Source organism: Sphingomonas sp. GW821-FHT04B01 (assembly GCF_059420425.1).
In genome coordinates this window covers 56,487-111,450 of sequence record NZ_JBWKTR010000006.1, presented here as the reverse complement: position 1 = coordinate 111,450, position 54,964 = coordinate 56,487, and the positions used below count along the sequence as shown (strand labels likewise).

At 68.8% G+C, this 54,964-nt stretch carries 54 protein-coding genes and 1 tRNA gene (2 of these 55 only partly in view); 33 read left to right on the top strand and 22 right to left on the bottom strand.

Annotated elements, in window-relative coordinates; genetic code table 11:
- From AC07UH_RS14810 to AC07UH_RS14800, 3 genes are all read left to right on the top strand, one after another.
- Positions 1–1,739, top strand: partial view of a tetratricopeptide repeat protein gene (locus tag AC07UH_RS14810; protein ID WP_495180856.1) — the 3' portion only. The gene continues 259 nt to the left of window position 1, outside the view; the window shows 1,739 of its 1,998 coding nt (coding positions 260–1,998); its start codon lies beyond the left edge, outside the window; it ends in the stop codon at positions 1,737–1,739.
- A 51-nt stretch (positions 1,740–1,790) separates the two neighbouring features.
- On the top strand, positions 1,791–2,606 hold the full coding sequence (locus AC07UH_RS14805) for a DUF815 domain-containing protein (protein ID WP_495180855.1): 816 nt from the start codon (positions 1,791–1,793) through the stop codon (positions 2,604–2,606).
- A gap of 63 nt (positions 2,607–2,669) precedes the next feature.
- Positions 2,670–3,683, top strand: a complete 1,014-nt coding sequence (locus AC07UH_RS14800) for a sensor histidine kinase (RefSeq protein WP_495180854.1) — start codon at positions 2,670–2,672, stop codon at positions 3,681–3,683.
- On the opposite strand, the gene AC07UH_RS14795 is transcribed toward AC07UH_RS14800, so the two are convergent.
- On the bottom strand, positions 3,680–5,458 hold the full coding sequence (locus tag AC07UH_RS14795; protein WP_495180853.1) for an ABC-F family ATP-binding cassette domain-containing protein: 1,779 nt from the start codon (positions 5,456–5,458) through the stop codon (positions 3,680–3,682). The two genes, AC07UH_RS14800 and AC07UH_RS14795, sit on opposite strands and share 4 nt — an antisense overlap.
- Before the next feature lie 142 nt (positions 5,459–5,600).
- On the opposite strand from AC07UH_RS14795, the gene AC07UH_RS14790 reads away from it, so the two are divergent.
- The 4 genes from AC07UH_RS14790 to AC07UH_RS14775 all read left to right on the top strand — a co-directional run bounded on the left by AC07UH_RS14790 (position 5,601) and on the right by AC07UH_RS14775 (position 8,964).
- On the top strand, positions 5,601–5,903 hold the full coding sequence (locus tag AC07UH_RS14790; RefSeq protein ID WP_495189881.1) for a hypothetical protein: 303 nt from the start codon (positions 5,601–5,603) through the stop codon (positions 5,901–5,903).
- Between the two features lie 10 nt (positions 5,904–5,913).
- Positions 5,914–6,579: a response regulator transcription factor gene (locus AC07UH_RS14785; RefSeq protein WP_037533025.1), complete on the top strand. Its 666-nt coding sequence runs from the start codon at positions 5,914–5,916 to the stop codon at positions 6,577–6,579.
- Between the two features lie 28 nt (positions 6,580–6,607).
- A complete protein-coding gene (locus AC07UH_RS14780) occupies positions 6,608–7,999 on the top strand; it encodes a sensor histidine kinase (RefSeq protein ID WP_495180852.1) in 1,392 nt (463 codons plus the stop codon).
- Positions 8,000–8,286: 287 nt separating this feature from the next.
- Entirely contained in the window at positions 8,287–8,964 is a 678-nt protein-coding gene (locus AC07UH_RS14775) for an HPP family protein (protein WP_495180851.1), read from the top strand.
- Here AC07UH_RS14775 and AC07UH_RS14770 read toward each other — a convergent pair.
- On the bottom strand, positions 8,924–9,922 hold the full coding sequence (locus AC07UH_RS14770; protein ID WP_137897680.1) for an LLM class flavin-dependent oxidoreductase: 999 nt from the start codon (positions 9,920–9,922) through the stop codon (positions 8,924–8,926). The genes AC07UH_RS14775 and AC07UH_RS14770 overlap by 41 nt on opposite strands.
- 36 nt (positions 9,923–9,958) lie before the next feature.
- Positions 9,959–12,325, bottom strand: a complete 2,367-nt coding sequence (locus AC07UH_RS14765; RefSeq protein ID WP_495189878.1) for a S8 family peptidase — start codon at positions 12,323–12,325, stop codon at positions 9,959–9,961.
- A 113-nt stretch (positions 12,326–12,438) separates the two neighbouring features.
- Between AC07UH_RS14765 and AC07UH_RS14760 the strand changes: the two genes are divergently transcribed.
- The 10 genes from AC07UH_RS14760 to uxuA all read left to right on the top strand — a co-directional run bounded on the left by AC07UH_RS14760 (position 12,439) and on the right by uxuA (position 28,738).
- Positions 12,439–13,104, top strand: coding sequence for a pyrimidine 5'-nucleotidase (locus AC07UH_RS14760; RefSeq protein WP_495180848.1), 666 nt, complete (start codon positions 12,439–12,441; stop codon positions 13,102–13,104).
- Positions 13,101–13,928, top strand: coding sequence for a 2,3,4,5-tetrahydropyridine-2,6-dicarboxylate N-succinyltransferase (gene dapD, locus AC07UH_RS14755; RefSeq protein WP_495180847.1), 828 nt, complete (start codon positions 13,101–13,103; stop codon positions 13,926–13,928). Before AC07UH_RS14760 ends, dapD begins: the two co-directional genes overlap by 4 nt.
- Before the next feature lie 231 nt (positions 13,929–14,159).
- Entirely contained in the window at positions 14,160–16,361 is a 2,202-nt protein-coding gene (locus tag AC07UH_RS14750) for an autotransporter assembly complex protein TamA (protein ID WP_495180936.1), read from the top strand.
- Positions 16,361–20,596 (top strand): translocation/assembly module TamB domain-containing protein, encoded by a 4,236-nt coding sequence (locus AC07UH_RS14745; protein WP_495180846.1) that lies wholly within the window; start codon positions 16,361–16,363, stop codon positions 20,594–20,596. The genes AC07UH_RS14750 and AC07UH_RS14745 overlap by 1 nt, the downstream gene beginning before the upstream one ends.
- A gap of 7 nt (positions 20,597–20,603) precedes the next feature.
- On the top strand, positions 20,604–22,076 hold the full coding sequence (locus tag AC07UH_RS14740) for a flavin-containing monooxygenase (protein ID WP_495180845.1): 1,473 nt from the start codon (positions 20,604–20,606) through the stop codon (positions 22,074–22,076).
- A 353-nt stretch (positions 22,077–22,429) separates the two neighbouring features.
- Positions 22,430–23,710: an EAL domain-containing protein gene (locus AC07UH_RS14735; RefSeq protein WP_495189879.1), complete on the top strand. Its 1,281-nt coding sequence runs from the start codon at positions 22,430–22,432 to the stop codon at positions 23,708–23,710.
- A gap of 2 nt (positions 23,711–23,712) precedes the next feature.
- Positions 23,713–26,133: an ATP-binding protein gene (locus tag AC07UH_RS14730; protein ID WP_495180843.1), complete on the top strand. Its 2,421-nt coding sequence runs from the start codon at positions 23,713–23,715 to the stop codon at positions 26,131–26,133.
- Between the two features lie 55 nt (positions 26,134–26,188).
- Positions 26,189–26,578 carry a response regulator gene (locus tag AC07UH_RS14725; RefSeq protein WP_495180842.1) on the top strand — a complete coding sequence of 130 codons (390 nt, stop codon included), beginning with the start codon at positions 26,189–26,191 and terminating at the stop codon, positions 26,576–26,578.
- A 95-nt stretch (positions 26,579–26,673) separates the two neighbouring features.
- The gene (locus AC07UH_RS14720) at positions 26,674–27,471 is read left to right on the top strand and encodes a FadR/GntR family transcriptional regulator (RefSeq protein ID WP_495180841.1); all 798 of its coding nucleotides are present in this window, start codon (positions 26,674–26,676) and stop codon (positions 27,469–27,471) included.
- A gap of 106 nt (positions 27,472–27,577) precedes the next feature.
- Positions 27,578–28,738, top strand: coding sequence for a mannonate dehydratase (gene uxuA, locus AC07UH_RS14715; RefSeq protein ID WP_495180840.1), 1,161 nt, complete (start codon positions 27,578–27,580; stop codon positions 28,736–28,738).
- 396 nt (positions 28,739–29,134) lie between these two features.
- On the opposite strand, the gene AC07UH_RS14710 is transcribed toward uxuA, so the two are convergent.
- Positions 29,135–29,989 carry a class I SAM-dependent methyltransferase gene (locus AC07UH_RS14710; RefSeq protein WP_495180839.1) on the bottom strand — a complete coding sequence of 285 codons (855 nt, stop codon included), beginning with the start codon at positions 29,987–29,989 and terminating at the stop codon, positions 29,135–29,137.
- A 42-nt stretch (positions 29,990–30,031) separates the two neighbouring features.
- Here AC07UH_RS14710 and AC07UH_RS14705 point away from each other — a divergent pair, with 42 nt between their 5' ends.
- The 6 genes from AC07UH_RS14705 to AC07UH_RS14680 all read left to right on the top strand — a co-directional run bounded on the left by AC07UH_RS14705 (position 30,032) and on the right by AC07UH_RS14680 (position 32,814).
- Positions 30,032–30,811, top strand: a complete 780-nt coding sequence (locus tag AC07UH_RS14705) for a ComF family protein (RefSeq protein WP_495180838.1) — start codon at positions 30,032–30,034, stop codon at positions 30,809–30,811.
- 31 nt (positions 30,812–30,842) lie between these two features.
- Entirely contained in the window at positions 30,843–31,100 is a 258-nt protein-coding gene (gene grxC, locus AC07UH_RS14700) for a glutaredoxin 3 (RefSeq protein WP_038661930.1), read from the top strand.
- Complete coding sequence (locus AC07UH_RS14695) at positions 31,097–31,918, top strand: carbon-nitrogen hydrolase family protein (protein WP_038661927.1); 822 nt, start codon at positions 31,097–31,099, stop codon at positions 31,916–31,918. The genes grxC and AC07UH_RS14695 overlap by 4 nt, the downstream gene beginning before the upstream one ends.
- Complete coding sequence (locus tag AC07UH_RS14690) at positions 31,915–32,346, top strand: DUF1178 family protein (RefSeq protein ID WP_038661924.1); 432 nt, start codon at positions 31,915–31,917, stop codon at positions 32,344–32,346. The genes AC07UH_RS14695 and AC07UH_RS14690 overlap by 4 nt, the downstream gene beginning before the upstream one ends.
- Before the next feature lie 43 nt (positions 32,347–32,389).
- Positions 32,390–32,466, top strand: a tRNA-Arg gene (locus AC07UH_RS14685).
- A gap of 186 nt (positions 32,467–32,652) precedes the next feature.
- Positions 32,653–32,814: a hypothetical protein gene (locus AC07UH_RS14680; protein ID WP_495180837.1), complete on the top strand. Its 162-nt coding sequence runs from the start codon at positions 32,653–32,655 to the stop codon at positions 32,812–32,814.
- Positions 32,815–32,924: 110 nt separating this feature from the next.
- Here AC07UH_RS14680 and AC07UH_RS14675 read toward each other — a convergent pair whose 3' ends face one another.
- Together AC07UH_RS14675 and AC07UH_RS14670 are read right to left on the bottom strand one after the other, a co-directional pair.
- Complete coding sequence (locus AC07UH_RS14675; RefSeq protein WP_038661921.1) at positions 32,925–33,185, bottom strand: SWIB/MDM2 domain-containing protein; 261 nt, start codon at positions 33,183–33,185, stop codon at positions 32,925–32,927.
- Positions 33,186–33,232: 47 nt separating this feature from the next.
- Positions 33,233–33,436 (bottom strand): hypervirulence associated TUDOR domain-containing protein, encoded by a 204-nt coding sequence (locus tag AC07UH_RS14670; protein ID WP_038661918.1) that lies wholly within the window; start codon positions 33,434–33,436, stop codon positions 33,233–33,235.
- A gap of 145 nt (positions 33,437–33,581) precedes the next feature.
- Between AC07UH_RS14670 and folE the strand changes: the two genes are divergently transcribed.
- From folE to AC07UH_RS14655, 3 genes are read left to right on the top strand one after another with little or no spacing between them, the layout of a single operon-like run.
- A complete protein-coding gene (folE, locus tag AC07UH_RS14665; protein ID WP_038661917.1) occupies positions 33,582–34,202 on the top strand; it encodes a GTP cyclohydrolase I FolE in 621 nt (206 codons plus the stop codon).
- Positions 34,196–34,945 carry an SDR family oxidoreductase gene (locus AC07UH_RS14660; RefSeq protein ID WP_495180836.1) on the top strand — a complete coding sequence of 250 codons (750 nt, stop codon included), beginning with the start codon at positions 34,196–34,198 and terminating at the stop codon, positions 34,943–34,945. The genes folE and AC07UH_RS14660 overlap by 7 nt, the downstream gene beginning before the upstream one ends.
- Entirely contained in the window at positions 34,938–35,288 is a 351-nt protein-coding gene (locus AC07UH_RS14655; protein ID WP_495180835.1) for a dihydroneopterin aldolase, read from the top strand. The genes AC07UH_RS14660 and AC07UH_RS14655 overlap by 8 nt, the downstream gene beginning before the upstream one ends.
- 95 nt (positions 35,289–35,383) lie before the next feature.
- Here the strand turns inward: AC07UH_RS14655 and AC07UH_RS14650 are convergent, their stop codons facing one another.
- From AC07UH_RS14650 to leuA, 5 genes are all read right to left on the bottom strand, one after another.
- Positions 35,384–35,887 carry a cysteine hydrolase family protein gene (locus AC07UH_RS14650; protein WP_495180834.1) on the bottom strand — a complete coding sequence of 168 codons (504 nt, stop codon included), beginning with the start codon at positions 35,885–35,887 and terminating at the stop codon, positions 35,384–35,386.
- Positions 35,888–36,158: 271 nt separating this feature from the next.
- The gene (locus tag AC07UH_RS14645) at positions 36,159–37,103 is read right to left on the bottom strand and encodes a hypothetical protein (protein ID WP_495180833.1); all 945 of its coding nucleotides are present in this window, start codon (positions 37,101–37,103) and stop codon (positions 36,159–36,161) included.
- A 12-nt stretch (positions 37,104–37,115) separates the two neighbouring features.
- Positions 37,116–37,310, bottom strand: coding sequence for a hypothetical protein (locus AC07UH_RS14640; protein ID WP_495180832.1), 195 nt, complete (start codon positions 37,308–37,310; stop codon positions 37,116–37,118).
- A 106-nt stretch (positions 37,311–37,416) separates the two neighbouring features.
- A complete protein-coding gene (locus AC07UH_RS14635; RefSeq protein WP_495180831.1) occupies positions 37,417–37,572 on the bottom strand; it encodes a hypothetical protein in 156 nt (51 codons plus the stop codon).
- Positions 37,573–37,618: 46 nt separating this feature from the next.
- A complete protein-coding gene (gene leuA / locus AC07UH_RS14630) occupies positions 37,619–39,274 on the bottom strand; it encodes a 2-isopropylmalate synthase (protein WP_495180830.1) in 1,656 nt (551 codons plus the stop codon).
- A 294-nt stretch (positions 39,275–39,568) separates the two neighbouring features.
- Here leuA and AC07UH_RS14625 point away from each other — a divergent pair, with 294 nt between their 5' ends.
- On the top strand, positions 39,569–39,964 hold the full coding sequence (locus tag AC07UH_RS14625; protein ID WP_038661894.1) for a BLUF domain-containing protein: 396 nt from the start codon (positions 39,569–39,571) through the stop codon (positions 39,962–39,964).
- Between the two features lie 4 nt (positions 39,965–39,968).
- Here AC07UH_RS14625 and AC07UH_RS14620 read toward each other — a convergent pair whose 3' ends face one another.
- The 5 genes from AC07UH_RS14620 to miaA all read right to left on the bottom strand — a co-directional run bounded on the left by AC07UH_RS14620 (position 39,969) and on the right by miaA (position 45,243).
- Positions 39,969–40,586: a YceI family protein gene (locus AC07UH_RS14620; RefSeq protein WP_137897662.1), complete on the bottom strand. Its 618-nt coding sequence runs from the start codon at positions 40,584–40,586 to the stop codon at positions 39,969–39,971.
- A gap of 217 nt (positions 40,587–40,803) precedes the next feature.
- Positions 40,804–41,823: a ketol-acid reductoisomerase gene (gene ilvC, locus AC07UH_RS14615; protein WP_137897661.1), complete on the bottom strand. Its 1,020-nt coding sequence runs from the start codon at positions 41,821–41,823 to the stop codon at positions 40,804–40,806.
- A gap of 44 nt (positions 41,824–41,867) precedes the next feature.
- Positions 41,868–42,383: an acetolactate synthase small subunit gene (ilvN, locus tag AC07UH_RS14610; protein WP_038666951.1), complete on the bottom strand. Its 516-nt coding sequence runs from the start codon at positions 42,381–42,383 to the stop codon at positions 41,868–41,870.
- Positions 42,384–42,483: 100 nt separating this feature from the next.
- A complete protein-coding gene (gene ilvB, locus AC07UH_RS14605; RefSeq protein ID WP_038661884.1) occupies positions 42,484–44,241 on the bottom strand; it encodes a biosynthetic-type acetolactate synthase large subunit in 1,758 nt (585 codons plus the stop codon).
- A 66-nt stretch (positions 44,242–44,307) separates the two neighbouring features.
- The gene (gene miaA, locus AC07UH_RS14600) at positions 44,308–45,243 is read right to left on the bottom strand and encodes a tRNA (adenosine(37)-N6)-dimethylallyltransferase MiaA (RefSeq protein WP_495189882.1); all 936 of its coding nucleotides are present in this window, start codon (positions 45,241–45,243) and stop codon (positions 44,308–44,310) included.
- Here miaA and serB point away from each other — a divergent pair.
- On the top strand, positions 45,242–46,120 hold the full coding sequence (gene serB, locus AC07UH_RS14595) for a phosphoserine phosphatase SerB (protein ID WP_495180828.1): 879 nt from the start codon (positions 45,242–45,244) through the stop codon (positions 46,118–46,120). The genes miaA and serB overlap by 2 nt on opposite strands.
- A gap of 16 nt (positions 46,121–46,136) precedes the next feature.
- Here the strand turns inward: serB and AC07UH_RS14590 are convergent, their stop codons facing one another.
- The gene (locus tag AC07UH_RS14590) at positions 46,137–47,135 is read right to left on the bottom strand and encodes an SPOR domain-containing protein (protein WP_495180827.1); all 999 of its coding nucleotides are present in this window, start codon (positions 47,133–47,135) and stop codon (positions 46,137–46,139) included.
- A 150-nt stretch (positions 47,136–47,285) separates the two neighbouring features.
- Here AC07UH_RS14590 and AC07UH_RS14585 point away from each other — a divergent pair, with 150 nt between their 5' ends.
- Together AC07UH_RS14585 and AC07UH_RS14580 are read left to right on the top strand one after the other, a co-directional pair.
- Entirely contained in the window at positions 47,286–48,005 is a 720-nt protein-coding gene (locus AC07UH_RS14585; protein WP_495180826.1) for an AAA family ATPase, read from the top strand.
- A complete protein-coding gene (locus AC07UH_RS14580; RefSeq protein ID WP_495180825.1) occupies positions 48,002–49,258 on the top strand; it encodes an SPOR domain-containing protein in 1,257 nt (418 codons plus the stop codon). The genes AC07UH_RS14585 and AC07UH_RS14580 overlap by 4 nt, the downstream gene beginning before the upstream one ends.
- Here the strand turns inward: AC07UH_RS14580 and AC07UH_RS14575 are convergent, their stop codons facing one another.
- The 3 genes from AC07UH_RS14575 to AC07UH_RS14565 all read right to left on the bottom strand — a co-directional run bounded on the left by AC07UH_RS14575 (position 49,259) and on the right by AC07UH_RS14565 (position 51,989).
- Positions 49,259–50,476 (bottom strand): dihydroorotase, encoded by a 1,218-nt coding sequence (locus AC07UH_RS14575; protein ID WP_495180824.1) that lies wholly within the window; start codon positions 50,474–50,476, stop codon positions 49,259–49,261.
- A complete protein-coding gene (locus tag AC07UH_RS14570) occupies positions 50,473–51,456 on the bottom strand; it encodes an aspartate carbamoyltransferase catalytic subunit (protein ID WP_038661866.1) in 984 nt (327 codons plus the stop codon). Before AC07UH_RS14570 ends, AC07UH_RS14575 begins: the two co-directional genes overlap by 4 nt.
- A 230-nt stretch (positions 51,457–51,686) precedes the next feature.
- Complete coding sequence (locus AC07UH_RS14565; protein WP_495180823.1) at positions 51,687–51,989, bottom strand: HigA family addiction module antitoxin; 303 nt, start codon at positions 51,987–51,989, stop codon at positions 51,687–51,689.
- Positions 51,990–52,106: 117 nt separating this feature from the next.
- Here AC07UH_RS14565 and AC07UH_RS14560 point away from each other — a divergent pair, with 117 nt between their 5' ends.
- From AC07UH_RS14560 to AC07UH_RS14550, 3 genes are all read left to right on the top strand, one after another.
- Positions 52,107–52,478 carry a hypothetical protein gene (locus AC07UH_RS14560; protein ID WP_495180822.1) on the top strand — a complete coding sequence of 124 codons (372 nt, stop codon included), beginning with the start codon at positions 52,107–52,109 and terminating at the stop codon, positions 52,476–52,478.
- Positions 52,479–52,695: 217 nt separating this feature from the next.
- On the top strand, positions 52,696–52,962 hold the full coding sequence (locus tag AC07UH_RS14555) for an antitoxin (protein ID WP_495180821.1): 267 nt from the start codon (positions 52,696–52,698) through the stop codon (positions 52,960–52,962).
- Positions 52,963–52,976: 14 nt separating this feature from the next.
- On the top strand, positions 52,977–53,366 hold the full coding sequence (locus AC07UH_RS14550; protein WP_495180820.1) for a type II toxin-antitoxin system VapC family toxin: 390 nt from the start codon (positions 52,977–52,979) through the stop codon (positions 53,364–53,366).
- A 115-nt stretch (positions 53,367–53,481) separates the two neighbouring features.
- Here the strand turns inward: AC07UH_RS14550 and ruvX are convergent, their stop codons facing one another.
- On the bottom strand, positions 53,482–53,943 hold the full coding sequence (ruvX, locus tag AC07UH_RS14545) for a Holliday junction resolvase RuvX (protein ID WP_495180819.1): 462 nt from the start codon (positions 53,941–53,943) through the stop codon (positions 53,482–53,484).
- Positions 53,940–54,964 carry the 3' portion of a DUF3089 domain-containing protein gene (locus tag AC07UH_RS14540; RefSeq protein WP_495180818.1) on the bottom strand. The gene runs 85 nt beyond the window's last position, so the window shows 1,025 of its 1,110 coding nt (coding positions 86–1,110); its start codon lies off the right edge, out of view; its stop codon occupies positions 53,940–53,942. The genes ruvX and AC07UH_RS14540 overlap by 4 nt, the downstream gene beginning before the upstream one ends.

Sequence of the window (54,964 nt, the reverse complement as noted above, 5' to 3'; positions counted from 1 at the left end):
GACCGGCGATGCTGCTGCTCGCCCGCGCCTATCTACGGCTCGGCGACGGCGTCGCGGCGGAGGGGGCGTTGAGCCGTGCCCGCGCGCTGCGCATCGCGCCCGCCGACATCGCCGGCCTGCGCGCGCAGGCCCGCTTCCTCCAGTCCGACTGGCAAGGGGCGATCGACACCGCCGCGCGCGCGCCGGCCGGCGACGGCGAGGCGATCCGCGCCCGCGCCCGCGCGCTGGCGATGCAGGGCGACAGCGGCACCGCCGCACAGGCGCTCGCCGGTCTGCTCCAACGTACGCCGCGCGACGCCGCCGCCTGGACCGATCTCGGTCGCATCCGCCTCGACGCCGGCGAGATCGTCGCGGCCGCCGATGCCGCGACGCGGGCGCAGCGGCTCGCGCCGGGCGATCCGGTCGCGCTCGCCTTGCAGGCCGAGATCGTCCGCACCCGCTATGGCCCGGTCGCCGCGCTGCCCTGGTTCGAGGCCGCGCTGGAGCGCGACGCTTATTATCACCCGGCGCTGATCGAATATGCCGCGACGCTCGGCGAGGTCGGGCGCAACGCCGATATGCTCGATGCCACCCGCCGCGCGCTCGCCGCGCGGCCGGGCAGTCCGCAGGCCTTCTACCTTCAGGCGGTGATTGCCGCGCGTGCCGGGCGCGGCGAGCTGGCGCGCGATCTGCTCCAGCGCGCCGGCGACGGCATCGGCGCTTTGCCCGGTGCGGCACTGCTCGGTGGCGGTCTCGATTTCGCGCGCGGCCAGACCGAACGCGCGATCGGGACTTGGCGGCAGCTCGCGGCGGATCAGCCGATGAACGTCGCAGTCCGCCGGTTGCTCGGCGCGGCGCTGCTACGGTCGGGCGATGCGCAGGGTGCCCTCGACCAGTTGCAGCCGATCGCGCTGCGTGACGATGCCGACGGCTATACGCTGACCCTCGTCGCCCGCGCCTTCGAGGCGACCGGGGACCGCGTCGCCGCGGCGCGTTATCTCGATCGTGCCGCGGCCGGTGCGCATGGCGGCCCCGCCGCCTTCGCCAGCGACGACGATCCCGCCGCGCTGCTCGCCGATGCGCGCGAGGACCCGACCGATCCCAATTACCTGCTCGGCGTCATCCGCGCTCAGCTCGGTCGCGGCGATACCGCCGGTGCGATCGCGCGCGCGCGCGGCCTCGCCGCCGCCAGCCCGGGCGCGCCCGCCGCGCAGACCGTCCTGGGCGACGCGCTCGCGATCGGCGGCCGCTTCGCCGAGGCGGCGCAGGTCTATGCGCGCGCCGCCAGCCTCGCCTTCGACGAACCGACGATGCTGCGGCTGGTCGATGCCTGGGGCCGGGCGGGTCGCCCGCGCGAGGCGGCGGCGGCGCTGTCGCTCTACCTCGGCCAGAACCCGCAAAGCCTGTCCGGCCGCCGCATCCTCGGCCATTGGCAGGTCCGCAACGGCGAGACGGACGCGGCGATCGAGACGCTGGAGAGCGTCCGCCGCATGGGCGGCAATCGCGACGCCGCGCTGCTCGCCGATCTCGCTTTGGCCTATGCCGGCGGCGGCGCGGATGCGGACGCGGCGGTGGCGCGCAGCTACGGCCGTGCCGCCTATCGGCTCGCGCCGATGAACGCCGGCGTATGCGACGCTTATGCGGTGGCGCTCGCCGAGGCGGGCGATCTGGCGGGGGCACGGCAGCTCGCCGCCAAGGCAGTCGTGCTCGCCCCCGGCGACCCGGTAATCGCCACGCATGCCCGCCGGATCGCCGCCTGATCGCCCCCTTGATCGCTTGCGCCGACGGAGTGGCGCGGTCATCACCGCGGCATGACCGATCCCCTGGACCGTATCGCCGCGGCGCTCGACCGCCTCGTTCCGCCGCCGCCCGCCAGCGACGATCCGCAGGCGCACCCCGCTTATGTCTGGCGCGATGGCGCGCTGGTCGCCGCGCGTGCCTTCACGCCGCTGCCGCTCGACCTGCTGATCCGCGTCGACCGCCAGCGCGACGCCTTGGTCGAGAATCTGCGCCGCCTCGCCGCCGGTGCCGCGGCGCAGGACGTGCTGCTGTGGGGCGCGCGCGGCACCGGCAAGTCGGCGCTGGTCAAGGCCGCGATCGGCGCGGTGCAGGGCGAGGGCGGCGGGATCGCGCTGGTCGAGGTCGCCGCGCTCGACACGCTGCCGCAGCTGTTCACGCTGCTCGCGCCGATCCCGCGTGCGTTCGCCTTGTTCCTCGACGACCTCGGCATCGACTTGCCCGCCGAGGCGCGCATGCTGCGCTCCCTGCTGGAAGGCGGTGCGGAGGCGCGTCCGGACAACGTGCGGCTGCTGGTCACCGCCAACCGTCGCCATCTCGTGGTGCGTGACATCGCCGAGCAGGATGGCGCGATCAACCCGCGCGACAGTATCGACGACCAGCTCGCGCTCGCCGACCGGTTCGGCCTCAGCCTCGGCTTCCACGCACTCGATCAGGACGATTATTGCGCGATCGTCGCGGCTTATGCGGCGCGATACGAATTGCCTTTCGACGCGGCGGAAGCGATCAACTGGGCGACGCGCCGCGGCAGCCGGTCGGGCCGGGTCGCCTGGCAATATGTTACCGAGCTTGCAGGCCGGGCAGGGCGAAGCTTGCGCGAGATCAGGTAAAAGCTTTGTCAATCATGTGGCAAAGTGCTTGACAGCATAGAGCCGTAACGGCTCAGTCCGCGCGTGTCGCGGCTGAGTGAACTCGATCTGACTATACGCCTCGCGCCTGCGGTGCCGCGGGCCGTGACGCAGGTGTCGGTCGGGCTGTTCACCGCGGCGACCGCGATCTTGTTCTACACTGCGCTCGATCGACTGACCGTCGGGGATGGCGCGCCTTTCGCCTTGTGCTTCCCGGCGATGATGCTCGCGACCTTGTTCGCGCGCTGGCCGGCCGGCGCGCTCTCCGGATTGGTCGGCATCGTCTACGCTTGGGCCTATGCCTTTCCCGCCACCGCGGGTTTCCGCATCCCAGATCGCAACGCCGCGGTGACGCTCGGCTTCATCGTCGTCGCGGCGGTGATCACGGTCGCTACCGCCGAACTGTTCCGCCGTGCGGTTCGGCGCGCGACGATGGAGCGGGATCAGGAGATCGCCGATCGCGACCTGCTGCTGCAGGAGATCGACCATCGCATGAAGAACAATTTCGCGATCGTCACGTCGATCCTCGACATCCAGCGCCGCCGGGCCGACGGCGATGCGGCGGAGGCGCTCGGCGCCGCGCTCAACCGCGTCGAGAGCATCGCGCGGGCCCACCGCCACCTGTATCGCGGCGCCGGGCAGGGCGATGCGGTGCAGATGCGCGGTTATCTCGGCGATCTTTGCTCGGCGCTGTCGGACGCGCTTTTGCTGCGCGGCGGCATCTCGCTGGTCTGTTCGAGCGACGAGGTCGAAGTGCCGCGCGACCGCGCGGTGTCGATCGGCCTCGTCGTCAACGAGCTGGTCACCAACGCCGCCAAACACGCCTTCGGCGGTCGGGCCGGCGGCACGATCACCGTCGGCTTCCGGCAGCGGCCCGGCGGCTGCACGCTGATCGTCAGCGACGACGGCGTCGGCATGCCCGCCGCCGCCGCGCCGACCGGCATCGACCACGGCCTGGGCTCGCGCCTCATCCCGGCGTTCGCACGGCAGGCGGGCGGCACGCTCGCCACCGAAAGCGGCCCGGACGGCACCACGGTGACGATGGACCTGCCGGCCTAGCCGAGCCCCTCGACCTGTTCGGCGAGTTCCAGCCAGCGCATCTCGGCAGCGTCCTTCTCCTCCCGCGCCGCATCGATCGCCGCGGTCAGCGCGGCGAAGCGCTTGGGATCGCGCACGTATAGCGCGGGATCGGCGAGCAGCGCCTCGTCGCGCGCGATCGCCGCGTCGATCGCCTCGATCCGCGCCGGCAACTGGTCGTAGTCGCGCTGGTCCTTGTAGGTCAGCTTGGTCTTCGCCTGCGCCGGGGGAGGGGGCGCGGCCTTGGACGCCGATGCCTTCTTCGTCTCGGCCGGTTTCTTGCGCTGCCGCTCCCAATCCTCATAGCCGCCGGCGACGACATCGACCGTCCCGGAACCGTCGAGCCCCAGCGTCACCGTCACCGTCCGGTCGAGGAAGTCGCGATCGTGGCTGACGATCAGCACCGTGCCGCCGTAATCGGCGATCACCTCCTGCAACAGGTCGAGCGTCTCGAGATCAAGGTCGTTGGTCGGCTCGTCGAGCACCAGCAGGTTCGATTCGCGTGCGAACTCGCGCGCCAGCAGCAGCCGCGAGCGCTCGCCGCCCGACAGCGTGCCAACCTTCGCCTCCGCAAGGCTGGGATCGAACAGGAACTCCTTGAGATAGCCGTGGATATGCTTGCGCACGCCCAGCACGTCGATCCAGTCGCCGCCGTCCGCCAGCACCTCGCGCACCGTCTTGGTCGGCGCCATCAGGCTGCGCTGCTGGTCGATGATCACGCCGTCCAGCGTCTTGGCGAGCTTCACCTCGCCCTGGTCGGGCTGCAACTCGCCGGTCAGCAGCTTGAGCAGCGTCGTCTTGCCCGCGCCGTTGCGCCCGACGATGCCGATCCGGTCGCCGCGCGTCACGCGCAGGTTGAGGTCGCGGATGATGGTGCGGTCACCATAGCTCTTGGTGGCGTGCTTGACGTCGATGACCACCTTGGTCTTGCTGTCGTCGGACGCCGTGACGAGGTTCGCCGAGCCCTGCGGCCCCATCATCGCGGCGCGCTCGGCGCGCATGTCCTTGAGCTTGGCGAGCCGCCCCTGATTGCGCCGCCGCCGGCCGGTGACGCCGCGCTGCAACCAATGCTCCTCGATCTTGAGCTTGGCGTCGAGCCGCTGCGCGTTGCGCTCCTCCTCAGCATAGACCTGTTCGGTCCACGCCTCGAACCCGCCGAAGCCGATCTCGGCGCGGCGGATCGAGCCGCGGTCCATCCACAAGGTCTGCTTGGTCAGCCGGGTGAGGAAAGTCCGATCGTGGCTGATGACGACGAACGCGCCGCGGAACCGTCCCAGCCAGTCCTCCAGCCAGTCGATCGCGGCGATGTCGAGATGGTTGGTCGGCTCGTCGAGCAGCAGCACGTCGGGGTCCTGCGCCAGCGCGCGGACGATCGCCGCGCGCCGCCGCTCGCCACCCGAAGCCGACGCGGATGCGCGCGACAGGTCGATGCCGAGCTGGTCGGCGATCGCATCGGCCTCGTGCCGCTCGGGCGCATCCGTGCCGCCGAGCACGTAATCGGCGAGCGTCGCGCAGCCGGCGAGGCTCGGCTCCTGTTCGAGCAGCACGACGCGGGTGCCGGGCACGATGACGCGCCGGCCTTCGTCGCTGTCGATCAGCCCGCCGATCAGTTTGAGCAAGGTCGTCTTGCCCGCGCCGTTGCGCCCGATCAGCGCCAGCCGGTCGCGCGCGCCGATGTGGATGTCGAGGTGGCGGAACAGCCAGCCGTGGCCCTGGATCACGCCAAGGTCTTCGTACGCAAGGATTGGGGCAGCCATGGCCGGCGCAGGTAGGGGGCCGGAGCGCCCGCGGCAAGCGCGCCCGCGCCCGCCACCGGGAACCAGCATCGCTCCCAATGCTTTGCGACTGCTCCATTCACAGGCTGTTCAATGCCTTCCGCCTATGCCAGTCCTCATGAAGATGGTCGTGCCCCTCATGTTATTCGCGATGGTCGCCGCAATGTCTCCCGCCGTCGCGCAGGCACCGGACCAGCGTCGCAGCGATCAGGCGCGCGCCTATGACGCCCGCCGCAAGGGCGAGGTGCTCTCGCCGCGCGCGATCGAGGCCCGCGTCATCCCGACGATGAAAGGCTATGAATATCTCGGCTTCGACCTCGATTTCAGCACCGCGGTTTACACGCTGAAATTCATGCGCGATGGCGTCGTCGTCTGGGTCGATGTCGATGGCCGCTCGGGCCAGATCATCGGCCGCACCGGAAATTAAGGGGGATCACATGCGCGTTCTGATCGTCGAGGACGAGCCGAATCTCGGCCAGCAGCTCAAGAACACCCTCGAAGGCGCGGGCTATGCCATCGATCTCGCCACCGACGGCGAGGAAGGGCATTTCCTCGGCTCGACCGAGAATTACGATGCGATCGTGCTCGACCTCGGCCTGCCGGAGATCGACGGGCTGACCGTGCTCGACCGCTGGCGCAAGGAGGGCAAGACGATGCCCGTCCTCGTCCTCACCGCGCGCGACAGCTGGTCGGACAAGGTGGCAGGGCTTGATGCCGGCGCCGACGATTACGTCGCCAAGCCGTTCCAGACCGAGGAACTGATCGCCCGTCTGCGCGCGCTTATCCGCCGCGCCTCGGGCAATGCCTCGTCGGAGCTGACCGCGGGCGACGTCCGCCTCGACACCCGCTCGGGCAAGGTCACCAAGGCCGGCGAGCCGGTCAAGCTCACCGCGCAGGAATACAAGCTGCTCAGCTACCTGCTCCACCACAAGGGCAAGGTGGTCAGCCGCACCGAGCTAATCGAACATATCTACGATCAGGATTTCGATCGCGATTCGAACACGATCGAGGTGTTCGTCACGCGCATCCGCAAGAAGCTGGGACAGGACGTGATCACCACGATCCGCGGCCTCGGCTACAGCCTCGAAGATCCCGACGCCTGATCCGTCGATCGGATCGGGTCTTACCGTCATGGACGCGCCACCGCTCGCCGAAGCCCCGCCGCGCCAACGTGCGGCGACGACGGGATCGCTGTCGCGGCGGATGATCCTGATTGCCGCGGCGTGGATCGGGCTGCTGTTGTTCGGAGGGGGCTTCGCGCTCGACCGCGTGCTCAGCAACGCGGTGACGAACAACTTCGATACGCAGATGCAGTACGTGCTGCGCTCGTTGCTGGCCTCTGCGATGATCGACCCGGAAGGCGACGTCTATTTCAGCCGTCAGGCTGCCGCTGATCAACGCTTCATCGAACCCAATTCCGGCCTTTACTGGCAGGTTTCGGCGCCGGGGGTATCGGTCCAGAACGCCTTTACCTCGCGATCTCTCTGGGACCGCCGACTGGGGTTCGGTGGCAGTCACGATGACCGCAACGTCCACATTTACGACAGCAAGCAATTCCCCGACGAGACTTTGCGGATCGTCGAGCGGGACGCACAGATTCCCGGATCTAAGGTCCATTGGCGGTTTCAGGTCGCGCAGAGCCGCGGTGAACTCGACGCCCAGATCGCCGTTCTCCGCCGCACGCTGATCCGCAGCTTCGCGCTGCTCGGGCTCGGGCTGATCGTGCTCGTCTGGTTGCAGACCTTCTACGGTCTCTGGCCGCTGCGCCGGGTGCGCGACGAGATCGCGCGGATGCGCGCCGGCCAGTCGAACCGCATCTCCACCGCGATGCCCGACGAGGTCGCGCCGATGGTGGAGGAATTGAATGCGCTGATCGAGCATAACGAACGCCAGGCGGAGGAGGCGCGGCGCCACGCCGGCAACCTCGCCCATGCGCTCAAGACGCCGCTCACCGTCATCATGAACGCCGCCACCGCGCAATCGGACGATCTCGCCGATACGGTGATCCGCGAGGCGCGGACGATGCGACGGCAGGTCGACCATCACCTCGCCCGCGCCCGCGCCGTCGGTCGCCGCGGCTCGGCGCACAGCCGTGCCGAGGTGTGGCCGAGCCTCGAATCGGTCGAGCGCGCGGTCGGCCGGCTCTATCGGCACGTCCGCATCGACGTCACCGGTCCCCGCGACCTGCAGGTCCATGTCGAGCGCCAGGACCTCGACGAGATGCTCGGCAATCTGATCGAGAATGCCGCAAAATACGGCGGCGGCAGCGTCTTCGTTACCGTCGGCGCCGAAGCCGGCTTCGTCGAGCTGCTGATCGAGGACGACGGGCTTGGCATCCCCGAGGAAGATCGGGTGCGCATCTTCGACCGCGGCGTGCGGCTGGACACCGGCAAGCCGGGGACCGGGCTCGGCCTCGCGATCGTCCGCGACGTCGCGGAGATCTACGGCGGCACGGTCAGTCTCGAGGAGAGCGAGGATCTCGGCGGCCTGATGGTCCGGCTGCGCCTGCCCGCGGCGGGGTGAGTGGATGCGGTTGGTTCGGCTCCCCGGACTGGTTCGCAATCGCTTAAAAACTCACCCGTGCTCCTGCGAACGCAGGAGCCTAGGGTTCCGAACACCGTAAGACGTTGGTTTGCTTGATCCTGGGCTCCTGCTTTCGCAGGAGCACTGCGCTGATTTCCCGACAATGGGGGGCTTTCATACAGGCCCAGACGAGCAGGAGCCCGTCCGTGCTCATCCGGGTTCGTTCTTCCTCAACGGGATAAAGCGTCGGTCTTGCCACGATCGCCGCAGCCGCTACCGCGCGGCGCATGATCTTCCGTCCGATCCTCGCCGGCGCGGTGCTGCGCGACCGGCTGCTCGCCGGCGTCGGGGCGACGTTCGGCATCGCGCTGACCGGCGTCCTTGCCGCCGTCCTCGCGGGAGAGGGGCCGTTGCCGCTGCTGGTGGCGCCGATCGGGGCGAGTGCCGTGCTCGTCTTCACCGTACCTGCAAGCCCGCTCGCGCAGCCCTGGCCGGTGATCGGCGGCAATCTGCTGTCGGCGCTATGGGGCCTGCTGGTCGCGCAATGCGTGGCCACGCCCGTCGCCGCGGCGGCCCTCGCGGTCGGCGGCGCGATCGTGGTGATGTCGCTGCTGCGCTGCCTGCATCCGCCGGGCGGGGCGGTCGCGCTCGGTGTCGTGCTCGCCGCCGGCCGTCTGCCCGACGGCTGGCTGTACCCCTGGCTGCCGGTCGGGCTGGATTCGGCGCTGCTCGTGCTCGCCGGCATGCTCTTTCATCGCCTGTCGCGTCATGCCTATCCGCATCGGCCCGCCGCGCCGGTGCCGACACCCTCGCCGTTCGCGGCGGCGGACATCGACGCCGCGCTCGCCGGGATGCACGAGAGCTTCGACATCGCGCGCGAAGACCTCGACGCGCTGCTCGACGCGGCGGCGCGCCACGCCGCGCTCAGGCGGGAACGGTCAGCCCGCTCATCACCTCGGCGGTGATCGCCAGACTGCGCTTGCGCGCGTCGTGATCGTAGATTGCGCTGGCAACCATCACCTCGTCCACCCCGGTCCGCTCGATGAACGCCGCGGTCTGCCGTGCCACCGTCGCGGGCGAGCCCACCGCGGAACATTGCAGCACATGGTCGAGGATCGACGCTCCCTGCGCGCCGAGCCCGGCACGATAGCCGGCGACCGGCGGCGGCAGCTGGCGCGGGTTGCCGGTGCGCAGCGCGACGAACGACTGCTGCTGCGAACTCGCGAGCAATTCGGCCTCCTCGTCGGTCTCGGCGGCGAAGACGTTGAAGCCCGCCATCGCATGCGGCTTGGCGAGCTGCGCCGAGGGGCGGAAGTCGCGGCGGTAGATCGCCAGCGCCGCATCGAGCGCATCCGGCGCGAAATGCGACGCGAAGGCATAGGGCAGGCCCAGCGCCGCGGCGAGCTGCGCGCCGAAGGTGCTCGATCCCAGGATCCACAGCGGCACGTTCGCGCCCGCGCCCGGCGTCGCGGCGATGCCGGTCCGGCCGTCGTCGGCGAAATAGCTCTGCAGCTCCATCACGTCCTGCGGGAAGGCGTTGGGATCGGTCTCCAGCGTCCGCCGCATCGCCCGCGCGACGCGCTGGTCCGATCCCGGCGCCCGGCCGAGCCCGAGGTCGATCCGGCCGGGGAACAGCGCGTCGAGCGTGCCGAACTGCTCGGCGATCACCAGCGGGGCGTGGTTGGGCAGCATGATGCCGCCGGCACCGACGCGGATGCGGCTGGTCGCGGCGGCGATATGGCCGATCACCACCGCGGTGGCGGCGCTGGCGATGCCGCGCATGCCGTGATGCTCGGCCACCCAATAGCGCTGGTAGCCCAGCGTCTCGGCGTGCCGCGCGAGGTCGGCGGCATTGGCCAGCGATTGCGCCACGGTGCCGCCTTCGACGACGGGCACCAGATCGAGCAGGGAGAAGCGTGTCATGCCGCAGCAGATGGGGACGCGCCCCCGTTGCTGCAATCAGAAGCCGATCGTGTAGCGCAGCGCTCCGCCGACGTCCGCGGGCAGGACGGCGTAATTGCCCGGGTCGCGCCGCCAGAACAGGTTGGTCTGAAGATCGCCACGGCCGAGCAGCACACGATAGCGCGCCTCGACGTCGATCTCGCGGCCCTGCGGTGCTAGGTTGAGCCGCTGCATCGTCCAGTCGGTGACGGTCAGCGTCGCATAATCGTAATTGGTCGGCAGGCGATAATCGATGCCGCCGCGCGCGACGCGCAGCGGCTGCGCGATCCGCAGGCCGAAGCTGTCGCGGCCGAACACGCCGTCCTTGCCGACATCCGCGGCGAAGGCGGCGGTGGTCAGCCGTCCGCTGCCGGCCATGCCGCCGCGCAGCGCCGCATCGGTCCAGCCGTGCCGCCACGATCCGCCCAGCGTCCAGCCCGCACCCATCGTCCAGCGGGCATCCATATCGACGAACCAGCTCCGTGCCCGCGCCGCGCCGAGCCCGCCGTCGAACCGGGCGCCGAGCAACGTGTCCGCCTCGCGCAGGTTGCTCAGCGACAGCGTCGTCGCCAGCCCGCCCCAGCGTTTGTCCGCCATCACCGTCACCCGGTCGTAGCCGGAGCGGCGATACGGGCTCAGCCCGGCGAGCAGCGCGTCGCGTCGCGCGGTGACGTCGCCGGTCTCGATCGTGGCGGTCAGGCCGACGCCGCCCACCTCCTGGCGCAGCGCGCCGGCGGAGCGGGCGATGCCGTCGAAGCCGAGGCCGGTCTGTCCCGCGACGAGGAAGACGGGCTGCGTCTGCCCGGCGATCTGCGCGCCGATCATGCCGCTGGCCTGTGAGAAGGCGAAGCCGAAGCGCGTCTTCTCGCCGAGCCGCTGCGTCACCGCGCCGGCGATCGCGCGCGCCGTCGTCGCCTGCGTGTCGGTCATCATGCTGCGCTGGAGCGCGATATCGCCGTTCGCCCGCGGCGCCAGCGTCAGCGAGACGGTCATATCGCCGGTCGCCATCGCGAGGTTGCGCTGGCGGTTCTGCAATACGCCGGCAAGCACCGGCTGCGGCCCGGCGCGGTCGATCGTACCGGCGAGATCGATCGCGAAGGCGCGGTTGTAGCTGTCGAGGATGACGGCGCCGAGCGATCCGACGGTCGCATCGCCCATCGGCGCCGACAGCGTCGCGTTGCTGGCGAGCGATACGCCGATGTGCGAACCGGCGACGCTGGTTGTGCCGACCGGCTGGAACGCCTTGGTCAGGTCGAGCACGCCATTGCCGTAGACGCTGTCGACGCCCGCCGCGCCGACGTCGCGCGCGGTGCGGAACAGCAGGTCGACGATCTGCGCGCCGCTGAGGTTCGGAAACGCCTGCGCGAGCAGCGCGATCGCGCCGGAGATCTGCGGCGCGGCGAAGGAGGTGCCCGACCAGAGATAGGCCGCGCCGCTCTGGTTGGGCGCGCGGACCTTCTCGCCGACGGCGGTCAGATAATGCGCAGCGCCCGTCCCGGCCTTGTCGCTGAACGAGGAGATGACGTCGTTGGTGCCGACCGAGCCGGCGACGATCACCAGATTGCGTGCCGCGGCACTGCTGGCGACCGAGGTGAAGGCGTCGGGATTGTCGCTGCCGTCGTTGCCCGCGGCGATGACGACGATGATGCCGCGTGCGGTGGCGCGGCCGATCGCGTCGATCAGCGATTGCGGCATCGTCGTGCCGCCGAGTGACAAATTGATGACGCGCGCGCCGGCGGCTCGTGCCGCGTCGACGCCCTTGGTGATCGCATCGGTGCCGAACTTGCAGCCGGTATCGCCCCCGGCGTCGCCGCTCGACGCGCAGGAGCCCGGACGGTCGGCGCGTAGCACGGTGAGCGTCGCATCGAAGGCGACGCCCTGCGATCCCGTGCCGTTGCGCCGGCCCGCCGCGGCGAAGGCGACCGCGGTCCCATGGCCGCCTTCGTCGGCGATCGACGCATTGCCGGCGACATCCTGCGATGCGCTCGACAGTCGTCCGCTGAATTCCTGGCTTTGCAGGTCGATGCCGCTGTCGATCACCGCAAGGTTGATGCCGGCCCCGGTCGCGCCCTTGTTGTAGGCGGCCAGCGCGTTCATCGACACCGCGCCGACCGCGGCACGATATTCGGGCGTGTCGTTGCTGGTCATCGCGGAGGCGGACGGCGGGGACGACGTGGGCGCCGGAGTCGGTGTTGGGGTCGGCGACGGCGTCGGGGCGGGCGCGGGAGTCGGCGTCGCGATCGGCGTCGGTGTCGGCGCCGGCGTCTGCGCGGTCGGCGGTGCCGGAACGCTGTTCACCCCGCCGCCACCGCCGCCACCGCAGGCAGCGAGAAACAGCGGCGCCGCCAGGGCGGCGCCGCCCGTCAACCAAGTCTTTGTCGTCATTACCTGCCCGCCCTGATTCGCTTTGTGTCTATAACGGACATAAGCGGCGAAAGTTAAACGAAAATGTTTGGCTTGCTTGTACCCGTTGCCGCCGCCGCCTAGACGCCGCGGCCATGCACCCCCGGCTCGCCCCGATCGACACGTGGATCTTCGATCTCGACAACACGCTGTATCCGGCGCGCGCCAACCTGTTCGCGCGGATAGATCACCGCATGACCGACTATGTCGCGCGGCTGCTCGATCTGCCGTGGGATGCGGCGCGGGTGGTGCAGAAGGACTATTTCCATCGCCACGGCACGACGCTGACCGGGCTGATGGCGGATCACGACGTCGATCCGCACGACTTCCTCGCCGAGGTCCACGATATCGAGATGGACGTGCTCGAACGGGATGCGCCGCTCGCCGCGGCGATCGCCAGCCTGCCGGGGCGCAAGCTCGTCTTCACCAACGGCGACAAACCCTATGCGCTGAAAGTGCTTGACCGGCTCGGCCTCGGCGAGGCGTTCGAGGCGATCCACGACATCCACGCGATGGACCTCGTCCCCAAGCCGCATCCCTCGGCCTATGCGAACCTGTGCGCGCGACTGGCGATCGAGCCGACCCGCGCGGTGTTCTTCGAGGACATGGCGCGCAACCTCGCGCCGGCCAAGGCGATCGGCATGACCACCGTCTGGATCGACAACGGCTCCGAACAGGGACCCGAGCAGGACCGCGATTTCATCGACTTCACCGTCCACGATCTCGCGTCGTGGCTGCAGCATATCATGGAGGCATCATGAGCCAGGACCTGTCCACCGTCATTGATTCCGCGTGGGAGGATCGCGCGTCGCTCGGCTTCGCCACCACCGGCGAGGTCCGGCTTGCGGTCGATCGCGCGCTGGCGCTGCTCGATGCGGGTGAGGCGCGCGTCGCCGAGCCCGACGGTGCCGGTGGCTGGCGCGTCAATCAGTGGCTCAAGAAGGCGGTACTGCTCAGCTTCCGCCTCAACGACAACACGCTGATCGACAACGGTCCGGGCGCCGGTCATTGGTTCGACAAGGTGCCGTCCAAGTTCAGCGGCTGGAGCGAGGCCGAATTCCGTGCCGCCGGCTTCCGCGCGGTGCCGGGCAGCGTCGTGCGCCGCGGCGCCTATGTCGCCCCCGGCGCGATCCTGATGCCGAGCTTCGTCAACATCGGCGCGCATGTCGGCGAGGGGACGATGGTCGACACCTGGGCGACCGTCGGCAGCTGCGCGCAGATCGGCAGGAACGTCCACCTCTCGGGCGGCGCCGGCATCGGCGGCGTGCTCGAGCCGTTGCAGGCCGACCCCGTCATCATCGGCGACGGCGCGTTCATCGGCGCCCGCTCCGAAGTGGCGGAAGGGGTCCGCGTCGGCGAGGGCGCGGTCCTGTCGATGGGCGTCTATCTCGGCGCCTCGACCAAGATCATCGACCGCGCCACCGGCGAAATCTTCAAAGGCGAAGTGCCGCCTTATGCGGTCGTCGTCCCCGGTACGATCGGCGGCAGCGACGGCAAGCCCGGCCTGTATTGCGCGGTGATCGTCAAGCGCGTCGACGCGCAGACCCGCAGCAAGACCAGCATCAACGACCTGCTGCGCGACTGAGGCGGAGCGATCGCCTCCATCCCCGGTCACCCCGGCACAAGGCCGGGGCGACTGAGCGGGGGGCACGCATCGGACGCCAACCCCTTGGAACGGAAGTCGAAGCCCGATCCATCGGCACCTATTTTCCTGTTGCGGTGCAACCGACGCGGCTACGGAACGTTATCGGTAGGCTTGGGGGTGGATTCGAACGCGAACGCTCTCGCAAAGGGGAACGGGAAACGCGTGCGAGTTCTGACCGGACGACAGTATTGGCTGGCCATCGCCTTGGTCGCTGCGGCGCCGACGGCGGCGCAATTCAACCAGCAGCAAGGCACCGCTCCTGAGCGCGGTCCCGATGCCCCGAAGACCGATCCGCAGACCGTCGGTTCCCCGACCGCCACGCCCGACGCCAATGCGCCGATCGTCCCCGACAGCGAATTCAACGCCAGCCTGCCGCCCCTGACCGGCGACATCAACGCCCCGCTCGAACCGATGCCCTCGCAGCAGGCCGGTACGCCGCCCGCGACCACGCCGCCCGCGAGCACGCCGGCGGTCTCCGCGACGACGCAACCGCTCGTCGCGGCAGACGGCACGTTGCCCCCCGCCGCCGCCGAGAACCCCGAACTCGCGCAGCCGCTCCAGCCGCTCAACACCTTCGATACCGCGCCGTTGCAGACCGCCGCCGACATCAAGGACAAGGACGCGCCCGAGATCCGGTACGATACGGAACTCAAGGGGCTCGAAAAGCTCGATCTCGCCGGTCAGTTCAACAGCCTGTCCGCCCTCAAAGAAGGCAAGGGCAAGGCCGCCAACGCGACGCAGGTCGCCGCCCGCGCCCGCGAGGACGAGGCGCTCGCGGTGCGGCTGATGAAGTCGCTCGGCTATTATGACGCGACCGCGATCTCGCTGATCGAGACGCCGGTCAGCACCGACCCGAACAAGCCCGGCCGTCTGAAGGCGACGGTCACCGGCACGCCCGGTCGCCTCTATCGCCTGTCGTCGGTCAAGGTCGACACGCAGCCGGTCGTCCCGGCGGACCTCGTCACCCGCAACCTGCCGTTGCGCGTCGGCGATCCGATCGAGGCGGCGCGCATCCAGGGCGCCGAGGCGAACGTCAGTCTCGTCCTGCCGCAACAGGGCTATCCCTTCGTCAAGGTCGGCGAGCGCGACATCCTGCTCGACGATCAGGCCGAACAGGCGACCGGTGCCTATACGCTGCCGGTCGATACCGGTCCGCGATCCAGTTTCGGCCAGCTCGTCACCACCGGCGATCCGGTGTTCGGCGTCGATCATCTCAACGTCTTTCCGCGCTTCAAGAGCGGCGACCTCTACGACAGCCGCAAGACCGACGATCTGCGCGACGCGCTGGTCGCCACCGGCCTGTTCCGCAGCGTAGCGGTCGAGCCGCAGCGCACTGGCCGCACCAATGCCGACGGCACCGAGGCGATCGACCTGCTCGTTCGCCAGACCGAAGGGCCGCCGCGCAGCCTTGCCGGCAGCGCCGGGTATTCGACCGGGCAGGGCTTCAAGGCAGAGGGCAGCTGGACGCACCGCAACCTGTTCCCGCCGGAGGGCGCGCTGATTGGCACTGTCGTCGCCGGTACGCAGGAACAGGGCCTGTCGGGCACCTTCCGCCGCTCCAACGCGGGCCAGCGCGACAAGACCTTCACCGCGATCGCCAGTGCGGTCCACCAGAGCTACGACGCATTCGATGCCTTCACCGGCACGCTGTCGGCGCGCTGGAGCCGCGTCTCGACGCCGATCTGGCAGAAGCGCTTCACTTATTATTACGGCGGCGAGCTCGTCGGCACGAACGAGAGCGTCTACGACTTCGCACGCGGCGACACCGTCCGCCGGACCTACGGCATCGTCGCTCTGCCCGGCCAGGTCGAATGGGACACGTCGGACAGCCTGCTCAACCCGACGCGCGGCTATCGCCTGCGCCTCAACCTCAGCCCGGAAGGGTCGGTCAACGGCGGGGTGCGGCCGTACGTGCGCACGATGATCGAAGGCACGGTCTATTATCCGATCTCGTCCAGCCTCGTGATCGCCGGCCGCGCCAAGGCCGGCTCGATCCAGGGTATCGATCGCGACGATCTGGCGCCGTCGCGCCGCTATTATGGCGGCGGCGGCGGTTCGGTGCGCGGTTACGGCTATCAGCGGCTCGGGCCGCTCGATCCGCAGGGCAATCCGGTCGGCGGACGCAGCCTCAACGAATTCGCACTGGAAGCGCGCTATCGCTTCGGCAATTTCGGCATCGTGCCGTTCCTCGATGCCGGCAACAGCTATGAATCGAGCCTGCCCAAAGGCTCGGATCTGAAGTTCGGCGCCGGTATCGGCGGCCGCTTCTACACCAATTTCGGACCGATGCGGATCGACGTGGCGACGCCGCTCAATCCGCGGCCGGGCGACGGCAAGGTCGCGCTTTACATCTCGATCGGGCAGGCATTCTGATGGCGCAGCCCGATTACGAAACGACCGACGCTCCGGCCGTGACCAAGCGTCCGCTGTGGCAGAGCATCCTGAAATGGCTGCTGATCGCCGTGCTCGGCCTCGTCGTGCTCGTCGGCGTGGTGGTGCTCGGCATCAACACCGATCCGGGCCGCCGCTTCGTCGCCAACCGGATCGGCGGCTATACCACCGCCTCGGGCCTCAACATTAAGGTCGGGCGGATCGACGGTTCGCTCTATGGCCAGATGGTGCTGTCCGACGTCCGCGTCGCCGACCCCAAGGGCGTCTTCCTGACCAGCCCCAAGCTCAGCGTCGACTGGCGGCCGTTTGCCTTCGCCAGCAACCATGTCGACGTGCGCAGTCTCTCGACGGACCTCGTCACGCTCGCGCGCAAGCCCGAGCTCAAGCAGACGCCGAGCGACCCCAACGCGCCGCTGCTCCCCGATCTCGACATCGACGTCAACCGGCTGCACGTCGGCCGGCTGGTGATCGCCAAGCCGGTGACCGGTCAGACGCATATCGTCCGCCTCGACGGCGCGGTGCATATCGCCGACCGCCGCGCGCAGCTCGTCACCGACGCCGCCGCGCTCAAGGGGGCAGGGGTCGCCGGCGGCGACACGCTGCATCTCAAGCTCGATGCCGTTCCCGATCAGAACAAGCTCGACGTCAATCTGAAGCTCGACGCGCCGGTGGGCGGCGTCGTCGCGACGATGGGCTCGCTCAAGGCGCCGCTCACCGCGACGGTCGATGGCCGTGGCAGCTGGAAGACGTGGCAGGGCCGTGCGCTCGCCACGCTCGGCGGCGGGAAACTCGCCGATATCAACGTCAACGCGCGCGACGGCCATATCGAACTGCGCGGCTTCGCGACCCCCGGTCTCTACATGCAGGGCCCGGTCGAGCGGCTGACCGCCCCGCGGCTCGATCTGGCGATCGACACCACGCTCAACGACCGCAAGGCCGATACCCGCCTGCGGCTGAAGTCGGCCGCGCTGGCGGTCGACGCCGGCGGCCTGATCGACCTCGCCAACAGCAGGTTCGGCAATTTCGCCGTCGACGCGCGACTGCTGACGCCGGGCGCGATCGCCCCCAATGTCCGCGGCCGCGACGTGATGGCGCGCGTCGTGCTCGACGGCGCCTTCGCGACGCCGACGGTGAACTACAAGATCAACGCCGCCGCTCTGGGCTTCGGCACGACCACGGTCGAGAACGTTTATGCCGAGGGGCTGGCGCGGGTGAACAGCGACCGCATCCTCGTGCCGGTCAACGCCCGCGCGCGCCGCGTCATCGGGCTCAATGCCGCGGTCGGCGGGTTGACGAACAACGTCCGCATCCAGGGCGATTTCGCCATCTCGATGCCTAATATCCTGTCCGACAATCTGCGCATCCGCTCGGACAATATCGACGCTACCGCGATCGTCGTCGCCAATACCGCGACCGGCCGCTACACCGGCGCGCTCAAGGGCCGCGTCAACAATTACCGGCTCGAGAGCATCGGCATCCTCGATCTGTCGACCGATGCCAAGCTCGTCCCCGGCGCGCGCGGCGGCTTCGGCATCACCGGCCGCGTCGTCGCGCAGACCAAGCAGCTGTTCAACAGCGGCGTGCGCGACTTCCTCGGCGGCAATGCCGTGGTGCGCAGCGACATCGGCTACAGCCCCGAAGGTATCGTCACCTTCGCCAATCTGCGGATGAACGCACCGCAATTCCGCATCACCCGCGGCGAGGGCCGGTTCGATCCGGCAAGCGGCGCGGTGGCGGTGTCCGCCGATGCCTATTCGACGCAATATGGTCCGCTCACCGCGCGCGTCACCGGCAGTGCGGATGCGCCCGTCGTCGTCCTGCGTGCGTCGAAGCCGGGTGTCGGCGTCGGTCTCGTCAATCTCAACGCCCGCGTCGTCGGTCGTGGGGGTGCCTATGCGGTCACCGCGAGTGGCGGCACCAATTACGGGCCGTTCACCGCCGACGTGCTGGTCCGGCCGAGCCCGCGCCTTACCGTCGACGTCAATCGCCTCGTCTTCGCCGGCATCGTCGGCAGCGGCCGTGTCGCCGCCACCCCGGCTGGTCCGTTCGCCGGCGCGCTGCAGTTCGCCGGCCGCGGCATCACCGGCAACGTGCGTCTCGCCGATCAGGGCGGCAACCAGCGTGCCGACGTCGCCGCGCGCGCCTATAACGCCACCATCCCCGGCTATGCCGACTTCACCATCGGCCGCGCGATCGTCAACGCCAGCGTCGTGATGACGCCCAAGGCACCGCAGGTGGTCGCCGACGTTCAGGTCGCCGACACGCGCTACAATGCCTTCGTCATCCAGGCGATGCGCGCCAAGGTGAACTATGTCGGCGGTCGGGGCACCGCGCAGGCGCTGCTCACCGGCTCCAGCGGCGTGCCGCTGCGTGTCGCGCTCAACGCCCGCCTGTCGCCCGACGATTATCTGATCGCTGCGCAGGGGCAGGCGAACAACATCCCGTTCCACACCGTCAATCCGGCGCACGTCACCAAGGCGGGCGGCAGCTATCGCCTCGCCGCGACGCGGATCGACTTCGGCCAGGGCGCGACCGCCGGCTCGACGCGCATCGCCGGGTCGTTCGGCGGCGGCGTCACCGCGGCACAGGCACGACTCGACCGGCTCAACCTGTCGATGCTGTCGGCGTTCGTACCCAATCTCGGCCTGTCGGGCGCGGTCACCGGCAGCCTCGACTACCGCCAGCAGGGCGCGTCGATCCCGCAGGCGGACGCCCGCGTCACCATCGCCGGGTTCCAGCGCACCGGCCTCGCCGCGGTGTCCGAGCCCGTCGACGTCCAGTTCGTCGGCCGGCTCGTACCCGACGGCGGCGAGGCGCGCGCGCTGGTCAAGCGCGGCCCCACCACCGTCGGCCGCTTGCTCGCGACGCTGCGGCCGCTGCCGCCGGGCGCGGGCTCGTGGATGACGCGGCTGATGCAGGCGCCGCTGTCCGGCGGCATCCGCTACAACGGCCCGTCGGGGGTGCTGTTCAGCCTCGCCGCGCTGCCCAACCAGCAGCTCAGCGGGCCGATCGCGGTCGCCGCCGACTTCTCCGGCCGGGTCGCCGCGCCGCAGCTCAACGGTCTGATCCGCGCCGACAATCTGACCTACGACAACGAGACCTATGGGACCCGCCTGTCGCAGATGAAGATCGCCGCCCGCTTCACCAACGATCGCCTCGAACTGACCAGCATGTCGGCGCGAGCCGGCAACGGCACCGTCCAGGCACAGGGCAGCGTCGGCCTCGCCGCGGCGAGCGGCTTCCCGATCGACCTGCGTGCCAAGCTCGACAATGCGCAGCTCGCCAAGAGCGATGCCCTGTCGGCGACCACCTCGGGCGACATCCGCTTCACTTACGGACGTGACGGTGGCCTGTTGCAGGGCAACCTCAACATCCCCGAGGCGCGCTACGAGATCATCCGTCAGGGCTCTGCCGAGGTTCCCGAACTCACCGGCATCCGCCGCAAGAGCCAGATCGTGACGCCGCGGCCGACCGACCGGCCCAAGCCGGCGCCGGTCAGCCTGATCAAGCTCGACCTCACCGTCCGCGCCGCCAACCAGCTGTTCGTGTCGGGCATGGGCCTCGAATCCGAGTGGGAGATGAACCTGAAGGTCGGCGGGACCTCGGTGGCGCCGGTCATCACCGGCGGGCTGGATCTGGTGCGCGGCACCTATTCCTTCGCCGGCAAGCGCTTCGACGTCACGCGCGGCACGATCCGCTTCCGTGGCGGCCAGCTCACCGATCCGGACATCAACATCCAGGCGTCGACGACGGTCAACGGCATCACCGCGGTGATCGCGATCACCGGCACCGGCCAGCGCCCGCAGATCGCCTTCACCTCGACCCCGGCGCTGCCGCAGGACGAAGTGCTCAGCCGCCTGCTGTTCGGCACCAACCCCGAGAACCTCTCGGCGACCGAGGCACTGCAATTGGCCAGCGCGCTCAACTCGCTGCGCGGCTCGGGTGGCGGCGGGCTCAACCCGCTCGGCAAGCTGCGTTCGGCGACCGGGTTCGACCGGCTGCGCGTGCTCGGTGCCGACGAGGCGAGCGGTCGCGGTACCAGCCTGGCGGCGGGCAAATACCTGACCGACAACATCTACGTCGAGATCGTCACCGACGCGCGCGGCTATACCGCGACGCAGCTCGAGATCGCGCTCACCAAGGCGTTGAGCCTGCTCACCTCGACCGGCTCGGCCGGCGGATCGGACGCTCGCCTCAAATATTCGAAGGATTATTGAGGGGGCGATGGCCGAGCATGTCGATGTCCTCGTGGTCGGTGCCGGGATATCCGGCATCGGCCAGGGCTATCACCTGCAACGCCGCTGCCCCGACCGTAGCTATCTGATTCTCGAAGCCCGGCCGACGCTCGGTGGCACCTGGGACCTGTTCCGCTATCCCGGCATCCGCTCGGACAGCGACATGCACACGCTCGGCTTCTCCTTCCATCCCTGGACGGACGACCGGTCGATCGCCGGCGGCGCGACGATCCGCGGCTATGTCGAGGAGGCGGCGCGCGCCCATGATATCGACCGCCACATCCGCTTCGGCCACCGCGTTACCACCGCCGCCTGGTCGACCGACGCGGCACGCTGGACGATCGAGGCGACCGGCCCCGACGGCGCGCCGCTGGTCTTCACGTGCAATTTTCTATGCATGTGTTCGGGCTATTATGATTACTCCCGCGGCTTCACGCCCGAGTTCGTCGATGCCGAACGGTTCGGCGGGACGATCGTCCACCCGCAATTCTGGCCGGAGGATCTCGATTACGCCGGCAAGCGGATCGTGGTGATCGGCAGCGGCGCGACCGCGATGACGCTGGTGCCCGAACTCGCCCGGCAGGCGGCGCACGTCACCATGCTGCAGCGCTCGCCGACCTATGTGGTGTCGCGACCGGCGGAGGATCGCCTCGCCAACTGGCTGCGCGCGCGGCTGCCCGGCAGGGCCGCCTATCGCCTCACCCGGTGGAAGAACGTGCTGACCAGCATGGTCTATTACCGGCTCGCCAAATCGCGTCCGGCCCAATTCCGCAGCCGTCTGCTGGCGATGGTCCGCGACCATCTCGGCCCCGATTACGACGTCGAGCGGCATTTCACGCCGCGGTACGATCCGTGGGACCAGCGGCTCTGCCTCGTACCCGACGCCGATCTGTTCGCCAGCCTCAAACGTGGCGACGCTTCGATGGTGACCGGGACGATCGACCGTTTCACCGAGACCGGCGTCCGCCTGGATTCCGGCGAGGACCTTCCCGCCGACGTGATCGTCACCGCGACCGGCCTGCGGCTGCAATGGCTGAGCGACATCCGCTTCACCCGCGACGGCACGCCGATCGCGTTCAACACGGCCCTTCAATACAAGGGGATGATGTTCTCGGATGTGCCCAATCTGGCGTACACCTTCGGTTATACCAATGCGTCGTGGACGCTGAAGGCGGAACTGGTGGCGACCTACGTCTGCCGGTTGCTCAACACGATGCGCCAGCGCGGCCTGCGCCAGGCGACGCCGCGACTGCGCGATCCGGCGATGGCGACCGAGCCCTTCGTCGATTTCACCTCGGGCTATATCCAGCGCGCCGCCCATCTTCTGCCGCAACAGGGCGCGCGCAAGCCGTGGAAGCTCAACCAGAATTATGTGCTGGATGTGGTCGCGCTGCGGTTCGGGTCGGTCGATGACGACATGGTCTTCGACAATCCGGCGCCGGGCCGGCGCGACGCCGCCTGATCGTTCGTCGGCGGCGTTCGAGGGGAGGGAAGAGCCCTCCAGACGGAATGCGGCCCGGACCTGTTCGACCTTGCCGACCAGCGGCGAAGATCGTCACGGCCCGAGCCGCGACGGCGGTTACCAGGGCTTGATGTAAACCGAAACGACCGCGAGGACGAGTGCGAAAACTACCGACATGCTAATCTCCCTTATCGTGGCATCTCCAGGATGCCCGACATCCTTAACCTCATGTTAAGCATTTAACAATCCGTCTCGCAGCGGCTTAGATGGCTCATGTGCGATTAATCTTATCTTCAAACCTGATGCTCTACGCCGAGCCCATGACCGTCGCGCATCGCTCGGAAACCGTGGAAATGCTGGCTTCCCGCGTCATGACGGGGGCGCAGCGGACGACCGACCCGGCGTTCCGCTTTCAGCTGATCGCGGAAATCGCCAATTTCACCGAATTGCGCCGACGTCTCGGCTGTGCCCGCGCCGAGCTGCTCGTCGGCCTCGTCGCCGACCGAGTCGCGCGCGTGCTGCCGACCGCCAGCGTCGCCGTGCTGGGCCGGACCCAGATCGCCAGCGGGTTCCGCGACGCCGATCGCGCCGCCATCGATCGCGCCATCGTCGCGATCGAGAAAGCGTTCGAACAGGCGTTCACCCTCGACGATCAGCAAGTCACCATCCGCCTGACCTTCGGTGCCGCCGCGGCGGCCACCGCCAATCTCGATGAGGTGGCATTGGTCGAGGAGGCGGAAAATGCCCTTGCCGAGGCTCGCACCGCCTATCACACCGTGACCCACGCGGTCGCGCCGCGTGCGACGCTCGACGTGCTGCAGGTGGCGCGCGAGCTCGACCAGGCGATCGATCGCGAAGAGCTGGTGCTGCACTATCAGCCCAAGGTGCACGTCCGTCATCAGGAGATCCGCAGCGCCGAAGCGCTGGTGCGCTGGCATCATCCCGAACGCGGGCTGGTGATGCCCAACGATTTTATCTCGGTCGCCGAAGAATGCATGCTGATCGACCGCATGACCTTGTGGACGATCCGCCGCGCCATAGAGGACCAGCGCAACCTCGCCGCCTGCGGCCATGATCTCCGCCTGTTCATCAACATCGCCGGCCAGTTGCTCGCCGACAGCGCTTTCGTCCGCGCCGCATGCGACCTCGTCGGCGGCAGCGACGCCAAGCTCGGGTTCGAGATCACCGAAACCTCGGTGATCCGCGATCCCGCCAGCGCGATCGCCAATCTGCAGATCTTCGCGGACTTCGGCATCACCATCGCGATCGACGATTATGGCGCCGGGCTCTCCTCGCTCGCGTACCTCAAGCAATTGCCGGCGCGCGAGCTGAAGATCGACAAGCTGTTCGTCACCCAGCTCACTAGTTCCAACCGCGATCCGCTGATCGTTCGTTCGACGATCGATCTCGCGCACGCCCTGGAGATGGAAGTGGTCGCCGAGGGGGTGGAGACGCATGCCGCACTGGCGCTGCTCACCGTCATGGGCTGCGACATGGTCCAGGGTTTCCTGATCAGCCGCCCCGTCGTGCTCGAATCGTTGATCCAATATCTCGACGAAGGACGCCACCGCGCGCCCGCACCCAATCCGCTCGCGGGCTTCGGTGGCTTCGCCGCGACCCGACGCGTCGTCTGACGATGCGCCGCTGGCCCTGGCGGTCGTGGCTGGCGGCCGGTCTTCTCGCGCTGGCCCCGGTTTCGGCAACGGCGGATGTCTTCGACAGGCTCGTCGCTGACGCCAAGACCGCGATGCTCAGCGATCCGCACCGTACCGCCGACCGCGCGCTCGCTGCGGAACGCGTGGCCGACCGACAGCCGCCGTCGCGTCAGCGTGCTATTCGGCAGGCAACTGCCAACTGGCTGCGCGGCGAGGCGTTGATGCGGCTCAACGATGTCGGCGCTGCCGAACCGTTGATCAACAAGGCGGTGACGCTGTCGTCACGACTGGCGCCGGGCTCGGAGTTGCAGGGCGACGCGCTGCTTGCCAGTGGCTGGATCGCCGCCGTTCACGCCGACGTGGCCCGGGCGTTGAGCGACTATCAGCGGGCGCACAACATCTTCCGGTCGCTCGGCAACACACGCAGTCAGGCCAAGGCGCTGCAATCGATCGGCTCGCTCTATGGCGAAGCGAACGACCACACCAATGCGTTACGCTATTACGATCAGGCGTTGTCGCTATACCGCGCGGACCCGATGCTTGCGCTCGCGCTCTACAACAATCGTGGCATCTCGCTAAAAAATCTCGGTCGTTACCGCGAGGCGTCGCAGCAGTTCCGCAATGGTCTTGCGCTCACCGAACGGATCAACAGCCCGTTGCTGCGCGTGCTGATCCTCGGCAACATCGCCGAAGCGCGGCTGATGGACAAGGATGTCGTCGGGGCGCAGCGTGCGATCGACCAAGGGCTGCGGCTGTCGACGCGGGGCGAGGCGGCGGGGTTTCGCAAGACGCTGATCGGCCTCGACGCGCAGGCCGCCTATCAGCGCGGCGACATCGCTACGGCGCTGGCACTGATCGCCGAACGGTTCGACGGCGAGGACATCGATCACACCACGCTGATCGATCGCGAGGCGCATCGTACCGCTTATACCATCTATCGCGCCGCCGGCCGCCCCGAATTGGCCTTGCGCCACCTCGTCGCGTTGAAGCGGCTTGATGACGAATCGACCGCGCTCGCCCGTTCGACCAGCGCGGCGCTGATGGCGGCGCGGTTCGACTTCGCCAATCAGGAACTCAAGATCGCCAGTCTCCAGCGCGACGAAGCCCGCCGCAACGTCGCTTATGAACAGGCACGCACCCGCACGCAGCGCAACATCTTCCTCGGCGTCGTCGCCTCGACGATCCTCGCGATCGGCCTGCTCGGTATGGGCCTGATCACGCTGCGTCGGAGCCGCAACGAAGTCCGCGCCGCCAACGACGACCTCGCCGTCACCAATACCGCGCTCGGCAAGGCGCTGGCTGCCAAGACGGAATTCCTCGCCACCACCAGCCACGAGATCCGCACGCCGCTCAACGGCATCCTCGGCATGACGCAGGTGATGCTCGCCGACGCGCGGATCGGCGGCAGCACGCGCGACCGGCTCAGCGTCGTGTATAGCGCGGGCGTGACGATGCGCACCTTGGTCGACGATATCCTCGACGTCGCCAAGATGGAGACCGGCAATCTCACCGTCGAGGCGGCGCCGTTCGACCTGCGCGCGATGATCACCGAATCGACCCGGTTGTGGCAGGACCAGGCCGAGGCGAAGGGTATCGCGTTCCATCGCGACATCGCGGAGTGCCCGGCGATGATCCTGGGCGATGCCGCGCGGGTACGGCAGATCGTGTTCAATCTCATGTCGAACGCGCTCAAATTCACCGCCGAGGGCAGCGTGACGTTGCACGCCGCCGCTTATGGCGACGACCGGCTCCGCATCGTCGTCGCCGATACCGGCATCGGCATCCCGCCCGAGACGTGCGACGCGATCTTCGAATCCTTCCGTCAGGCCGACACCAGCACCACCCGCCGGTTCGGCGGCACCGGGCTTGGCCTGTCGATCTGCCGCAACCTCGCCCGGGCGATGGGTGGCGACGTGACCGTGACCAGCGTCGTGGGGGAGGGGTCGCGGTTCATCGTCGACCTGCCGCTGGTGCGCGCCGAGGCCGCGACGGCGCCGGCCGAAGCCACGCCCGGCACCGCGGGGATGCTGGTGCTCGATCGCAACCCGATCACGCGCAGCATGCTGCGGACGCTGATGACGCCGCACGCCGGCGTGGTGGTGGCCACCGCGACACTGGACGAAGCCCTCGCGGCGCTCGCCACCACGCGATTCGACCGCCTGCTGATCGATGCGGCCGCGTTGGGCGCGGTCGAGGACGCCGCCGACGCGCTGCAAAAGTTGGCCGCCGTCGCGGCTGCGGCGGACGTGACGATCCTGCTGCCGAGCGCCGCCGACGCCGATCGTATCGCATCCGCAACGGACGGATCGTTCCGTAGCGTTATCAAACCGGTCAGTGGTTCGACATTGGTCGCAATACTCTATCCTGCGCGCCATGTGGCGCTTGTGTCGCAGGCGGCATGAAGCGTAGACGCAATAGCATGCCATCGCCGATCCCACCGACCCCGCAGCCCTCCCGATGAACGTCCTGTTCATCGAAGACGATCGGATGAACCGCCGCGTCGTCAGGGACATGCTCGATGTCGCCGGGGTTACGATGATGGAGGCGGAGAGCGCGGAAGACGGGTTACAGGCGATCGACGCGCAGGATTTCGACATGCTGCTGATCGACCTGCGCATGCCGGGCATGGACGGCATAACCGCGATCGGCCACATCCGCGCGCGCGCCGACGGCAAGGCGGCGGTACCGATCATCGTCATCACCGCCGACACCGCGCTCGACCTGCGCGAGCGGTGCATCGCCGCGGGGGCGGACGAGGTGTTGTTCAAGCCGGTCGCGATGGACGCCCTGTTCGAGGCGATGGGCCGTATCCTCGCGCGCGATGCCGATGGCGGGATGCTCGTCTGACCGATGCCGGTTGCGATCGCGTGCGACGCGGCCTTCCCATGCCCGTGCCTCTCGTAGTATCGATCTGGTCCCGCCCGCTTTAATTGGTAAGTCCGATGCCCAAGCCGACCATCCGCCGCCCTTCGAAGGTCGATCTCGGCAAGGAGAGCGCCACCAGCGATCGCCTGTACCAGCGCCTCGCCCGCAAGCTGTTCGACCAGCTCGCCTCGGGTGCGTTCGCGATCGGTGACCGTCTGCCCGCCGAACGCGAGCTCGCGATCGAATATGGCGCCAGCCGCCCGGCGGTGCGCGAGGCGTTGATCGCGCTGGAGGTGCAGGGGTTCATCGAGGTCCGCGTCGGCTCCGGCGCCTATGTCTGCCGCCTGCCGGGGCAGGGCGAGGAGCCCGGCTTCGCGATCACCGCCTTCGAACTCACCGAGGTGCGGCTGATGTTCGAAGGCGAGGCGGCGGCGCTGGCGGCACTGCACATCACCGACGACCAGATCGACCGGCTCGACGCGCTGGTCGCCGCGATGGCGACCGAGAACCTGCTGCCCGAGGTGACCGAGGAGGCCGATCGCGATTTCCACCTGACCATCGCCGCCGCCACCCGCAACGCCGGCGTGCTGCGTACGATCGAGGATCTGTGGCATCTGCGCTCGACCTCGCCCGAATGTGCGTTGCTCCACGCCAAGGCACGCAATGCCAAGGTCCGGCCGGTGGTCGAGGAACATGCCGCGATCATCGACGCGCTCCGCGCGCGCGACGCCAATGCCGCCCGTGCCGCGATGCGCGCGCATCTGTCGGCGGTGATGGATCATCTGCTGTTCCGTACCGAGGAACTCGCCGTCGAGGAGGTGCGTCGTTCGCTCGCCAGCACCCGTCAGCGCTATGGCGTATCGCCCGTCGCCTGACGCAAAGCGGCATACCGCACGCTTCTAGGTTGTCAGACCAATCATTGCGCTGCTAGTCACGCCCTACCAGGAGGGGGATGGCGGCGAGATGATGATGACCCAGACCATGCGGTGGTTTGGCCCGAATGATCCGGTGCCGCTCGCCGCGATCCGGCAGGCCGGCGCGACCGAAGTGGTGACCGCACTGCATGAGATCCCGAACGGCGACGCCTGGCCCGACGATGCGATCGCCGCCCGCAAGCGGCTGATCGAGGACGCCGGTCTCGCGTGGACGGTGGTCGAGAGCCTGCCCGTCGCCGAGGGGATCAAGACCCGGTCCGCAGACTGGGATCGCCTGATCGAGGCCTATGCGGTCAGCCTTCGCCGCCTCGCCGCGCACGGCATCACCGTCGTGACCTACAATTTCATGCCGCTGCTCGACTGGACGCGGACCGACCTCGCTTGGGAATTGCCCGATGGCGCCCGCGCGTTGCGCTTCGAGCTGCATGCGCTCGCCGCCTACGACATCCATCTCCTCTGCCGGCCCGATGCGGCGGCGGACTATTCCCCCGCCGTCGTCGCTGCGGCGGCGCAGCGCTTCGCCGCGCTCGACGAGGCGGGCCGTCACCGGCTGGAGCGGACGATCATCGCCGGTCTGCCGGGCAGCGAGGAGAGCTTCACCTCGGCCGAACTGCTGCGCCGGATCGGCAGTTACGCCGCGATCGACGCCGACCAGCTGCGCGCCAACCACGTCGCCTTCCTCGCCGCGGTCTGTCCGATCGCCGAGGCCGAGGGGATCCGGCTCGTCGTCCACCCGGACGATCCGCCATTCCCGATCTTCGGCCTGCCCCGCGTCGTCAGCACCGAGGCGGACGTTGCGGCGCTGTTCGCCGCGGTGCCGTCGCCCGCCAATGGCCTGTGCTTCTGCACCGGCTCGCTGGGCGTGCGCGCCGACAACGATTTGCCCGGCATGGTCCGTCGCCTCGGCGAGCGGATCGGCTTCCTCCATCTCCGCTCGGTGCAGCGCGAGGCGGACGGCGCGTTCCACGAGGCCGAGCATCTGCGCGGTGACGCCGACATGGCGGCGATCGTCGCGGCGGTGGTCGATCTGCAACTTCGGACCGGGCGTGCGCTGCCGATGCGCCCCGACCACGGTCACCAGATGGCCGACGACCTGCACAAGCGCACCAACCCCGGCTATTCGCTGATCGGCCGCCTGCGCGGTCTCGCCGAGCTACGCGGTCTCGAAGCCGGGCTGGTCCACGCCCGCGAAGCGGGAAGGGTCTGACAAGCGGCTTGTTTGCGCGTGTGAGAAGGCGTCGAGGCCGTCTTGGCGCCAGAGTTAGCCTCCAAACCGTTCGCCCTGAGCCTGTCGAAGCCTGTCCTGAGCGACGCCGCAGGCGACGTCGAAGGGGGCAGGTGAGTCTCACGGTGCTTCGACAGGCTCAGCACCAACGGAATAGGCTGACGATCGGCCGATTGCCTTGCCTCGCGAACCGCGAGAGTTCAATCACGCTCGCCGGCCGGAAGCCTTTGGGAAGAAGATGATGTTCGCGCGGAGGCGCGGAGATGGATCGCGCGGGGCTGCGTGGCCCTGTCATCGCGTCGCCGATGGGAGGAGCCGCTGGCGCGGCAAGCGCAACATCTCCGCGCCTCCGCGCCTCCGCGTGAACACTGCTCTTCCCTAATCGGCCTTCGGCGGTGGCGAAGACGGTACGCGCAGCGCGGCGGCGAGCGACGAGGTGGCGCTGCCGCGCCGCGCCGGTTTGGGTTGCGAGGCGTCGGGCGCCCAGCCGGTGAGGAAGACGATCGAGAAGCGCTCCGTGGTCCGGCCGTCCGGCCCCGCCGCCGCGGCGAACGCCGCGGCGGTCCGGGCCAGCGTGCCGCGCGTCATCGCCGAGCGGCCGATCAGGATGTTGCTCGCCGCCATGCCGCGCAGATCGTCGAGCAGCCGCCCGAAACTCGCATAGCGGACATCGAACGTCTCGATGTCGGCGACCGGCAGCGCGAAGCCGGCGCGCATCAGCAGGTCGCCCGCGGATCGTACGTCGATCTGCGGGTGCAGCCGCGCCGCCGGCCGTTCACCCTCGGCGACGCGCAGCGCCGCGCGCAGCGCGGGCAGGCTGCCGCCGCCGAGGAACGCGCCGAGGAACAGCCCGTCGGGCCGCAATACCCGCCGGATCAGCGTCAGCGCACCGGGCAGGTCGTTGACCTGATCGAGCACGCCGGCGCTCAGCACCGCATCGAAACTGCCGTCGGCGAACGGCAGCCGCTCCTCGTCGCCCTGTACGCCGCCCGCGGCCTGCGCGAAGCGGAAGCCGGGATCAACCCGTGCGATCCGTGCGCTGGGCACGATGAGGCTGCGGTCGGGCACGCCGATGTCGAGCACGTCGGTGAACGCGCGCTTCACCGCGTCGAGCCGTTCGAGCAGCCCCTCGACCATGACGTCGCGCAGGAAAGCGTGGTCGGGATAGCCGTCGGCGGCGCGGTCGCGGCGCAGGCGGCGGGCAGGGCGGTCGAAGATGGCGTTGGCGTTCACCGCCCGGCTTGTGCCTGTTGCGGCGGTGCGCGACAAGCGGCCATGCGGACGATCGGCGCAAGCGGGCTGGCAGCGATCGCGGCGCACGGTCGCCGTGCGCTGGCGTCGCTGTTCGGCCCGATCGCCGCCGCGGCGCTGCCGCCGCGCTGCCCCGGCTGCGGGACGCCGGTGGCCGCCGATCACCGCTTCTGCGCGCCATGCTGGGGCGGGCTGCGCTGGCTGACCCCGCCGTGGTGCGCCGCGTGCAACCGGCCGTTCGCGCATGACCGCGGCGCCGACGCACGCTGCGCCGCTTGCCTCGCCGATCCGCCGCGCCATGCCGGCATCCGCGCCGCCGTCGCCTACGGACCGGTGGCGCGGCGGCTGGCGCTCAAGCTGAAATATGGCGGCCGGATCGGGGTCGCCGCGACGATGGCGGAGCGGATGGCGCCGACGCTGCCACCCGGCATCGACCTGCTCGTGCCGGTGCCGCTGCACCGCTGGCGGCTGTGGACTCGCGGGTTCAACCAGGCGGCGCTGATCGCCGCCGCGGTCCGCCGTCGCACCGGCATCGCGCACGATCCGTTCGCCCTGGTCCGCCGCCGCGCCACCGTGCCGCTGCGCGCGCTCGGTCGCGGCCGGCGACGGCAGGCGGTCGCCGGCGCGTTCGCGGTGCCCGATCCCGCGCGGGTGGCGGGCAGGACGATCGCGCTGGTCGACGACGTCTATACCAGCGGCGCCACCGCCGCCGCCTGTACGCAGGTGTTGCTGCGCGCCGGGGCCGCCGCGGTGGTGGTGCTGTGCTGGGCACGGGTGGTCGGGTCGGGGGCGGCGGGCGATTGACAAGCCGGTCCTCAGCCCACACCTCAAGCCTATGGCAAAGGTCGAAATCTACACCAAGGCATATTGTCCCTATTGCACGCGCGCGATGGCGTTGCTGGCAGCCAAGGGCGTGTCGCCGCAGGAATATGACATCTCGCTTGGCGGGCCGCAGCGGCAGGAGATGATCCAGCGCGCCAACGGCCGCACCACCGTGCCGCAGGTATTCATCGACGGCACGCATATCGGTGGCTCGGACGATCTCGCCGCGCTCAACGCGCGCGGAGGATTGGACCCGCTGCTCGCGGCATGAGGATCGCGCTGCTGCAGATGACGAGCGGGATCGATCCTGCCGTCAATGCCGCGGACATGCGCCACGGTATCACCGCCGCGGCCGCCAACGGCGCCGGCATGGTGTTCCTGCCCGAGATGGCGGGGCTGATCGATCGCGACCGCGCCCGCGCCGCCGCATCGATCCACGCCGAGGCCGACGATCCGGTGCTTGCCAGCGTCCGCGAGACCGCAGCGGTCGCCGGCCTGTGGGTGCATGTCGGCTCGCTGGCGGTGCGGCGTGCCGATGGCCGCTACGCCAATCGCAGTTTCGTCATCGACGCCGCCGGCGCAATCCGCGCGCGCTACGACAAGCTCCATCTGTTCGACGTCGATCTGCCGACCGGCGAAAGCTGGCGCGAATCCGCCGCTTATGCCCCCGGCGACGCGGCGGTGGTCGTCGATGCGCCGGTCGGGCCGCTCGGTCTGTCAATCTGCTACGATCTGCGCTTTCCCGCGCTCTATGCCGCGCTCGCCGTGGCGGGGGCGGAGGTGCTCGCGATCCCTGCCGCCTTTACCCGCCCGACCGGCGCGGCGCACTGGCACGCGCTGATGCGCGCCCGCGCGATCGAGACCGGCTGTTTCGTCGTCGCCGCCGCGCAGGCCGGCGCGCATGCCGATGGCCGCACCACCTACGGCCATTCGCTGGTCATCGATCCGTGGGGCGACGTGCTGCTCGACATGGGCGAGGCGCGCGGGCTGGGGCTCGCCGAGATCGACCCGGCGCGCGTCGCCGACGTCCGCGCCCGCATCCCGGTGCTCGACCACGCCCGCGCGATCCCGCCGGTCACCCGCGCGTGATCGTCTTCGACCTGCGCTGCGGGCTGGATCATGTCTTCGAGGCGTGGTTCGCGTCGAGCGCGGCCTATGACGCGCAGGCGGCGGCGGGGCTGCTCGCCTGCCCGATGTGCGGCGACACCGCGATCGCCAAGGCGCTGATGGCGCCGAGCATCCCGGCCAAAAGCAATCGCCGCGCCGATCCGCCGCCCGCCGCGGCGATCAAGGCGGCGCTGCGCGAGATCGCCGCCGACCAGGCCAGGACGCTCGCCACCTCGTCGTGGGTCGGCAGCGACTTTGCGACGCGCGCGCGCGCGATGCACGACGGCGACGAGGTCGTCCGCCCGATCCATGGTCAGGCCAGCCTCGCCGAGGCGAAGGCGCTGGTCGCCGACGGCGTGCCGGTGGCGCCGCTGCTCTGCCCGGTGGTGCCGCCCGAAAAGACCAATTGACCCGCTGGACCCGCCCGGCGCCGCCCGGTATCAGGAGCGCAGTGGCCCCGTAGCTCAGCCGGATAGAGCGCCAGATTCCTAATCTGTAGGTCGCGCGTTCGAATCGCGCCGGGGTCACCATCACTGGTCTCACGCCGATCCCGTCGCCTGCCGGGTCATCGGTCCGGATCGGTCCGGCTTGCAACTTTCCGTCGCGCCGCGCATAGCGCGCCTTCATGACCGCCGGGGGGCGGTCTGCCGGACTGCAAAATGCCGGCAACAATCCGCTGCTAAATGGGCAGCAGGACCAGCCATTTGGGGGCGACTATGTTCAGCCAGACGATCAGCGCGCCGGTCGACTCCGATTCGCCCGCCCTCGGCGGATCGCGAATCAAGCCACTCGCCTTCTGGCTCTATGTGCTGGTCGGCGTGGTGATGATCATCGCCTCGGCGATCGCATTGCCGTTCCTGCCGGCCCGCTCACGTTGAACCGGCGCCGCGGCGCACCGCGGCGCATCCCGATCGATCGAGACTATTGACGTCGGGAGCATCGCCGGCCGCAAGTGGCGCGATGCTCCCGATCGAAAGCCGTGTAGGGTTCAGGCCTTCACGTGCTGCGAAATGTACTTGTTCATCTCGAACATCGTGCACTTGTCGCGGCCGAACACCTTCTGCAGTTTGTCGTCTGCAAGGATTTCGCGCTTGTTTTCCGGGTTCTGCAGGTTGTTGGACTTGATATATTCCCACACCTTGCTGATCACCTGGCTGCGCGGCAGCTTCTCGTTGCCGACGATCGCGCCGAGCTCCGGGGAGGGCTGCACGGGCGCGTGGATGCCGCCGGTCTTGGTAGTCGTAGCCATCGCATTCCTTCCTGCTCGCACCCGGTCGATCCCGGGTGCTCTAAACGTTACGCTTTCTTCAGCGCGGTCGCCTTGTGCGCTGCCTTTCCACCATTGTCACTCTCTACGATATATTGGGGGTCGTCCTTCGACGCGCGGACGGTATGGCCCTTGATCGCGGTGTCGCTCGTCTGCTTCTTCTCGACCGTGCCGTGCGCGGTGCCGCCGTGGCTCTTCCAGGTCACTTCGTCGCCCTTCTTGAGGTCCGCCATCGTCTCTCTCCGTTCGTTACGCCCACAACAAAGCGCGGATACGGCAAAGGGTTGCACGCGGTGCGGCGGGGCGGTTGGACGCGTTGCCGAAACGAACTTATGACGGGCCGGCACCGCCACCGGCGGCAGGACCAAGGAACGCAGCATGACCGATCAGCACCACGCGCCGGACGAGGGCGCCACCGCCGCAACCGGCGACGCGCCGGTCGTCCCCATCGAGGTCGCCGAGGCGATCCGCACCCTGATCCGCTGGGCCGGCGACGATCCCGGCCGCGAAGGGCTGATCGACACGCCGCGCCGCGTCGCCAAGGCGTGGAAGGAATATTGCGCCGGCTATGCCGACGATCCCGCCCGCCACCTGTCGCGCGTGTTCGAGGAGGTCGGCGGCTATGACGAGATCGTGCTGCTCAAGGACATCCCCTTCCAGTCGCATTGCGAGCATCACATGGCGCCGATCATCGGCAAGGCGCACATCGCCTATCTGCCGCGCGATCACGTCGTCGGGATCAGCAAGCTCGCCCGCGTGCTGCACGGCTTCGCCCGCCGGTTGCAGGTGCAGGAACGGCTTACAGCCGAGGTCGCCGACTGTATCTGGGACAATCTCAAGCCACAGGGCGTCGCGGTGGTGATCGAGGCGAGCCACGCCTGCATGACCGCGCGCGGCGTCCGCACGCCGGGCGTGTCGATGGTGACCAGCCGGATGATGGGCGTGTTCCGCGAGGACGACCGCAGCCGCAAGGAAGTGCTGGCGCTGATGGGATGTTGACCCGCACCGTCCTCGTCACCGGCGGTGCGAAGCGGCTCGGCGCGGCGATCGCGCGTGCCTGCGCCGCCGCCGGCTGGCGCGTGGTGGTGCATTACGGCGCCTCCGCCGCCGAGGCGCAGGCGTTGGCGGCGGAACTGGACGGCGCGTCCGTGCCCGGCGACCTCGCCGACCCAGACGGCGTCGCGGCGTTGTTCGCCCGCGCCCGCGACGCCGCGGGCGGGCCGATCGCGGCGCTGGTCAACAGCGCCTCGCTCTTCGCCTACGACCGGCCCGAGGCGCTCGACCCCGCGCTGGCGGCGCGGCTCCACGCGATCAACGCGGTGACTCCGGCGATGCTCGCCGCCGCGCTCGCCGCGCAGGACGATCTGGCCGACGGCGCGGTGGTCAACCTGCTCGACCAGAAGCTCGCCAATCCCAACCCCGATTTCTTCAGTTATTCGCTCAGCAAATACGCGCTGGCCGGCGCGACCGAGATGCTCGCGCAGGCGCTGGCCCCGAAGGTCCGCGTCAATGCCGTCGCGCCGGGCATCACCTTGCCGAGCGGCGACCAGAGCGAGGCGGAATTCGCCGCGGTCGCCGCCGACAATCTGCTGCGCCGCCCGGTCGGCGCGGCGGCGGTCGCCGAGGCGGTGGTCTATCTGCTCGGCGCGCGCAGCGTCACCGGCCAGACGCTCTACGTCGACTGCGGCCAGCGTTTCCTGCGCCGCGACGGCGACGTGATGTTCGAGGGGCGCTATGGCTGATTATACCACCATCCTCGACGGGCTCGAGGTGGCGATGCGGCTCGGCATCCACCCGCACGAGGCGGCGCCGCAGCGCGTCCGCCTGTCGGTGTGGATGACGGTCGATTATGCCGCTCCGCCGAGCGCCGACGCGATCGACGAGGTGCTCGACTACGATTTCCTGCGCGACGGCATCCTCGCGATGGCCGCCGGCCCCGGCTTCGCCTTGCAGGAGACGCTGGTCGAGGCGATCGCCGCGCTCTGCCTCGCCGACCCGCGCGTCCGGCAGGTCCGCGTCCGCTCGCTCAAGCCCGACGTCTATCCGGACGCCGCGGTCGGCTGCGAGATCGTCCGCACCCGCTAGGCCCTGCATCTTCCTTGGGGGGAGGGGGGCATGACCGTCAAGGAACGCCGCGATGTGTGCCGCCCCGGCGGACGCGGGTCGCTCCCGCAACAGCCTCAGCGCCAGACGTCCGCCGCCGCGCTGACGACCGTCTTCGAGCCGAGCGCGTTGAGCGCGATCCGGTGCACGACCTCGATCGGCGCGGTGCAGAGGTCGCCGACCACTTGCACCCGCCATCCGTCGGCCGCCCGCGACAATGCGGTGAACACGACGCAATTCTGCGTCATCATGCCGCCGACGATCAGCTCATCGATCCCCGTCAGATGCGCCGCGAGATCGGTATCCTGAAACGCATCGGCATGCCGCTTCACGACGACCGGCGCGTCCCCCGCGGCGGCGAGGATCGCAGGACGAATGTCGGCCCCGGCGCTGCCCCGCACGAACGGCCCGGCGTCGGCCGGCGACTCGTGCCGGACCAGAATCACGCGATCCTCCTGCGCCTTTGCGCGCCCGATCGCCGCGACGATCCGCGCCTCGACCGCCTCCGCTTCCCACAGCGGCAGGACGCCACCGGGGAAATAGTCGTTCTGGATGTCGATGACGAGAAACGCGCGGGTCATGTGATGCTCCGGACTGTCACGAAAGGAAATTACGGATGAGTAGAACAGGATGAAAGATATCCGGTTGCTGGATATCCCATGATATATCAGCAGTGCTCCTGCGAAAGCAGAAGCCCAGGAGTCCCGAACGCCATGAGGCGTTGTTTTGCTTGGCTCTGGGCTCCTGCGTTCGCAGGAGCACGGCGTTGAGTCACCGGCGACCGAGGTCTTTGCAAAGGTCTCGAACAAGTCCGGGGCGATCCGCCGAGCCTCAAAGCCAGCACCATCGTCATCACGATGCGGTGACGGTCGCGCCACGCCGCTGGAGATACCCGGCACGGATCAGGAACGCCCGCAGCGACTCCGGAAAGTCGCGATATCGCGTCTCATGCCCGGGCTTGCAGGCGTAATGCTGTTCCGCCGAGCCGTGCGAGTCGCAGAATTGCCGAACGTCCTTCCCATGTTCGTAGTGACGCAGCATCGCCGCCCAGGCCGCCGCGAACTGCCCGGCGCGCGCGGCATCCGCGACATAGGCGGCGCAGCTACCGTTGCGATCCGGCTCGTCGGAAAAGCACCTCGGTGCCAATCGCTTCATGTCCGCCGCGAAGACGCTGCGCAGCGCCGGATCGTCGCTCACGTCCGTCGGCACGCCCCCGATCACCGCGAATATCTGCGGCGGGCGCGGCGTGCAGGCGTTGCAGCCGAACGTCGTATCGAACACTGCGTCTTCCAGGATCAGATCGATCCGGCCGTCCCCCGACCGATCAATGGCAAAATCGGCGATCTGCCCTTCCAGAATGCCGCCACCCCGTCGCACCATCGGCACGGTGCGATAGCCATCGCCGACCGGCAGCAACAATTGCACGGTCAACTCGCCGCCGGAGCCTCCAGATTGGCTCTCGACGATCACGCCGGGGCGCGGGTCGTGCGGCTCGAAGCGCACGACTGCGATGCGTGCATATTCACTCTGCCGATCGGTCGTCACCGTCAGCGGGCGGATCCCCGGCGCACTCACCGTTACCGACCCCTGATTGTTAAAGCCGTCCCATCGACATGAGGTATCGCCGACGGGCTTCGCAGGGCAGGGCAAGGGCGCGACGTGCACGGTCACGCCGCCCGACGTGAAGTCGAGCGACTGCTTCTTGAACGACCGCCACTCGTGGAACTGGCCCACCGGCACGTCGGCCGGTGCGGCGCCCAGCAGAAGAATGGAGAGGATCAGCGGCAGGACGCGCATATCCGCTCTCCCTCAACGCGCGGGCCGGGGCGTGGCTCGCGTCTCCGGCACCTTGTGCGGCCGGCAAATGCGCAGCTTCGGCTGGCAGGCGATGCCGATGTCCGAACACACCGTCTTGCCGTCCTTGGCGGTGCACGCGCGGCAGACCTTCGCCACATCGGTACAGACCTGCGGCGTTGCGAGCGCCAGCGCGACGATCATCAGCATGATGTGTTTCTCCAGCAGCAAGACCTTCGGACCCGCGCCAGACTAACGCACCGTGCGAAACAAGCAATCTAGGCCTGTCCTACAGGCCGCGCCGTGGCTAATATCCTCACCGGCTCTTTCTCATCGGCTTGATGTCGAACGAATTATTTTTGGCGACAGGCGATCCTCCGCCGCAACCGACACGCGACTCGGCGATGCGATGGGTGCAGAAACGGAAACGATCGGGCTGAATCGTTTCCGTTAAGGTGTCCATCTTGTCCATGTCGTCCAACACCGCCCGCGCTGGCTCCACGCGGGCGAGTTCGCGATCAGGCCCGGTTGGCGGCGCTCAGCACCGCACGCACGCTCGCGGTTGCGATGTCGGTGTCCACGCCGACGCCGAACACGGTGCGTCCGTCCGCGGTGCGGCATTCGACATAGGCGGCGGCCTGCGCATCGGCGCCATGGCCGATCGCATGTTCGCTGTAATCGACCACGTCGAGGTCCGGCCCGGTCTCGCCGAGCGCGGCGATCACGCCCGAGATCAGCCCGTTGCCGCGGCCCGAAATCGACCGTTCCTCGCCGTCGACCGCGACTCGACCGACGAACAGCCGGTCGCCCGCGCTGCCGCTCTCCTCGTAATCGCGCAACACGAACCGGTCGCCGTCGCGCGGCAGATAGGTCGCCTCGAACCGGCCCCAGATGTCCGCGGCGCCGAGTTCGCAGCTCGTCTCGTCGGCGAGCGCCTGGACGTGGCGGCTGAAATCCGCCTGCAGGCGCTTGGGCAGCTTCAGCCCCTTGTCCTGCTCGATCACCCAGGCGACGCCGCCCTTGCCGCTTTGCGAATTGACGCGGATCACCGCCTCGTAGCTGCGGCCGAGGTCGGCCGGATCGATCGGCAGATAGGGGACTTCCCACAATTCGTCGTTGCGCGCCGATTGCGCCGCGAAGCCCTTCTTGATCGCGTCCTGATGGCTGCCCGAGAAAGCGGTGAACACCAGATCGCCGGCATAGGGCGTGCGCGGATGCACCGGGATATTGGTGCAATAGTTGATCGTGTTGACGATGCCGTCGATGTCCGACAGGTCGAGGCCCGGCGACACGCCCTGCGTGTACATGTTGAGCGCGACGGTCACGAGGTCGCAATTGCCGGTCCGCTCGCCATTGCCGAGCAGGCAGCCCTCGACGCGATCGGCGCCCGCCATCAGCCCCAGCTCGGCCGCGGCGACGCCCGTGCCGCGGTCGTTGTGGGTGTGGAGCGAGATCACGACGCACTCGCGGTTCGGGATGTTGCGACCGAACCATTCGATCTGGTCGGCATAGACGTTGGGCGTCGCGCATTCGACCGTCGCGGGCAAATTGAAGATGATCGGTTTGTCGGCAGTCGGCTGGAGCACGTCCATCACCGCCGCGCACACCTCGAGCGAGAAATCGAGCTCGGCGGTCGAGAAGGTCTCGGGGCTGTATTCGAACCGCCAGTCGGTGTCGGGGCGTTTCGCCGCCTCGTCGCGCAGCACCTTGACGCCCTCGATCGCGATCCGCTTCACCTCGTCGCGGGTCATGCCGAACACGATCTTGCGCCACGCCGGCGACACCGCATTGTAGAGGTGGACGATCGCCTGTTTCGCCCCGTCGAGGCTGGCGAAGCTCGTCTCGATCAGGTCGCGGCGCGACTGGGTGAGCACCTGCACGAACACGTCGTCGGGGATGCGGCCGGTTTTCACCAGACCGCTGATGAAATCGAACTCCGTCGCCCCGGCCGAGGGAAAGCCGACCTCGATCTCCTTGAGGCCGACCTTGACGAGCAGGTCGAACAACCGCGTCTTCTTCTCGGCGTCCATCGGGTCGATGAGCGCCTGATTGCCGTCGCGCAGATCGGTCGACAGCCAGCGTGGCGCCTGGGTGACGACGCGCGACGGCCATTGCCGGTCGGGCAGGTCGATGGTCGGGAAGGCGCGGTATTTGGTCGAAGGATCGCGGAGCATGTATCGGTCCCGTCTTTGGCGCCGCGAACGCTGATCGTCGGACGCGGCTGGGTGGCGCTGAAGCGTTATCCGGCCCTTAGGGAGGCGTGCACGAGCAACCGCCGCCCTAAGGGCGGATAAGTCGCAGAAGAAGGGTCGTGCGGTCCATGTCGATGCGGGTCATGGCCGAGGCGGCAGGACTTGTCCACCGCCGAGCGGCGCCAAATTGGCGTTGACGCTCCGTTAAGCCTCACCGGTCTAGCCGGCAGAGAGGCGGAAAAGTCTCACATTAACATATGTTTTGAAGGGCTTGGAATGCGTCAGCTCGTCTATATCAGCAGCGTGCGGAAACCGGCGGAGGTCGATCCGGCGGTGATCCTCGCCCAGTCGCGGCGCAACAATGCGCGGGCGCGGGTGACGGGCCTGCTATTCTTCGACGGCAAGCGCTTCCTTCAGGCGCTGGAAGGCGACGACGCCACGGTCGACGCCACGTTCGCGCGTATCCAGGCGGACGGCCGGCATCACGCGCTGGTGGTGCTGTCGAACCGCAGCATCGAGCAGCGCGAGTTCGGCGAATGGGCGATGGCCTATCAGGCGCCGGGCGAGGACGGCGGCGATCCGCTGGAACGGATCGGCAGGCTCACCGCGAACGCCGACCCGGCGGTGCGGGCGACGTTCGCGGGGTTCGCCAAGGTGCGGCGCGCGGCCTGACCGATTATTGCGCGGCGAAGGCGGCGTGGATGTGGAGCTTGACCTCGTCCGACACGACCGGGGCATAGGCGCCGACGCCGAAGTCGCTGCGCTTGATCGTCGCGGTGCCGTTAAAGCCGAAGTTGAGCTTCTTGCTCATCGGGTTGGCGCCTGCGCCGACGAAGGTCGCGTCGATCGTCACCGGCTTGGTCTGGTCCTTGATCGTCAGATTGCCGGTGATCGTCGCCTTGTTGCCACCACGCGGGGTCACGCTCGTCGAGACGAAGCGCGCGGTCGGATATTTGGCGGCGTCGAAGAAGTCGGGCGACTGGAGGTGCTTGGCGAACGGCGCCGCAGTGACGGCGAGCTCGGCGATCTGGAAGGTCACGTCGACCTTGGCGGCGGCGGGCTTGGCGGGATCGATGGTGATCGAACCGGTCGAGGCGCCGAACATGCCCTGCAACATCGAGAAGCCCATGTGGTTGACCTCCCACGACACCTGCGTGTGGGCGGGATCGACCTGATAGGTGCCGGCGGGGACCTTCGCGCTCGGCTGGCCGGGCTGGCCCGGCGCGGTCGGGATGATCTGGGCGACGGCGGGGACGGCGGCCGTTGCGAGCACGGCGGCAAGGATGAGACGCATGGGGGAAGCTCCGAAGGTTGTTTCGGAGGTTAAACCATGGGTTTGTGACAATCGGAAGAGGCAAAGCCGAAACGGATCGTTGGTGATCTGATCGACTCAAACTTTCGTCATCCCGGCGAAAGCCGGGACCCATGGTTGCGGCGCGGTCGAGGTTCCGCACAACGCCGACACCATCGTGACCATGGGTCCCGGCCTCCGCCGGGATGACGATCATGGGTCAGTTCTTGTCCTTGTCGACCAGCTTGTTGGCGCCGATCCACGGCATCATCGCGCGCAGTTCGGTGCCGACCTTCTCGATCGGATGCGCCGCGGCCTGCTTGCGCGCCGCCTTCAGCTCGGGCTGGCCGGCGCGGTTGTCGAGGACGAAGTTCTTGACGAAGCGGCCCGACTGGATGTCGGCGAGCACGCGCTTCATTTCCTTCTTGGTCTCGTCGGTGATGATCCGCGGGCCGGTGGTGATGTCGCCATATTCGGCGGTATTGCTGATCGAATAGCGCATGTTGGCGATGCCGCCCTCATACAGCAGGTCGACGATCAGCTTGGTCTCGTGCAGGCACTCGAAATAGGCCATCTCGGGCGCGTAGCCCGCCTCGGTCAGCGTCTCGAAGCCGGCCTGGATCAGATGGGTGATGCCGCCGCACAGCACCGCCTGCTCGCCGAACAGGTCGGTCTCGCATTCCTCGCGGAAGTTGGTCTCGATGATCCCCGAACGGCCGCCGCCGACGCCGCTGGCATAAGCGAGCGCGACGTCATGCGCGTTGCCGCTGGCGTCCTGATGGATCGCGATCAGGCAGGGCACGCCGCCGCCGCGGACATATTCGCTGCGGACGGTGTGGCCCGGGCCCTTGGGCGCGATCATGATGACGTCGATGTCCGCGGGCGGCTCGATCAGGCCGAAATGCACGTTGAGGCCGTGCGCGAAGGCGAGCGCCGCGCCGGGCTTCATATTGCCCTTGAGGTCCGCATCCCAGATCGCCGCCTGATGCTCGTCGGGGGCGAGAATCATGACGATGTCCGCCCATTGCGCCGCTTCCTTGTTGGACTTGACCGCGAAGCCGGCGTCGATCGCCTTCTTGGCGGTCGCCGAGCCTTCGCGCAGCGCGATCGCCACGTCCTTGACGCCGCTGTCGCGCAGGTTCTGAGCATGCGCATGGCCCTGCGAGCCATAGCCGATGATGGCGATCTTCTTGTCGGTGATCAGGTTCAGATCGGCGTCGCGATCGTAATAGACTTTCATGCTTCTTCCTTTCGTCACCGCGGGTGACGGGTGGGGGGTAAAACTCAGGCCGCCTCGCGGCCGCGGGCGATGGCGACGATGCCGGTGCGGGCGACCTCGATCAGGCCGACCTCGCCCATCAGTTCGACGAACTTGTCGATCTTCTCGATCGCGCCGGTCACCTCGAAGACGAAGCTGGTCGTCGTCGCATCGACCACGCGGGCGCGATAGACATCGGCGAGGCGCAGCGCCTCGATCCGGTGGTCGCCGGTGCCGGCAACCTTGACCAGCGCCAGCTCGCGTTCGACGTGCGCGCCCTGCGCGGTGAGGTCGGTGACCTTGTGGACGGGCACCAGCCGGTCGAGCTGCGCGATGATCTGCTCCATCGTCGCCGGCGAGGCGCTGGTGACGATCGTGATGCGGCTGACCGTCTTGTCGGCGGTGATCTCGCTGACGGTCAGGCTCTCGATATTGTAGCCGCGCGCGGTGAACAGGCCGGCGATCCGGGCGAGGATGCCCGGCTCGTTGTCGACGATCACCGCCAGCGTGTGGCGTTCGGCAGCTTCGGTCTTGATGTGCATCCGCATCGTCACCCCAGCGAACGCTGGGGTCTCCCTATGATATGAGCGCGCGCTTGCAGCGCGAGACCCCGGCTTTCGCCAAGGTGACGGTCTGGTCGGGTCAGACCAGCGCCTTGGCCTCGTCGTCCATGGTGCCGGAGACCTCGTTGGCCTGCAGGATCATGTCGGTATGCGCGGCACCCGACGGGATCATCGGAAAGCAGTTCGCCAGCTTGGCGACGCGGCAGTCGACGATCACCGGCCCGTCATGGTCGAGCATCGCCTGGATGCCGTCGTCCAGTTCGCCCATCGTCTCGATGCGGATGCCCTTCCAGCCATAGGCCTCGCCGAGCCTGACGAAATCGGGCAGCGAGTCCGAATAGCTTTCGGCATAGCGGCTCTCGTAGGTCAGCTCCTGCCACTGACGCACCATCCCCATATATTCGTTGTTGAGGATGAAGATCTTGACCGGAAGCCGGTATTGCGAGGCGGTGGCGAGCTCCTGGATGTTCATCTGGATCGAGGCTTCGCCGGCGATGTCGATGACCAGCGCGTTGGGATTGCCGAGCTGCGCGCCGATCGCCGCGGGCAGGCCGTAGCCCATCGTCCCGAGACCGCCGCTGGTCAGCCATTTGTTGGGCTTTTCGAAGCCGAAATGCTGCGCGGCCCACATCTGGTGCTGGCCGACCTCGGTGGTGATGATCGGGTCGCGGCGATGCGTCGCCTCCCACAAGGCGCGGACGGCGCGCTGCGGCATGATCGCCTCGCCCGTCTCGGGGAAGCTCAGGCTCTTCACCGCACGCCAGCCGGCGATCCGGTTCCACCATTCGCGCGTGTCCGGCTTGGGATGCTGGCGCGCCTTCCAGATGCGGACCATGTCCTCCATCGCATGGCCGGCATCGGCGATGATCGCGAGATCGACGCGGACGTTCTTGTTCACGCTCGACCGGTCGATGTCGATATGGACCTTGCGGCTGTTCGGGCTGAACGCGTCGAGCCGGCCGGTGACGCGATCGTCGAAGCGGCTGCCGATCGCGACGATCAGGTCGGCCTGGTTCATCGCCATGTTCGCCTCATAGGTCCCGTGCATGCCGAGCATGCCGAGGAACTGGTCGGACGAGGCGGGGAAGCAGCCGAGGCCCATCAGCGTCGAGGTCACCGGTGCGCCGGTGATCCGCGCCAGCTCGCGCAGCAATTGCGACGCCGCCGGACCCGAATTGATGATCCCGCCGCCGGTGTAGAGGATCGGCCGCTCCGCCGCGGCCAGCATGTCGACGAGCTGCTCGATCTGCGGCTGCGATGCCTTCACCTGCGGGCGATAGGTCTTGTGCTGGATCGGGCCGGGCTTGCTGTAGCGCGCGGTCGCGACCTGGACGTCCTTGGGAATGTCGACGACGACGGGGCCGGGACGGCCCGAGGTCGCGATATGGAACGCCTCGTGGATCGTCGCGCCGAGCGTCGCCGGGTCCTTCACCAGGTAATTGTGCTTGGAACAGTGGCGCGTGATGCCGACCGTGTCCGCCTCCTGAAAGGCGTCGGTGCCGATCAGTGCGGTCGGCACCTGCCCGGTGATGACGACCATCGGGATCGAATCGAGCAACGCGTCGGTGATGCCGGTGACCGCATTGGTCGCGCCCGGCCCCGAGGTGACGAGCACGACGCCGGGCTTGCCCGTCGAGCGGGCATAACCCTCCGCGGCATGCGTCGCCGCCTGCTCGTGGCGGACGAGGATGTGCTTGAGCCGCGCGCCGTTCGCATTGGCGCGGAACATCGCGTCATAGATCGGCAAGACCGCCCCACCGGGGTAGCCGAACACGACCTCCACGCCGAGATCGCACAGCGCCTCGACCAGGATGTCTGCTCCGCTCTTTTCGCCCACGGTCTGTCTCCAAATGTTGGTATACGGAAAATGTTACGGTGCGGTTAGCGGTGCGGCAGGATGGGGTCAACCCTCTTTGCGCAACAAACTTGCTATCGAATCAATCAAACCGTTAGAAAGTGTCTCGCGTAACCAGTTGTCCGGCGGTTGATTACGGAACCAAGTATATTGCCGTTTGGCATAGCGCCGGGTGTCGAGCTGTATGCGGGCAAGCGCCGTATCGCGGTCGGCGGTTCCCGCCAGCAGCGCCGATATCGGCGGCACCCCGATCGCACGGCGGATCGGCGCATCGTTGGGCAGGTCCGCACGGGCGAGCAGCGTAGCGACCTCGTCGATGGCGCCTTGGTCGAACATCGCGACACAACGCGCGTCGATCCGGGCGAACAGCGTCTCGCGATCAGGCAGCAGAATGGCCGCGGCGAGATCGATCGCATCGCCGATCCCGCCCGCGCGCTCACGCTGCCACGCGGCGAGCGGCCGGCCGGTGGACCGGACCACTTCGAGCGCGCGCGCGACCCGCGTGGTATCGGCAGGGGCGAGGCGCGCGGCAGCCTCGGCATCCTCGATCGTCAGCAGCCGATGCGCGTCGGCGACCGGCAGCGCGCGCACGGCGGCGCGGATCGCGGGATCGATCTCCGGCACCGGCGCGATGCCGTCGAGCAAGGTGCGCAGATACAGGCCGGTGCCGCCGACGAGGATCGGCAGTCTGCCCGCGCCATGCGCCGCGGCGATCTCCCTCCGCGCCTCGGCGGCCCAGCGTGCGGCGGAATAGCCGGCGTCGGCGGCGTCGATATGGCCGAACATGCGATGCGGCGCCGCGGCGGCCTCTTCGACGCTCGGGCGTGCAGTCAGGACGGCGAGATCGGCATAGACCTGGCTCGCGTCGGCGTTGATGACGACGCCGTCGTGCGACTGCGCGAGCGCGATCGCGGCGGCGGACTTGCCGCTGGCGGTCGGCCCTGCGATGAGCGCGACCCTTGGTTTGGGGTTGGAGGCTGCGATGTTCACCGCGACGCTCATAGGCGAAACGCTCGGGTCAGGCGACCTGTCGGCGGCGACGGACCGCCTCGCCGCGGCCGGCTGCGCCCCCGGCGACGTCGCATGGCTGGACGAAGGCGTGGCGGCGGACGTGGTCTTCTCGGCCGATCCGGCGGCCGCGCGCACGGCGCTGGAGGGCGCCTTGCCCCGCACCGACGTCATCGTCCAGCCGACCGCGACGCGGCGCAAGGCGCTGATCGTCGCCGACATGGATTCGACGATGATCACCGTCGAGTGCATCGACGAGCTCGCGGATTATGCCGGCATCAAGGCGGACGTCGCCGCGGTGACCGAGGCGGCGATGCGCGGCGAACTGGATTTCGAGGGGGCGCTCGACGCGCGCGTCGCGCTGCTCGCGGGACTGGACGAGGCGGTGATCGCGCAATGTCTCGCCGAGCGGGTGCGGATCATGCCGGGCGCGAAGGCGCTGGTGCGGACAATGCGGGCGAACGGCGCGGCGGCGGTGCTGGTGTCGGGCGGCTTCACCCGCTTCGCCGACCCCGTCGCCGCCGAAATCGGCTTCGATCGCGCGATCGCCAACGTGCTGCTGATCGAGGGCGGCCGGCTGACCGGCACCGTCGCCAAACCGATCGTCGGATCGGCGACCAAGGAGGACACATTGCTCGCCTGGATTGCCGAGCGCGGCATCGATCCCGCGCTGTCGCTCGCGGTGGGCGACGGCGCCAACGACCTTGCGATGATCAAGCGGGCGGGGCTCGGGGTCGCCTATCACGCCAAGCCGATCGTCGCCGCGGCAGCCAGCGCGCGCGTCGATCACGGCGACCTGTCGGCATTGCTTTATGCGCAGGGTTATCGGCGCGCCGACTGGGTCGACGGATAACGCTCGCCGGGCGGACCTAAGGCGCGACGACCACGCATGCGACGCCCGCGGTCGCGCACGCCTTCTGCGCCGCCGCCTTCGATGCGAAGCCGCTCGCTTGCAGGCGGATCACATTGCCGGCCTTGGCATAGACCGGCTGCGCGCCGGCGAGCTTGCCGCGCACCCGCGACCATTGCGTCTGCGCGTTCGCCTGCGTGCTGAACGCGCCGAGCTGGATCTTCCACGCGCCGCCGGCGGGCGCCGCCGCGGGCCGGGGCGGGGCGGGGCGTTTCTCATGCGCCACGATGCGATCGGCGACCGGGCGGTCGGGCGACAGATCGGCGGGGGCCGGTTTTTGGTGCGGCGGTGCCTTCGCCGGGGTGGCGATCGGAACGGTGCCGCGGCGCGGGGCGGTCGCCTCTGCCGCCATCATGCCGCCGCGGTCGGCGGCGGGCGGACCGGCGCGCAGGTCGGTCGCGTAGCGCTGCGCCAGCGCCGTGCCGCGCTGACGGTCGGCGGGGGTGATATATTGGTCCATCTGCGCCAGCGTCTCCGAAGCCGACTTCAGCCCCGCCTGTGACGCCATCGTCATCAGCGCATAGGCGCGGGGATAGTCGCGGGGCACGCCGTCGCCGTTGAACAGCATCGTGCCGAGCACCAGCTGGCCGCGCGGCTCGCCGCGCCGCACCGACTTCTCCAGCCACGGCGCGGCCTCCGCCTTGCGACCGGCCTGGAACAGCGCGAAGCCGTAATTGTCCTCGGCCTGCGGATGGCCTTGCAGCGCCGCCTTGCGGAACCAGCTTTCCGCCAGTGCCGGATCGAGCGGCACGCCGCGGCCGAGCTTGTATGCCTGGCCGAGGTTGAACTGCGCATCGGCGTCACCCGCGACCGCCGGGCCGCGCCATTGTGCCACCGCGCCGGCGAAGTCGCCGCGGGTCCAGGCGTCGACGCCGGCCTTGACCACCTGCGCCCCGGCCGGCGCGGCACCGGCGAGGCAGGCCAGCAGCGCGACCGCGATCCAACCGGTATTTCGCATCCTCGTCACCCTCTTCCCCATATCGGCAGCATCATGCCCCGGACGCGCGCGCAGGCAAAGCCACATCGCGCAAAGCGCTACATTAACTGTCCGTTAGCGCTGTCCTGTCAGGTTCGCTTACGATTTGACGGCACAGATTGAAGGGGGCCTATGCGCGTTCTCGCGATGGCATCGCAAAAGGGTGGTTCGGGCAAGACGACATTGTCCGGACATCTCGCGGTGCAGGCCCAGCTCGCAGGGCACGGCCCGGTGGTCCTCATCGACATCGATCCGCACGGTACGTTGGCCGACTGGTGGGGTGATCGCACCACGGCCTATCCCGCCTTCGCGCAGACCGTCGTCGCGCGGCTCCAGGCGGATCTTGAGATGCTGCGCCAGCAGGGGGTCAAGCTGGTGATGATCGACACGCCGCCGGCGAACATGCTCGCGATCCAGAGCGTCATCGCCGCCGCCGAGCTGGTCGTCGTGCCGACGCGGGCGTCGCCGCACGATCTCCGGGCGGTGGGCGCCACCGTCGACCTGTGCCAGCGCGCGGGCAAGCCGCTGATCTTCGTCCTCAACGCCGCGACGCCCGACGCACCGATCAACGCCGACGCCGCGGTGGCGCTGGCGCAGCATGGCAGCCTCGCGCCGGTGATCGTCCACCAGCGCCTCGATTACGCCACGGCGATGACCGACGGCCGCACGGTGATGGAGGTCGATCCCGGCGGCCGGTCGGCGGCCGAGATCGCGCAGCTGTGGAGCTACATTTCCGGGCGGCTCGAGACCAATTTCCGCCGTACCGTGTTCAGCGTGCCGACGGTGCATGGCGGCGGCTTCGGGCCGCGCCCGGCGACGGGTGGCTTCGGCCGCCGGGTGGTCGGGGCATGAGCGCCGTGATCTCTTCCACCCCGCGGCTGGTCCTGACCTTCGGCCTGTCGGCGCTGGTGCTCGGCGGCTCGGTGGTCGGATGTACCGGCGGCAGCGGGCGGATCGCCGCGGCGAGCGATCGCAACGACCGGATCGTCGCGCGGACCGCGGGGCTGCACGCCGACGGGGCCGCGCGGGCGCTGGCCAAACGCGATCCCGCCACCGCGATCGAACGCGCCGAGGCGGCGGTGGCGCTGGCGCCGCGCAATGCGGATTATCGGCTGGTGCTGGGGCAGGCGTATCAGCAGGCGGGGCGCTTCGCGTCGGCGCGCGATACCTTCGCCGAGGTGCTGGAACTGACGCCGGGCAACGGCAAGGCGGCGCTGAGCCTCGCGCTGGCGCAGATCGCCACCGGCGACTGGTCGGCGGCGCAGGCGACGCTGGCGCACAACGCGGCGATCATTCCGGTCGGCGACCTCGGCCTCGCCACGGCGCTCGCCGGCAATCCGGCCGGGGCGATCGCGACGCTCAACGCGGCGGCGCGCGAACCGGGTGCCGATGCCAAGCTGCGGCAGAATCTGGCGCTGAGCTATGCGCTCGCCGGTCAATGGGCGATGGCGCGGGTCGCGGCGGCGGCGGATATGTCGCCTGCCGATGTTGATGCGCGGCTGGAGCAATGGGCGGCGTTCGCGCAGCCGCGGGCGGCGTCGGATCAGGTGGCGAGCCTGCTCGGCGTGACCGCCGGCGCCGATGGCGGGCGACCGGTCGCGCTGGCGCTCAACGCGCCGGTGCCGGTGATGCCGGCGCAGGAGGCGCCCGTACGCACCGCCGCGGTCGAGACGCCGGCGCCGACCTCGCCGTTCACCCGCGTCGTGTTCGCGCCGCCGCAGGAGGTGGCGCAGCCGCTGCCGACGATGCTGCGCGCCGCCGTCGCCCCGGTACGGCAGGCGGTGGCGCTGAAGGTGCCCGCGGCGGTCGCAGGCGACTGGTATGTGCAGATCGGCGCGTACAGCAACGTCGCGGTCGCCAAGTCCGGGTGGACCGAGGCGACGCGACGCTTCGCTGCGCTGACCGGGCAGCGGCCGACCGGGACGATGGTCGCGGCGGCGCAGGGGTCGCTCTACCGCGTGTCGGTGGGCGGGTTCAGCCGCGCCGAGGCAGACCGGCTGTGCGGCCGCTATCGCGCCGAGGGCGGCGCCTGCTTCGTCCGCCGCGAGGCCGGCGACCGGATCGCGCAATGGCTGCGCGCGCCGGTGCAGGTGGCGGCGCGCTGATCAGACCTCGCGCCCGGCCTTCCACAGCCTGAGCACACGGCCCTGGACGGGCAGGCCGTCGAAGGGCGTATTGCCCGCCGAGGCGAAGGCCTCGCCGTCGACCTGCCACGGCGTGTCGGGGTCGAACAGCATCAGGTCGGCGGGCTTGCCGACCTCCAGCGTCCCCGTGTCGAGCCCGAGCACCTGCGCCGGGTTGACCGCGAGCATCCCCAGCAATCGCTCGAGCGGCAGCACGCCGTCGCGCACCAGCAGCAGCCCGAGCGGCAGCAGCGTCTCCGCGCCCGCCATGCCCGCCGCCGAATCGACGAAGGGCAGGCGCTTCGCCTCCGGCCCGTGCGGGTCGTGGCCCGAGGACAGGACGTCGATCGTCCCGTCCGCCACGGCGGCGCGCGCCGCCAGCCGGTCGCCCTCGCTGCGCAGCGGCGGCGACAGATGGGCGTAGGTGCGGAAGTCGCTCATCGCGATGTCCGACAGATGGAGATGCGCCGGTGTGATGCCGCAGGTGACGCGCACGCCGCGGCGCTTGGCGGCGCGGATCAGGTCGAAGGCGGCGGCGGTCGTCGCCTGGCGAATGTGGAGCCGCGCGCCGCTTTCCTCGGCGAGCATCAGGTCGCGCGCCACCGCCAGCGCCTCGGCCACCGCCGGCGCGGCGGGCAGGCCGTGCCGCGTCGCCGTCTCGCCGTCGGTCGCCACCGCGCCTGCGGTCAGCGCGCCGTCCTCGCCATGCGCCACCACCGCGATGTCGAGGTCGCGGGCATAGGACAGGACGCGCAGCATCACGCCGCTGTCGGCGATCCAGCCGCGCCCCGTCCCCACCGCGCGCGCGCCGGCCGAGGCGCAGATCGCCATCTCCGCCATGTCGGTGCCGGCGAGGCCCTGCGTCGCCGCGGCGATCGGGTGGATCCACAGATCGGGCTTGCCGATCAGCGCGGCGCGCTGGACGACGCCGGGATCGTCGAGCACCGGATTGCCGTCGGGCATCAGCGCGACGCGGACGATGCCGCCGGCGCGGCAGGCGTCGCGATCGACCTTGAACACGCCGAGGTCGACGATCCCCGGCGCCAGCAGCTTGCCGCCGCAGTCGACCGTCACCGCATCGCCGGGCAGCTCGAACGGGCCGCGCGCGACGATCACGCCGTCGCGGACCAGCAGCCCGCCCGGCGCGACCCCGGCGACGGGGCAGGCGAGCCGCGCATCGAGGAAGGCGATCACGCTCATGCCCAGCCCTCCACGCCGCGCGCGCGCCGGGTAAGCACGTCGAGACACGCCATCCGTACCGCCACGCCCATCTCCACTTGCTCGGTAATCGCCGATTGCGGCCCGTCCGCCACCACCGAATCGATCTCCACCCCCCGGTTCATCGGCCCCGGATGCATCACCAGCGCGTCGGGCAATTTCGCCAGCCGTTCCGGCGTCAGCCCGTAGCGCAGCCGGTATTCGCGGCTCGACGGGATATAGCCGCCGGCCATCCGCTCGTTCTGGACGCGCAGCATCATCACCACGTCGGCACCGACCAGCGCCGCGTCGAAATCGGTGAACGGCGTCACCCCCATCCGCTCGATCCCGGCGGGCATCAGCGTCGACGGCGCGCAGACACGCACCTCGGCGGCGAGCGCGGTGAGCGCGAGGATATTCGAGCGCGCGACGCGGCTGTGCAGCACGTCGCCGCAGATCACGACGCGCTGGCCGGCGATCGAGCCCTTGCGGCGGCGGATGGTGAGCGCGTCGAGCAGCGCCTGCGTCGGATGTTCGTGGCGGCCGTCGCCGGCGTTGAGCACCGGGCAATCGACCTTGTCGGCGATCAGCCGCACCGCGCCGCTCGCCATATGGCGGATGACGATGACGTCGGCGCGCATCGCGTTGAGCGTCTGCGCGGTGTCGATCAGCGTCTCGCCCTTCTTCACGCTCGACTGCGCCGCGTGCATGTTGACCACGTCGGCGCCGAGCCGCTTGCCGGCGATCTCGAAGCTCAGCAGCGTGCGCGTGCTGTTCTCGAAAAAGGCGTTGATCTGGGTGAGGCCGGCGAGCCGCTTGTCGGGCGCGGCATGGCTGCGGTTCGCCGCGACCCAGCTTTCCGCCTCGTCGAGCAGAAAGGCGATCTCATGCGGCTGGAGCCCGTCGATGCCGGTGAGGTGCCGGTGCGGGAAGACGGCGCCACCCTGGATCAGGGCAGCGGGGCGGTGGTCCGAACGGTTCATCAAGCGCGCCGGTTAGCGCGCAGGGCGGGTGGGGGCAAGCGGGGAGGGAGCCGCCATCTAATTGTGGCGGGATTGGGGCAACGTGGACAAGATGGACACTTGAACGGAAACGATCCGGCCCGATCGTTTCCGTTTTGGTGATGTTGCGGGTCACGATGCGAAAGAGCGGGCAGGGTGTAGCAGAGGGGGTGGGGTGTAGGACAGGGGTGCGGGTCGGCGGCTGTCTACGGTCAGGCGGCTTGCGCCACCCGCTCGACCTTGATGTCATCCTGATGCTCGCGCACCAGCGCAAGGTCGTAGGCGAGCTGCATACGCAGCAGCGTATCCGCCTTGATGCCGAACGCTTTTTCGAAGCGCAGCGCCATATCAGGGGACAATCCACCGTGGCCGTTGAGCAGATTGCTCAGTCCCTGACGCGACACGCCGAGGTGCTCGGCGAGCGCCTTCACGGTGATGCCGTGCGGCTCGACGACTTCGCTCTTGAGCCAGTCGCCGGCGTGGACCGCGAGCGACGGATGCAGACTAAGTGCCATGATAATCCTCCAGATCCATGTGCGAGAAGCGGATTTCCTATTCCTTGGCGTGCGGCGCCATGATTGTATGGTTGTTCAAGATGCCGTTACAATCGAGCAAAAACAGGAGGCAGTGAAATGATGGGCACATCGAATCGACTGGTGGCACTGCTCGCCGCTGCCGTGATCGCATCGCCGGTTCTGGCCAAGCCTTCGCAATTTCCGGCGCCCGTTGGAGTTACTTTGCTCCTCCGCGATCAAGCCATTGGCTGTTATCGGGGGTACAGCTTCTCGACGTCTTCGACCTTGAAGGACGTCGTCGACCATTATGATCGGCAGGCGAGGAAGTCCGGCTTGAATCGTTCCGCGGTTCAGCAACGTCCCGGGTTTCACTTCTCGACCTATAGCGACGCGTCCGGATTTTCTTTGAGCGTAGCCGTAAACGCTCAATCGAAGCCGACCACGGCTACCGTCATGTACCGCGAGGGCAAGAGCCTAATCCGCTGCTGATGTTCCTGCCGATCCGCGGAGAAAGGCCGTCGTCGAGAAGAACCTGCCCTGACCAGGCCATTTCGCAAGTCATCAGCGTTCTTGACGTATCACCAGCGCATCGATCGGCGCTTGCAGGATGTGCGCCACAGCGGCGGTCGATAGCGCAGCGGTACCGAGATTTGAAGAATGGCCGCATCCTTGGTATATACATGGCATATGCAATGGAGGTTGCGAGATGGCCGAGCCCGCCCCGATCCGCGACGTTCGCGAAGCGAAGCTGTTCCGCAACAACCGCAGTCAGGCCGTCCGCATTCCGGCGGAGTTCGAATTTTCCGGCAGTCGTGTCCTGATCCACAAGGAGGGTGATCGTCTCATCATCGAGCCCGAACCCCGGCTCAACCTGCTCGACACGCTTCGGTCCCTGTCTCCCCTCGATCCTTCCGATGCTTTTCCGGACGATCTCGACGCGCCGCTGTTGCCGCTCAGGGACATCGATCTGTGAGCCGGACCCGCTATATGCTCGACACCAACATCGTGTCCGATCTGGTGCGCAGCCCTCAAGGCCGGGTCTTCGAACGGGTGGCAGCTCACGGGAGCGATGCGATGTGCATCAGCATCATCACCGCGGCCGAGTTGCGCTACGGATGCGCGAAGAAGGGTTCGCCAAGACTGGTCGCGCAGGTGGAGGCCATCCTCGCGAGCATCGACATTCTGGCCCTCGATGTCCCCGCCGACGCGGAATATGCGGGTATTCGCGCCGGACTGGAAGCTGTTGGCAAACCGATTGGTCCGAACGACCTTTTGATTGCGGCGCACGCTTACGCCGTCGGCGCAACGTTGGTCACGGCCAACGTCGGGGAGTTCCAACGTGTTCAAGGTCTCCGCGTAGAAAACTGGATCGGTTGATACAGTCTAGCGGAATTGCCTCCCCGGCATCTGTCCATCTTGGGAAAGACGGTGCCGCGTAATTTTGATTATCGCGATCCGCGCTCAAGTAACGGGACGGCCGGCAACTCACCCCTTACACCATCACCAGCGCGTCGATCGCCGCTTGCAGGATGTGCGCCGCGGCGAGGTTGTCGATCCGCTCGGCGCGTTTGGCGCGGCTCATATCCTGTTCGATCATCGTGCGTTCCACCGCGACCGTCGACCAGCGTTCGTCCCACAGCAGGATCGGCAGGCCGAGGTCGGCACAATTCTTCGCGAAGGCGCGGGTCGACTGGCTGTGCGGGCTCTCGCTGCCGTCGAGGTTGAGCGGGAGGCCGAGGACCAGCCCCTTTACCTGCTGCACGGTGGCGAGCGCGACCAGCGCCGCCTTGTCCTTGGTGAACTTGCTGCGGCGGATCAGCTCGGCGGGGCTGGCGAAGCTCCAGCCGGCATCGCACAGCGCGGTGCCGATCGTCTTGGTGCCGAGGTCGAGGCCGAGCAGCCGCCCGCCCGCCGGCAGCGCCTCACGGAAGACGGCGCGGTCGGGGGTGATCATCGCTTCGCGCCGAAGGCGGCGAGCCGGCGCAGCGCATCGGCGCGGACGTTGGCCCAGAACAGGCTGTAGTCGTAGACGTGGTAATTGTTGCCGGGGAGCACGTAGCTGCCGACCTCGGGCGGCTCGCCGATCAGCAGGAAGCCGCGCGGGCCGCAACGCGCGGGCACCTTGCCGGGCGCGATCGTCGCGCTGCTGAGATCGGCCGAGGGGTAGAGCGTGCCCTGGTTGGCGGTGGCGGGGGCGGCGGCGTCGGCGGTGCCGGTCAGCGGGTTGGTGCAGACGAGCGGCGTGTCGCGGCGCGGGCGGCCGTCGAACCCCTGCGTCTGGTCGTAGACGTCGGTGATCTGCTGCGGGTCGGCGGGCTCGGCGAAACTCTCCCACGACAGCAGGCAGCGCGCCTGATCGGGGCGGGTGCATTCGGGCAGGCCGAGCGCGGCGAGGTCGGTGGTCTTCGACACCGGCCAGCCGACGACATAGGCGGCGACGATGCGCTTCGCGATCGGCTTGCCGGCGATCTGTTCGCGGAGCAGGCGGGTGAGGTGGAGCGCGCCTTGGCTGTGGCCGGCGAGGATGATCGGCCGCTTGGGATCGACCTGCCTGACGAAGGTGGCGAAAGCGGCGGCGACGTCGCCGTAAGCGAGGTCGAGCGCGCGATTGGCGTCGGCGACGCTGGTCAGGAAGGCGCCGAACGTCGCCTGCCGGTAGCGCGGCGACCAGATCTCGCCGGCGGCGTTGAACGCGCTCGCCTGGCCGCGCAGGAAGATCGCGGCGCGCGCATTGGTCTCGGCATCGTCGAGCTTCGCGTTCCAATGGTCGCGGCCGATGTACGAGGTGGGGTGGATGAAGAAGACCGCCGCCTTCGGGCTCGCCTCGGGCGTGTAGCCCGCGGGGGTCCAGAGCGCGGGATTGGCCGGGATGTCGGGGCGGGCGATCCACATCGCGCGATCGTCATAGCGCTTCGGATCGACGCGCGGCTGCGCCCTGAACGCCTCGGACGGGACCAGCGCCATGCGCAGGATCT

What these genes read in the sequence shown, in the direction of transcription:
- ilvN (WP_038666951.1), bottom strand. Translation starts at nt 42,383, where the DNA reads ATGCACATCAAGACCGAAGCTGCCGAACGCCACACGCTGGCGGTGATC.
- AC07UH_RS14680 (WP_495180837.1), top strand. Translation starts at nt 32,653, where the DNA reads ATGTTCAGCCAGACGATCAGCGCGCCGGTCGACTCCGATTCGCCCGCC.
- AC07UH_RS14765 (WP_495189878.1), bottom strand. Translation starts at nt 12,325, where the DNA reads ATGACGACAAAGACTTGGTTGACGGGCGGCGCCGCCCTGGCGGCGCCG.
- AC07UH_RS14640 (WP_495180832.1), bottom strand. Translation starts at nt 37,310, where the DNA reads ATGCTGATGATCGTCGCGCTGGCGCTCGCAACGCCGCAGGTCTGTACC.
- ilvC (WP_137897661.1), bottom strand. Translation starts at nt 41,823, where the DNA reads ATGAAAGTCTATTACGATCGCGACGCCGATCTGAACCTGATCACCGAC.
- AC07UH_RS14720 (WP_495180841.1), top strand. Translation starts at nt 26,674, where the DNA reads ATGCCCAAGCCGACCATCCGCCGCCCTTCGAAGGTCGATCTCGGCAAG.
- dapD (WP_495180847.1), top strand. Translation starts at nt 13,101, where the DNA reads ATGAGCCAGGACCTGTCCACCGTCATTGATTCCGCGTGGGAGGATCGC.
- AC07UH_RS14580 (WP_495180825.1), top strand. Translation starts at nt 48,002, where the DNA reads ATGAGCGCCGTGATCTCTTCCACCCCGCGGCTGGTCCTGACCTTCGGC.
- AC07UH_RS14785 (WP_037533025.1), top strand. Translation starts at nt 5,914, where the DNA reads ATGCGCGTTCTGATCGTCGAGGACGAGCCGAATCTCGGCCAGCAGCTC.
- AC07UH_RS14635 (WP_495180831.1), bottom strand. Translation starts at nt 37,572, where the DNA reads ATGGACAAGATGGACACCTTAACGGAAACGATTCAGCCCGATCGTTTC.
- grxC (WP_038661930.1), top strand. Translation starts at nt 30,843, where the DNA reads ATGGCAAAGGTCGAAATCTACACCAAGGCATATTGTCCCTATTGCACG.
- AC07UH_RS14645 (WP_495180833.1), bottom strand. Translation starts at nt 37,103, where the DNA reads ATGCGCGTCCTGCCGCTGATCCTCTCCATTCTTCTGCTGGGCGCCGCA.
- AC07UH_RS14650 (WP_495180834.1), bottom strand. Translation starts at nt 35,887, where the DNA reads ATGACCCGCGCGTTTCTCGTCATCGACATCCAGAACGACTATTTCCCC.
- AC07UH_RS14790 (WP_495189881.1), top strand. Translation starts at nt 5,601, where the DNA reads ATGGTCGTGCCCCTCATGTTATTCGCGATGGTCGCCGCAATGTCTCCC.
- AC07UH_RS14570 (WP_038661866.1), bottom strand. Translation starts at nt 51,456, where the DNA reads ATGAACCGTTCGGACCACCGCCCCGCTGCCCTGATCCAGGGTGGCGCC.
- AC07UH_RS14760 (WP_495180848.1), top strand. Translation starts at nt 12,439, where the DNA reads ATGCACCCCCGGCTCGCCCCGATCGACACGTGGATCTTCGATCTCGAC.
- AC07UH_RS14735 (WP_495189879.1), top strand. Translation starts at nt 22,430, where the DNA reads ATGCTGGCTTCCCGCGTCATGACGGGGGCGCAGCGGACGACCGACCCG.
- folE (WP_038661917.1), top strand. Translation starts at nt 33,582, where the DNA reads ATGACCGATCAGCACCACGCGCCGGACGAGGGCGCCACCGCCGCAACC.
- uxuA (WP_495180840.1), top strand. Translation starts at nt 27,578, where the DNA reads ATGCGGTGGTTTGGCCCGAATGATCCGGTGCCGCTCGCCGCGATCCGG.
- AC07UH_RS14770 (WP_137897680.1), bottom strand. Translation starts at nt 9,922, where the DNA reads ATGACACGCTTCTCCCTGCTCGATCTGGTGCCCGTCGTCGAAGGCGGC.
- AC07UH_RS14625 (WP_038661894.1), top strand. Translation starts at nt 39,569, where the DNA reads ATGCGTCAGCTCGTCTATATCAGCAGCGTGCGGAAACCGGCGGAGGTC.
- AC07UH_RS14550 (WP_495180820.1), top strand. Translation starts at nt 52,977, where the DNA reads ATGCTCGACACCAACATCGTGTCCGATCTGGTGCGCAGCCCTCAAGGC.
- AC07UH_RS14575 (WP_495180824.1), bottom strand. Translation starts at nt 50,476, where the DNA reads ATGAGCGTGATCGCCTTCCTCGATGCGCGGCTCGCCTGCCCCGTCGCC.
- leuA (WP_495180830.1), bottom strand. Translation starts at nt 39,274, where the DNA reads ATGCTCCGCGATCCTTCGACCAAATACCGCGCCTTCCCGACCATCGAC.
- AC07UH_RS14655 (WP_495180835.1), top strand. Translation starts at nt 34,938, where the DNA reads ATGGCTGATTATACCACCATCCTCGACGGGCTCGAGGTGGCGATGCGG.
- AC07UH_RS14705 (WP_495180838.1), top strand. Translation starts at nt 30,032, where the DNA reads ATGCGGACGATCGGCGCAAGCGGGCTGGCAGCGATCGCGGCGCACGGT.
- AC07UH_RS14745 (WP_495180846.1), top strand. Translation starts at nt 16,361, where the DNA reads ATGGCGCAGCCCGATTACGAAACGACCGACGCTCCGGCCGTGACCAAG.
- AC07UH_RS14555 (WP_495180821.1), top strand. Translation starts at nt 52,696, where the DNA reads ATGGCCGAGCCCGCCCCGATCCGCGACGTTCGCGAAGCGAAGCTGTTC.
- AC07UH_RS14725 (WP_495180842.1), top strand. Translation starts at nt 26,189, where the DNA reads ATGAACGTCCTGTTCATCGAAGACGATCGGATGAACCGCCGCGTCGTC.
- AC07UH_RS14795 (WP_495180853.1), bottom strand. Translation starts at nt 5,458, where the DNA reads ATGGCTGCCCCAATCCTTGCGTACGAAGACCTTGGCGTGATCCAGGGC.
- AC07UH_RS14695 (WP_038661927.1), top strand. Translation starts at nt 31,097, where the DNA reads ATGAGGATCGCGCTGCTGCAGATGACGAGCGGGATCGATCCTGCCGTC.
- AC07UH_RS14740 (WP_495180845.1), top strand. Translation starts at nt 20,604, where the DNA reads ATGGCCGAGCATGTCGATGTCCTCGTGGTCGGTGCCGGGATATCCGGC.
- AC07UH_RS14620 (WP_137897662.1), bottom strand. Translation starts at nt 40,586, where the DNA reads ATGCGTCTCATCCTTGCCGCCGTGCTCGCAACGGCCGCCGTCCCCGCC.
- AC07UH_RS14660 (WP_495180836.1), top strand. Translation starts at nt 34,196, where the DNA reads ATGTTGACCCGCACCGTCCTCGTCACCGGCGGTGCGAAGCGGCTCGGC.
- AC07UH_RS14560 (WP_495180822.1), top strand. Translation starts at nt 52,107, where the DNA reads ATGATGGGCACATCGAATCGACTGGTGGCACTGCTCGCCGCTGCCGTG.
- AC07UH_RS14565 (WP_495180823.1), bottom strand. Translation starts at nt 51,989, where the DNA reads ATGGCACTTAGTCTGCATCCGTCGCTCGCGGTCCACGCCGGCGACTGG.
- AC07UH_RS14590 (WP_495180827.1), bottom strand. Translation starts at nt 47,135, where the DNA reads ATGCGAAATACCGGTTGGATCGCGGTCGCGCTGCTGGCCTGCCTCGCC.
- AC07UH_RS14780 (WP_495180852.1), top strand. Translation starts at nt 6,608, where the DNA reads ATGGACGCGCCACCGCTCGCCGAAGCCCCGCCGCGCCAACGTGCGGCG.
- ruvX (WP_495180819.1), bottom strand. Translation starts at nt 53,943, where the DNA reads ATGATCACCCCCGACCGCGCCGTCTTCCGTGAGGCGCTGCCGGCGGGC.
- AC07UH_RS14675 (WP_038661921.1), bottom strand. Translation starts at nt 33,185, where the DNA reads ATGGCTACGACTACCAAGACCGGCGGCATCCACGCGCCCGTGCAGCCC.
- AC07UH_RS14585 (WP_495180826.1), top strand. Translation starts at nt 47,286, where the DNA reads ATGCGCGTTCTCGCGATGGCATCGCAAAAGGGTGGTTCGGGCAAGACG.
- AC07UH_RS14805 (WP_495180855.1), top strand. Translation starts at nt 1,791, where the DNA reads ATGACCGATCCCCTGGACCGTATCGCCGCGGCGCTCGACCGCCTCGTT.
- AC07UH_RS14730 (WP_495180843.1), top strand. Translation starts at nt 23,713, where the DNA reads ATGCGCCGCTGGCCCTGGCGGTCGTGGCTGGCGGCCGGTCTTCTCGCG.
- AC07UH_RS14775 (WP_495180851.1), top strand. Translation starts at nt 8,287, where the DNA reads ATGATCTTCCGTCCGATCCTCGCCGGCGCGGTGCTGCGCGACCGGCTG.
- serB (WP_495180828.1), top strand. Translation starts at nt 45,242, where the DNA reads ATGTTCACCGCGACGCTCATAGGCGAAACGCTCGGGTCAGGCGACCTG.
- AC07UH_RS14670 (WP_038661918.1), bottom strand. Translation starts at nt 33,436, where the DNA reads ATGGCGGACCTCAAGAAGGGCGACGAAGTGACCTGGAAGAGCCACGGC.